General features: G+C 41.2%; 49 protein-coding genes and 1 pseudogene (1 of these 50 running past the window's edge). 26 read left to right on the plus strand and 24 right to left on the minus strand.

Features of this window, described 5'->3' with window-relative positions:
- Positions 1 to 1,222: 1,222 nt before the first annotated feature.
- Positions 1,223 to 2,056 carry an NAD-dependent epimerase/dehydratase family protein gene (locus C9J47_RS22690; protein WP_107255539.1) on the minus strand — a complete coding sequence of 278 codons (834 nt, stop codon included), beginning with the start codon at positions 2,054 to 2,056 and terminating at the stop codon, positions 1,223 to 1,225.
- 543 nt (positions 2,057 to 2,599) lie between these two features.
- On the opposite strand from C9J47_RS22690, the gene C9J47_RS22695 reads away from it, so the two are divergent.
- Together C9J47_RS22695 and pyk are read left to right on the plus strand one after the other, a co-directional pair.
- Positions 2,600 to 3,454 carry a MurR/RpiR family transcriptional regulator gene (locus C9J47_RS22695; protein ID WP_006233521.1) on the plus strand — a complete coding sequence of 285 codons (855 nt, stop codon included), beginning with the start codon at positions 2,600 to 2,602 and terminating at the stop codon, positions 3,452 to 3,454.
- A 319-nt stretch (positions 3,455 to 3,773) separates the two neighbouring features.
- Positions 3,774 to 5,219, plus strand: coding sequence for a pyruvate kinase (gene pyk, locus C9J47_RS22700; RefSeq protein ID WP_107255540.1), 1,446 nt, complete (start codon positions 3,774 to 3,776; stop codon positions 5,217 to 5,219).
- A 134-nt stretch (positions 5,220 to 5,353) separates the two neighbouring features.
- Here the strand turns inward: pyk and rimJ are convergent, their stop codons facing one another.
- Entirely contained in the window at positions 5,354 to 5,935 is a 582-nt protein-coding gene (gene rimJ / locus C9J47_RS22705) for a ribosomal protein S5-alanine N-acetyltransferase (protein ID WP_107255541.1), read from the minus strand.
- A gap of 37 nt (positions 5,936 to 5,972) precedes the next feature.
- On the opposite strand from rimJ, the gene C9J47_RS22710 reads away from it, so the two are divergent.
- The gene (locus C9J47_RS22710) at positions 5,973 to 6,467 is read left to right on the plus strand and encodes a methylated-DNA--[protein]-cysteine S-methyltransferase (RefSeq protein ID WP_107255542.1); all 495 of its coding nucleotides are present in this window, start codon (positions 5,973 to 5,975) and stop codon (positions 6,465 to 6,467) included.
- Positions 6,468 to 6,529: 62 nt separating this feature from the next.
- On the opposite strand, the gene tyrR is transcribed toward C9J47_RS22710, so the two are convergent.
- The 6 genes from tyrR to pspA all read right to left on the minus strand — a co-directional run bounded on the left by tyrR (position 6,530) and on the right by pspA (position 12,321).
- Positions 6,530 to 8,065 carry a transcriptional regulator TyrR gene (tyrR, locus tag C9J47_RS22715; protein ID WP_107255543.1) on the minus strand — a complete coding sequence of 512 codons (1,536 nt, stop codon included), beginning with the start codon at positions 8,063 to 8,065 and terminating at the stop codon, positions 6,530 to 6,532.
- 246 nt (positions 8,066 to 8,311) lie between these two features.
- A complete protein-coding gene (locus tag C9J47_RS22720; protein ID WP_107255544.1) occupies positions 8,312 to 9,358 on the minus strand; it encodes a YcjF family protein in 1,047 nt (348 codons plus the stop codon).
- Positions 9,355 to 10,752 carry a YcjX family GTP-binding protein gene (locus C9J47_RS22725; RefSeq protein WP_107255545.1) on the minus strand — a complete coding sequence of 466 codons (1,398 nt, stop codon included), beginning with the start codon at positions 10,750 to 10,752 and terminating at the stop codon, positions 9,355 to 9,357. Before C9J47_RS22725 ends, C9J47_RS22720 begins: the two co-directional genes overlap by 4 nt.
- 185 nt (positions 10,753 to 10,937) lie before the next feature.
- Positions 10,938 to 11,324 carry an envelope stress response membrane protein PspC gene (gene pspC / locus C9J47_RS22730; protein WP_006233514.1) on the minus strand — a complete coding sequence of 129 codons (387 nt, stop codon included), beginning with the start codon at positions 11,322 to 11,324 and terminating at the stop codon, positions 10,938 to 10,940.
- Entirely contained in the window at positions 11,324 to 11,551 is a 228-nt protein-coding gene (gene pspB / locus C9J47_RS22735) for an envelope stress response membrane protein PspB (protein WP_006233513.1), read from the minus strand. The genes pspC and pspB overlap by 1 nt, the downstream gene beginning before the upstream one ends.
- A 104-nt stretch (positions 11,552 to 11,655) precedes the next feature.
- A complete protein-coding gene (pspA, locus tag C9J47_RS22740) occupies positions 11,656 to 12,321 on the minus strand; it encodes a phage shock protein PspA (protein ID WP_006233512.1) in 666 nt (221 codons plus the stop codon).
- 187 nt (positions 12,322 to 12,508) lie between these two features.
- On the opposite strand from pspA, the gene pspF reads away from it, so the two are divergent.
- The 6 genes from pspF to C9J47_RS22770 all read left to right on the plus strand — a co-directional run bounded on the left by pspF (position 12,509) and on the right by C9J47_RS22770 (position 18,999).
- The gene (pspF, locus tag C9J47_RS22745) at positions 12,509 to 13,522 is read left to right on the plus strand and encodes a phage shock protein operon transcriptional activator (protein ID WP_107255628.1); all 1,014 of its coding nucleotides are present in this window, start codon (positions 12,509 to 12,511) and stop codon (positions 13,520 to 13,522) included.
- 197 nt (positions 13,523 to 13,719) lie between these two features.
- The gene (gene sapA / locus C9J47_RS22750) at positions 13,720 to 15,339 is read left to right on the plus strand and encodes an ABC transporter substrate-binding protein SapA (RefSeq protein WP_107255546.1); all 1,620 of its coding nucleotides are present in this window, start codon (positions 13,720 to 13,722) and stop codon (positions 15,337 to 15,339) included.
- Positions 15,340 to 15,342: 3 nt separating this feature from the next.
- On the plus strand, positions 15,343 to 16,305 hold the full coding sequence (locus tag C9J47_RS22755) for an ABC transporter permease (protein WP_107255547.1): 963 nt from the start codon (positions 15,343 to 15,345) through the stop codon (positions 16,303 to 16,305).
- Positions 16,292 to 17,179 (plus strand): putrescine export ABC transporter permease SapC, encoded by an 888-nt coding sequence (gene sapC, locus C9J47_RS22760; RefSeq protein WP_107255548.1) that lies wholly within the window; start codon positions 16,292 to 16,294, stop codon positions 17,177 to 17,179. Before C9J47_RS22755 ends, sapC begins: the two co-directional genes overlap by 14 nt.
- A complete protein-coding gene (locus C9J47_RS22765) occupies positions 17,180 to 18,178 on the plus strand; it encodes a peptide ABC transporter ATP-binding protein (RefSeq protein ID WP_107255549.1) in 999 nt (332 codons plus the stop codon).
- The gene (locus C9J47_RS22770; RefSeq protein ID WP_107255550.1) at positions 18,175 to 18,999 is read left to right on the plus strand and encodes a peptide ABC transporter ATP-binding protein; all 825 of its coding nucleotides are present in this window, start codon (positions 18,175 to 18,177) and stop codon (positions 18,997 to 18,999) included. The genes C9J47_RS22765 and C9J47_RS22770 overlap by 4 nt, the downstream gene beginning before the upstream one ends.
- 76 nt (positions 19,000 to 19,075) lie before the next feature.
- Here C9J47_RS22770 and pyrF read toward each other — a convergent pair whose 3' ends face one another.
- From pyrF to aroA, 7 genes are all read right to left on the minus strand, one after another.
- Positions 19,076 to 19,771 carry an orotidine-5'-phosphate decarboxylase gene (gene pyrF, locus C9J47_RS22775; protein ID WP_107255551.1) on the minus strand — a complete coding sequence of 232 codons (696 nt, stop codon included), beginning with the start codon at positions 19,769 to 19,771 and terminating at the stop codon, positions 19,076 to 19,078.
- Between the two features lie 117 nt (positions 19,772 to 19,888).
- The gene (lapB, locus tag C9J47_RS22780) at positions 19,889 to 21,058 is read right to left on the minus strand and encodes a lipopolysaccharide assembly protein LapB (RefSeq protein WP_107255552.1); all 1,170 of its coding nucleotides are present in this window, start codon (positions 21,056 to 21,058) and stop codon (positions 19,889 to 19,891) included.
- A gap of 6 nt (positions 21,059 to 21,064) precedes the next feature.
- On the minus strand, positions 21,065 to 21,349 hold the full coding sequence (locus tag C9J47_RS22785; protein WP_011219114.1) for a LapA family protein: 285 nt from the start codon (positions 21,347 to 21,349) through the stop codon (positions 21,065 to 21,067).
- 130 nt (positions 21,350 to 21,479) lie between these two features.
- Positions 21,480 to 21,770: an integration host factor subunit beta gene (gene ihfB / locus C9J47_RS22790; RefSeq protein ID WP_011219115.1), complete on the minus strand. Its 291-nt coding sequence runs from the start codon at positions 21,768 to 21,770 to the stop codon at positions 21,480 to 21,482.
- 82 nt (positions 21,771 to 21,852) lie between these two features.
- The gene (gene rpsA, locus C9J47_RS22795; protein ID WP_107255553.1) at positions 21,853 to 23,523 is read right to left on the minus strand and encodes a 30S ribosomal protein S1; all 1,671 of its coding nucleotides are present in this window, start codon (positions 23,521 to 23,523) and stop codon (positions 21,853 to 21,855) included.
- 112 nt (positions 23,524 to 23,635) lie between these two features.
- Entirely contained in the window at positions 23,636 to 24,322 is a 687-nt protein-coding gene (cmk, locus tag C9J47_RS22800; RefSeq protein WP_107255554.1) for a (d)CMP kinase, read from the minus strand.
- Between the two features lie 262 nt (positions 24,323 to 24,584).
- A complete protein-coding gene (gene aroA / locus C9J47_RS22805; RefSeq protein ID WP_107255555.1) occupies positions 24,585 to 25,871 on the minus strand; it encodes a 3-phosphoshikimate 1-carboxyvinyltransferase in 1,287 nt (428 codons plus the stop codon).
- A 179-nt stretch (positions 25,872 to 26,050) separates the two neighbouring features.
- Here aroA and C9J47_RS22810 point away from each other — a divergent pair, with 179 nt between their 5' ends.
- On the plus strand, positions 26,051 to 26,479 hold the full coding sequence (locus tag C9J47_RS22810; protein WP_107255556.1) for a nucleotide triphosphate diphosphatase NUDT15: 429 nt from the start codon (positions 26,051 to 26,053) through the stop codon (positions 26,477 to 26,479).
- Positions 26,480 to 26,575: 96 nt separating this feature from the next.
- Here the strand turns inward: C9J47_RS22810 and C9J47_RS22815 are convergent, their stop codons facing one another.
- From C9J47_RS22815 to gyrA, 3 genes are all read right to left on the minus strand, one after another.
- Positions 26,576 to 27,835 (minus strand): DUF5666 domain-containing protein, encoded by a 1,260-nt coding sequence (locus C9J47_RS22815; protein ID WP_107255557.1) that lies wholly within the window; start codon positions 27,833 to 27,835, stop codon positions 26,576 to 26,578.
- 336 nt (positions 27,836 to 28,171) lie between these two features.
- Entirely contained in the window at positions 28,172 to 29,254 is a 1,083-nt protein-coding gene (serC, locus tag C9J47_RS22820; RefSeq protein WP_107255558.1) for a 3-phosphoserine/phosphohydroxythreonine transaminase, read from the minus strand.
- Between the two features lie 528 nt (positions 29,255 to 29,782).
- Positions 29,783 to 32,461 carry a DNA topoisomerase (ATP-hydrolyzing) subunit A gene (gene gyrA / locus C9J47_RS22825; protein WP_107255559.1) on the minus strand — a complete coding sequence of 893 codons (2,679 nt, stop codon included), beginning with the start codon at positions 32,459 to 32,461 and terminating at the stop codon, positions 29,783 to 29,785.
- A gap of 319 nt (positions 32,462 to 32,780) precedes the next feature.
- On the opposite strand from gyrA, the gene C9J47_RS22830 reads away from it, so the two are divergent.
- The 6 genes from C9J47_RS22830 (at position 32,781) to yfaE (ending at position 38,949) form a co-directional block, all read left to right on the plus strand.
- Positions 32,781 to 33,038, plus strand: a complete 258-nt coding sequence (locus tag C9J47_RS22830; RefSeq protein WP_107255560.1) for a hypothetical protein — start codon at positions 32,781 to 32,783, stop codon at positions 33,036 to 33,038.
- 200 nt (positions 33,039 to 33,238) lie between these two features.
- Entirely contained in the window at positions 33,239 to 33,946 is a 708-nt protein-coding gene (gene ubiG / locus C9J47_RS22835; RefSeq protein ID WP_107255561.1) for a bifunctional 2-polyprenyl-6-hydroxyphenol methylase/3-demethylubiquinol 3-O-methyltransferase UbiG, read from the plus strand.
- Between the two features lie 218 nt (positions 33,947 to 34,164).
- On the plus strand, positions 34,165 to 34,842 hold the full coding sequence (locus tag C9J47_RS22840) for an HAD family hydrolase (protein ID WP_107255562.1): 678 nt from the start codon (positions 34,165 to 34,167) through the stop codon (positions 34,840 to 34,842).
- Positions 34,843 to 35,219: 377 nt separating this feature from the next.
- Positions 35,220 to 37,481, plus strand: a complete 2,262-nt coding sequence (gene nrdA / locus C9J47_RS22845) for a class 1a ribonucleoside-diphosphate reductase subunit alpha (RefSeq protein WP_107255563.1) — start codon at positions 35,220 to 35,222, stop codon at positions 37,479 to 37,481.
- A 50-nt stretch (positions 37,482 to 37,531) separates the two neighbouring features.
- A complete protein-coding gene (gene nrdB, locus C9J47_RS22850) occupies positions 37,532 to 38,665 on the plus strand; it encodes a class Ia ribonucleoside-diphosphate reductase subunit beta (RefSeq protein WP_107255564.1) in 1,134 nt (377 codons plus the stop codon).
- Positions 38,662 to 38,949 (plus strand): class I ribonucleotide reductase maintenance protein YfaE, encoded by a 288-nt coding sequence (yfaE, locus tag C9J47_RS22855; protein WP_107255565.1) that lies wholly within the window; start codon positions 38,662 to 38,664, stop codon positions 38,947 to 38,949. The genes nrdB and yfaE overlap by 4 nt, the downstream gene beginning before the upstream one ends.
- A gap of 157 nt (positions 38,950 to 39,106) precedes the next feature.
- Here yfaE and C9J47_RS22860 read toward each other — a convergent pair whose 3' ends face one another.
- Complete coding sequence (locus C9J47_RS22860; RefSeq protein WP_107255566.1) at positions 39,107 to 39,961, minus strand: META domain-containing protein; 855 nt, start codon at positions 39,959 to 39,961, stop codon at positions 39,107 to 39,109.
- A gap of 534 nt (positions 39,962 to 40,495) precedes the next feature.
- Between C9J47_RS22860 and cobA the strand changes: the two genes are divergently transcribed.
- The 4 genes and pseudogenes from cobA (at position 40,496) to asrC (ending at position 44,293) form a co-directional block, all read left to right on the plus strand.
- Positions 40,496 to 41,320: a uroporphyrinogen-III C-methyltransferase gene (gene cobA, locus C9J47_RS22865; RefSeq protein WP_006233168.1), complete on the plus strand. Its 825-nt coding sequence runs from the start codon at positions 40,496 to 40,498 to the stop codon at positions 41,318 to 41,320.
- Positions 41,320 to 42,408: an anaerobic sulfite reductase subunit AsrA gene (asrA, locus tag C9J47_RS22870; RefSeq protein ID WP_107255567.1), complete on the plus strand. Its 1,089-nt coding sequence runs from the start codon at positions 41,320 to 41,322 to the stop codon at positions 42,406 to 42,408. The genes cobA and asrA overlap by 1 nt, the downstream gene beginning before the upstream one ends.
- Positions 42,401 to 43,276 carry an anaerobic sulfite reductase subunit AsrB gene (gene asrB, locus C9J47_RS22875; protein ID WP_107255568.1) on the plus strand — a complete coding sequence of 292 codons (876 nt, stop codon included), beginning with the start codon at positions 42,401 to 42,403 and terminating at the stop codon, positions 43,274 to 43,276. The genes asrA and asrB overlap by 8 nt, the downstream gene beginning before the upstream one ends.
- Before the next feature lie 10 nt (positions 43,277 to 43,286).
- A pseudogene (asrC, locus tag C9J47_RS22880) lies at positions 43,287 to 44,293 on the plus strand (sulfite reductase subunit C).
- Positions 44,294 to 44,392: 99 nt separating this feature from the next.
- Here asrC and C9J47_RS22885 read toward each other — a convergent pair.
- Positions 44,393 to 45,616, minus strand: coding sequence for a CinA family nicotinamide mononucleotide deamidase-related protein (locus C9J47_RS22885; protein ID WP_107255569.1), 1,224 nt, complete (start codon positions 45,614 to 45,616; stop codon positions 44,393 to 44,395).
- A gap of 393 nt (positions 45,617 to 46,009) precedes the next feature.
- Here C9J47_RS22885 and C9J47_RS22890 point away from each other — a divergent pair, with 393 nt between their 5' ends.
- The 3 genes from C9J47_RS22890 to C9J47_RS22900 all read left to right on the plus strand — a co-directional run bounded on the left by C9J47_RS22890 (position 46,010) and on the right by C9J47_RS22900 (position 50,746).
- Complete coding sequence (locus tag C9J47_RS22890; protein ID WP_107255570.1) at positions 46,010 to 47,266, plus strand: aromatic amino acid transport family protein; 1,257 nt, start codon at positions 46,010 to 46,012, stop codon at positions 47,264 to 47,266.
- A gap of 313 nt (positions 47,267 to 47,579) precedes the next feature.
- The gene (locus C9J47_RS22895; protein WP_107255571.1) at positions 47,580 to 48,569 is read left to right on the plus strand and encodes a DUF3943 domain-containing protein; all 990 of its coding nucleotides are present in this window, start codon (positions 47,580 to 47,582) and stop codon (positions 48,567 to 48,569) included.
- Positions 48,570 to 48,754: 185 nt separating this feature from the next.
- Positions 48,755 to 50,746, plus strand: a complete 1,992-nt coding sequence (locus C9J47_RS22900; protein WP_107255572.1) for a putative bifunctional diguanylate cyclase/phosphodiesterase — start codon at positions 48,755 to 48,757, stop codon at positions 50,744 to 50,746.
- A 72-nt stretch (positions 50,747 to 50,818) separates the two neighbouring features.
- Here the strand turns inward: C9J47_RS22900 and C9J47_RS22905 are convergent, their stop codons facing one another.
- The 3 genes from C9J47_RS22905 to cysB form a co-directional block, all read right to left on the minus strand.
- On the minus strand, positions 50,819 to 51,547 hold the full coding sequence (locus C9J47_RS22905; RefSeq protein ID WP_107255573.1) for a sulfite exporter TauE/SafE family protein: 729 nt from the start codon (positions 51,545 to 51,547) through the stop codon (positions 50,819 to 50,821).
- A gap of 27 nt (positions 51,548 to 51,574) precedes the next feature.
- On the minus strand, positions 51,575 to 52,771 hold the full coding sequence (locus C9J47_RS22910) for a methyltransferase (protein WP_107255574.1): 1,197 nt from the start codon (positions 52,769 to 52,771) through the stop codon (positions 51,575 to 51,577).
- A 173-nt stretch (positions 52,772 to 52,944) separates the two neighbouring features.
- Positions 52,945 to 53,919 (minus strand): HTH-type transcriptional regulator CysB, encoded by a 975-nt coding sequence (gene cysB / locus C9J47_RS22915; protein ID WP_107242827.1) that lies wholly within the window; start codon positions 53,917 to 53,919, stop codon positions 52,945 to 52,947.
- A gap of 339 nt (positions 53,920 to 54,258) precedes the next feature.
- Between cysB and C9J47_RS22920 the strand changes: the two genes are divergently transcribed.
- The 3 genes from C9J47_RS22920 to C9J47_RS22930 all read left to right on the plus strand — a co-directional run bounded on the left by C9J47_RS22920 (position 54,259) and on the right by C9J47_RS22930 (position 57,337).
- Complete coding sequence (locus tag C9J47_RS22920; protein ID WP_107255575.1) at positions 54,259 to 55,020, plus strand: DNA repair protein; 762 nt, start codon at positions 54,259 to 54,261, stop codon at positions 55,018 to 55,020.
- 155 nt (positions 55,021 to 55,175) lie between these two features.
- Positions 55,176 to 55,955: a tRNA isopentenyl-2-thiomethyl-A-37 hydroxylase MiaE gene (gene miaE, locus C9J47_RS22925; RefSeq protein WP_107255576.1), complete on the plus strand. Its 780-nt coding sequence runs from the start codon at positions 55,176 to 55,178 to the stop codon at positions 55,953 to 55,955.
- Between the two features lie 410 nt (positions 55,956 to 56,365).
- On the plus strand, positions 56,366 to 57,337 hold the full coding sequence (locus C9J47_RS22930) for a LysR substrate-binding domain-containing protein (protein WP_107255577.1): 972 nt from the start codon (positions 56,366 to 56,368) through the stop codon (positions 57,335 to 57,337).
- Positions 57,338 to 57,422: 85 nt separating this feature from the next.
- Here the strand turns inward: C9J47_RS22930 and C9J47_RS22935 are convergent, their stop codons facing one another.
- A protein-coding gene (locus C9J47_RS22935) for a M20 metallopeptidase family protein (protein WP_107255578.1) crosses the window boundary here: on the minus strand, positions 57,423 to 57,671 show its end. Its footprint extends 933 nt past the window's final position; only the last 249 of its 1,182 coding nucleotides appear in the window; the start codon falls outside the window, past its right edge — the gene reads right to left on this strand; the stop codon is at positions 57,423 to 57,425.

The following is a 57,671-nucleotide window of genomic DNA, read 5'->3' on the forward strand; positions in this document are numbered from 1 at the left end:
CATCCTTACCGAAAGGGTGACTACGTTACATTAACCTTAATAGTCTGAATTACCACTGCTGCTACAAACTCCTAATTGTTTTATGGAACATTCCTCCCGCTGACATTATTCTCAGCGGGATTTTTTTCCTTATAAAACACAGAAAATTACCCAAACCATCATCCCTCTGCCAGTAAGTAAGAAATAAATAATCCACTTTTTTGAAATGAATTTGAACTAACTAAGCAATACACACTCTTACTACTATGATTGAGATTACTGGTTTGCATCCTTACCGAAAGGGTGACTACGTTACATTAACCTTAATAGTCTGAATTACCACTGCTGCTACAAACTCCTAATTGTTTTATGGAACATTCCTCCCGCTGACATTATTCTCAGCGGGATTTTTTTATCTTAAAAAACACAAAAAAATCACCCAAACTATCATTCCCCTGTTGGTTATGAATAAATAGAGAGGAGAAATAAATAATCCACTTTTTTTGAAATGAAATTGAACTAACTAAGCAATGCACACTCTTATTACTGGTTTGCATCCTTACCAAAAGGGTGACTACGTTACATTGACCTTAATAGTCTGAATTACCACTGCTGCTACAAACTCCTAATTGTTTTATGGAACATTCCTCCCGCTGACATTATTCTCAGCGGGATTTTTTTATCTTAAAAAACACAAAAAATCACCCAAGCCATCATTCCCCTGTTGGTTATGAATAAATAAGGAGGAGAAATAAATAACCCATTTTATTGAAATGAAATTGAACTAACTAAGCAATACACACTCTTATTACTATGATTGAGATTACTGGTTTGCATCCTTACCGAAAGGATGACTACGTTACATTGACCTTAATAGTCTGAATTACCACTGCTGCTACAAACTCCTAATTGTTTTATGGAACACTCCTCCCGCTGACATTATTCTCAGCGGGATTTTTTTATCTTAAAAAACACAAAAAATCACCCAAGCCATCATTCCCCTGTTGGTTATGAATAAATAAGGAGGAGAAATACATAGCCCATTTTATTGAAATGAAATTGAACTAACTAAGCAATGCACACTCTTATTACTATGATTGAGATTACTGGTTTGCATCCTTACCGAAAGGATGACTACGTTACATTGACCTTGATAGTCTGAATTACCACTGCTGCTACAAATTCCTTATTGTGTAAAAACATTTTCCCGTTGAATTTCAACGGGATTTTTTTTCACCATACGTCAAGGCTTAGCAATGTCTAACGCTGATACCGCAAGATCGGGATGCTTCAAAGATAAGCCTAAAACTTTTATTGTTCTTTCTGAGTTAATCACTTTCCCTTTTGGTGTTAAATCTTCCTCAAAAATCGGTAGATCGATACCCACTTTTAATGCACTCGCAGTGTAATATGCTTCTCGCGTTGGATGAAAAGGGGCTGCTAGGTGCAGTGTTTTTACATCTGGTGATTTTACAATAATACTCGTGATGGCTTGAATACAGTCATCGAGATGAATCAAATTAACCTGTGATTTCCCCCCCTTGATGCCAGTGCGCCCCGATAAAAACTTAGCAGGATGACGATTAGGACCAATCAAACCAGATAAGCGCAAGACAACCAAATCATCCCCCCAGATGTCACGCAATTGTTGTTCTAATTTATAATGAGTGATGCCCGATTCACTATCAGGGTTTGGTTGCATTGACTCAGTGATTTCACCTTGCATACTGCCATATACTGATGTGGTACTGATAAAAATAATTCGCTTACAACCATTATCCTTTGCAGCCATAGATAATGATAAAACCGAAGCAATATATTCATGGCTCTGTACTGCTCTTCGTCTTGGTGGAACATTGATAACCAATACACCTGCGGCAAAAAAAGCTCTCATTTCAGAGCTAATGTGTGATCGCTCAAGTGGAATAGTTAATTCAACCCCATGAATACCGACACTTTCTAGTTGTTTAGCCGCCTCCAGATTGGTTTTACTGCCGTAGACATCGAACCCTTGTGATACTAAATATTTTGCCAACGGTAAACCTAACCAGCCACAACCGCATATACTTACTTTCATTAATTATACCAATTCCATTAATTATCTGACCATTCAGAACACAACTGGGCATCTAGTTCAAGGATAGCGGTTGATAGAAGAGTCGTTCCCTTTTGAAATCGCTAGACACAGAAGTTGGCTTCCAGTGGTGTTCCCTTTGAGCGAGTGTAAAATATTTTTAGACTTGTCTAAAAGCATTTTAACTCTCGCTAAATTAATCAAACAATTAGTGGATTGGCTATTACCTTCACTCGTTATTTTCATGAAAATACCAAAGCACGCCAAAAGATATAAAATAACTATTTATTTATTTCACCCTGTAAATTAATTCCTCGCATATGAAATTAAACTACAAAATAACCTTTTATCAGAGTAAAAAAAGCCTTATTTTTTAAATTTAGTTTCAAAACTGAAAGAAAAAAGTCGATCCCGATCAAACTATAATAAAAATAGAAAGCTAACTACTAGGAGCGAATCGATGAAAAGTAGTATAGTTTCACCATATTGGCTTTATATCTTAATTAAGCCTACGAATGTAATTCAGTAACTAACGCGGTAATCGCTATGAATACCCTAGAAAAAGTTCAAAAAAATTTAGATAACTTCAGTAAGTCCGAACGTAAAGTTGCTGAAGTAATTATTGCATCACCACAAACCGCTATTCATTCAAGTATTGCTACGCTTGCTAAAATGGCGGATGTCAGTGAGCCAACGGTTAACCGTTTCTGCCGTCGCTTAGACACAAAAGGCTTCCCTGACTTTAAATTGCATTTAGCTCAAAGCCTTGCAAATGGAACGCCTTACGTTAACCGTAACGTTGAAGAAGATGATAGCCCTGATGCTTATACATCAAAAATATTTGAATCTACAATGGCTTGCCTTGACGTAGCTAAGAATAGCCTTGACCCAGTACAAATCAATCGTTCTGTTGATTTGCTGACTCAGGCAAAGAAAATATCGTTCTTTGGTTTAGGTGCATCTGCATCTGTTGCACACGATGCGCAAAACAAATTTTTCCGTTTTAACATCCCCATTGTATGCTTCGACGACATCGTTATGCAGCGCATGAGTGTTATTAATTGCTCTGATGGTGATGTTGTCGTGATGATATCTCACACTGGTCGTACCAAAAGTTTGGTTGATATCGCACGTATTGCTCGTGAAAATGGTGCAACGGTTATTGGTATTACAGCCAAAGATTCACCGCTTGATCGTGAATGTTCTCTCTCTATATGTCTCGATGTACCAGAAGACACTGACATTTATATGCCAATGGCGAGTCGTGTTGTACAAATGACAGTCATTGATGTGCTTGCTACAGGCTTTACATTACGTCGTGGTTCAGGCTTTAGAGAAAACTTAAAACGTGTAAAAGAATCATTAAAAGACTCTCGTTTTTCAAAAGATAATGTTCTTTAATACTAAATTAGTATCATTCATAAAAATAGGAAGCACGAATGAATATTCGTGCTTTTTTTTTCATAAAATATTGAACAAGCAGCTTACTCATTGGATTCACTTAAGTAATCAATTCATAAATAACTATACTTAAATGAATGTTATTCAGTAATTATAAGAAAATATGCATAACTTACTTACATGGAAATGTATATTTTTTTCAATTTATTGATGAAGAACAGCTTTCTCGCCCCTTTTCCTGTAGTAATATTTCATCATGTTAGTGACTGATCCACAGTGTGATCGGTATAGCACAGTTAAATAAAAGATGGAGTTTCAAATGTCTGAACAACTAAGACGTACCAAAATCGTAACTACACTTGGTCCTGCTACTGACCGCGATAACAACCTTGAAAAAATTATCGCCGCTGGTGCTAACGTAGTTCGAATGAACTTCTCTCACGGTAGCCCTGAAGATCATATCCAACGTACAAAAATGGTACGTGAAATTGCAGCAAAGCTTGGAAAACATATTGCTATTCTTGGCGATCTTCAAGGTCCAAAGATTCGAGTTTCTACCTTTAAAGACGGTAAAATACAATTGGCTATCGGTGATAAGTTCACACTAGATAGTGACCTTCCAAAAGGTGAAGGCCATCAAGATGCTGTCGGTCTTGACTATAAAGAGCTACCCAATGATGTTGTAACTGGCGATCTTTTACTGCTAGATGATGGTCGAGTTCAGTTAAAAGTAACAGCAGTGAGTGGTAATAAAGTACATACCGAAGTCACCGTTGGTGGTCCGTTATCTAATAACAAAGGCATCAATAAAAAAGGCGGTGGGCTTTCTGCTGAAGCACTAACTGAGAAAGACAAAGCCGACATTATTACAGCAGCCAAAATGGGGGTTGATTATCTTGCTGTGTCATTCCCACGTAACGGCGAAGACATGAAGTATGCTCGAAGCCTTGCATTAGATGCAGGTCTAGAAGCTAAGTTAGTCGCTAAAGTTGAGCGTGCAGAAGCTGTTGCAACAACAGAAGCGATGGATGACATCATCATGGCATCTGATGTGGTAATGGTTGCTCGTGGCGACCTTGGTGTTGAAATTGGTGACCCAGAGCTGGTTGGCGTTCAAAAGAAGTTAATTCGTCGTGCTCGTAGCCTTAACCGTACCGTTATTACTGCGACTCAAATGATGGAGTCGATGATTACTAGCCCGATGCCAACACGAGCAGAAGTAATGGACGTTGCTAACGCCGTATTGGATGGTACTGATGCTGTAATGCTTTCTGCAGAAACAGCGGCTGGTGATTTCCCAGTTGAAACCGTTCAAGCAATGTCGAGTGTTTGTGTGGGTGCTGAAAAAGAGCCAAGCATCAATGTATCCAATCACCGCTTAGCTCGCACATTTTCTTCACCTGAAGAAACGATCGCAATGTCTACCATGTATGCTGCAAACCACATGGAAGGCGTAAAAGCGATGGTAGCAATGACCGAGTCTGGTCGTACACCATTAATGATGTCTCGTATCTCATCTGGTTTACCTGTTTTTGCTATGTCTCGTAACGAAAACACACTGAACCGTTCTTCACTATACCGCGGTGTAACACCAGTCTATTTCGACCGTGATAGCGACGCAGGTCTTGAAGCGGCTAAACACGCACTGGCTGTTCTAAAAGAACATGGTTACTTAACAACGGGTGATCTTGTCATTATCACCCAAGGTGACGTAATGGATACGATTGGTTCGACTAACAATATGCGTATTCTTACTGTCGAATAACCATTTTTAAAATGCAAAAGGCTTGCTGTAATAGCAAGCCTTTTTATTTTTAGGACGGGACAACGAAACAAAACTAGACAGACAACGGCCAGAATCACGCGCACGGTACGTTAGCAGCCAGTCGAACCTGTTAGCTACTTCGGTGGCACCCAGTTATGATTTGTTTTTGCGGTAAGTATATGATCTTCCCATTTACCGTTGATCAGTAAATAGTCTTTCGCTCTGCCTTCTTTTTCAAAGCCTAAATCTTCTAACACTTTACCGCTGCGTTTATTTCTTGGCATATAGGCAGCCATAATGCGATGAAACTGTTTCTCTTCAAACATCCACTCGACAACAGCATCAAGAGCACGGTGCATAATACCTTTGCCTTGATAAGTTTCAGCCAATGAATAGCCTACATGGCATGCATAAAACGGGTGCTTCACTAAATTACTGAAGTTGATAACCCCAATTACATCATCTGAATCTTTCGTCGTAATAACAAAATAATAAGCAAGATTGTGTTTATGAAGTTCGGTTAGTTGTAACAACCTTTTCTCCCACCCTTCAGGTAAGAAAAAATTTTCATCGCGTAACGGCTCCCAAGGCTGTAGATATGCTCGATTTTTTTGGTAGTAAGCTGTAATTCGAGCAGAATCTTTGTTACCGATCAAACGAATTTTAAGTTCATCAACCACTAATGTTGTAGAGCGGTTTATAATAGAGTTAAACAAATTAGTCCCTTAAAACTTATGGTGTACTTTGGCTGTTATGATGTATTACGACGTTATTGATACTGTACTAGGAAAAGTCTACCTTCTTGCCGACAGCAAGGGGTTACGACAACTCACTGTGGGTAGCGCTGGATTTTGTCCCGATTCAAGTTGGGAACATGATCCCGATGCTATGAAACCTTACACGAATCAACTTACAGAGTACCTAAGCGGGAAAAGGCAAAAATTCACTATCCCTTTGGCACCTCAGGGTACACAGTTCCAGCAACAAGTCTGGCAAACGCTCACTGAAATCCCCTTTGGTGAAACCTTCAACTACCAACAAATCGCAGACAAACTTGGCACTTCGAATGCAGCTCCTGCCATTGGCATAACCAGAAACGTAAACCCCATCCCCATTATTATTCCTTGCCACCGTGTACTCAACAACAACAATTCATTGTGTAATTATCGCTACGGTCAAGAAATGGTCTCTCAATTACTGGCACTAGAATCAGGTCAGCTATCACTGATACCAACCATTACCAAATAAAGAGAAATACCACACTGTCATTCATCTCAGTGTGGTATTTTATCTGATAATTAAACGATGAATTAACGTTTACTTAAACCATACTCTCGCAATTTATTCGCCACAGCAGTATGAGATACACCTAAGCGCTTTGCTAACTTTCGCGTTGATGGGTAACTACTATAAAGATTAGACAATATACCGGATTCATAACGTTTCATGATTTCATCTAGTGAACCATTAAGTGTTTCGTCACTAATAATGCTGGTTGTTTCGTTCTCTGGCAGTTGAACATCATCAATCGTAATTTCAGAACCATCGACTTGTGTCATCGCACGGAATAATACGTTACGTAATTGCCTAATATTACCCGGCCATGCGTACTGACTAAGGTACTGTGAAAGCTTATCTGAAATTTTAGGCTTAGCTTGCTGCAATTCTTGGGCAAATTGCGCTAAGAATAACTCAGCAAGTGGCACAATATCAGCAGTACGTTCACGTAATGGTGGTACAACGAGGGCCAACACATTTAAGCGATAATACAGGTCTTCACGGAATTCACCCGCAGCAATAAGATCCGGTAATTTTTTCTGAGTAGAGCAAATTACGCGTACGTCTACTTTAATTTCTTCTTCTTCTCCTACACGACGGAAAGTCCCATCCTGCAAGAATCGAAGTAATTTTATTTGTAAATGTGCTGACATTTCACCGATTTCATATAAGAAAACGGTGCCACCAGCAGCTTGTTCAAAAATACCTTTTTTCCCTGCTTCATTTGCGCCTCCCGAAAAGCCAAATAATTCAGTTTCTGCTGCATTATCCGGCATTGAGACACAGTTCACGACAAGGAATGGATGCTCACGACGCATTGAACGTTGGTGGCAAGCACGCGCCAACATTTCTTTACCTGTTCCTGTTTCACCTTGAATCAGTAAAGGAGCATCGAGTAATGCGAGTTTCTTCGCTTGACCCAACAGATGCTTGAAACGTGACGATTGACCGACTAAATGTTCAAAGCCGTTATCACCACTAATTTCTCGCATTGCGATGGGCATTTTTGCTTCAGATAATGATTTGAGTAAAATCACAGCACTCACCATGACAGACTCTTCATTCTCGTTAGTCACATAGACAGGCATAACTTCCATCAGGTAGTCTAAACCCGCAATGACAACCATTTCACTGCGCTTATTTGCACCTTCTTTTTCGACCCATCGAGTGTAGTTAAAGCCAAGAAGAATTTGAATGTACTCACCCAAAACATCAGTACTTACGTTGCTCATTAATTGCTCTGCAGCTTCATTAATTAGGTCAACTTTGCCACTGAGGTTTATAGAGAAAAATGGATCGGGCAGCGTTTGTAATAGGGCCTTTAGCTCTTTATGTTCTCGTTCACTCGGCATGAACTGAATTTTCCGTACATCTGTAACTCCGTCTAACTGACGGATTTGCGACATAAGCTGGCTAAATTGTTCAAATTCAATTTCAGGACAATTGAGATAAATAATACCAATGCGATCAATTTCAATTCCCCTGAGATTAATCTCTTGGCTGGCAAGAATATCCAGCAGCTCTCGGGTCATTCCTAGTCGATCTTCACAAAAGACCTGTAGCCTCATATCGTGCGCCTTATGATATAAACGTCGCTTAATTTCAGCGGAATTACGCTTTCAATTAATATTATGATGATTCAGTTTAATGTGTCAGGAATAGTTGACACTTATGAAGTGTGCGACGAAGCGGAAAATGAGTCAAGTCACTGATGTAGTATGATGAGAGATTAGTCGACTATAAATTCACTTTATAGTCGACCAAGCCAATAATTATCATAAAAAAAACAATTATCTCGTTGTTATTTATTACTATTACTTATTTTGTGGACTTTCATTTTTATGTGTTAGCTTCAGCAACAAATCACGTCGAATTTCACTCAATTTAGGCTGTTGATCGGGTTGCCACGGCAATGGTCGCATTAATGTAATCGCTTTAAGCCCTAATCGGCCCGTCAGTAAACCTACCCCCACACCTTGGGCAACTCGGGTTGACACTCGGCCCGCTAAATCCATCGATAGCATGTCCATACCCGTATCAGCAATCACTTCCGTAGCACCAGCAAAAGCCATATTGGCTAATACTAATTTAACCAATTTAATACGAGACCAATAGCCTAGCTCAACCCCGTAGACGACAGAGATTTGCTCAATCAATTTGAAGTTGCGCCATGCCACCAGCAACATGTCAGCTACTGCTAGCGGGCTCACTGCGACCATGACTGCAGCTTCACTCGAATACTTAGCCACAAGCTGACGTGATAATCGGTCTTGATGGCTGAGTACCATTTGGTCATACAGTTCGAGTACTTCCCGGTCGTTGTGCGTAGCCGCTAAAGACTGCACCCACCGATCATAACCTGCATGTTCATCACGGATATCACTGAGCTTAGCCAACTTCATACAAAAAGCTTTACCCTGCCCAATGCCGTCTGCATCTAATAATATTTGTGCTTGTTCACGCTCAGTTTGACGTTGCTTTAAGCGACGGAGCTTAAATAATTCACGCCCAAGTGCTGTTATTCCCATTGTTGCAATACCGGCAACAATAACGCTCCAACCTAATGCTAACCAATCGCCAGTTTGATACGCAGAAACAACATAATCCACCGTTTGCCAACCCGTCATCGCTGCACCAGCGATAAGTAAGCCTTTAAACCAGCTCGAACGTTTTTTCGGTTTACTCGCCAAAGAATGAGAAAGCTGTTCTTCTATATCATCATCAGCTTTCACTTCTGGCAGAAAGGTATTACTTTCTGCAAATTGCACTTGAGCTGTCAATTCAGCCTCAGAATCTGCTGGCTGTGCTTCATCAAACACAATTTTGGTTTTGAATGCTTTATTTTGCGAAGGCTCACTCATTTCAACTTATCTCCTAGCAAATACTGAAGCGCTTTATCCATACGGATATGAGGCAATGGTTCATCGCTTTGTTGGGCTAATGGACGGAAATTCACAAAATCAAAACCATTATTTTGCCAAAAACTCTCGTTGGGTAATCGACGGGGGACTTCGCCAGGAAATATTGTTTGGGACTCCCCTTCAAGATTACACCCACGTAAAGCAGGTACTTGTGACCCTTGATGAGCGACAAAGCCGGGCTCTGTTGCTTGAATAGATGCCAAGCTAACACAATCCATTTTAATGCCCTCAAACGATGCCGTTTGCCACGCTTCATTCACCAACTGCTGCAATAAACTCACTAAATTCGGATGTTGCTCTGGCGTTACATGATCTGATTTTGTCGCTGCAAATAAGACTTTATCAATACGCGGTGAAAACAATCGACGTAATAACGAACTACGCCCGTATTTAAAGCTCTGCATTAACTGATCCAGCGCTTGGCGCATATCATTAAATGACTCGGTTCCAGCATTCAATGGCTGTAAACAATCGACCAATATGATCTGACGATCAAATTTTGAAAAATGATCTCGATAGAACGCTTTTACAACATGCTGCTGATAGTATTTATACCGACTCTTCAGCATGCCTATGTTGCTGTGTTCATCGGCTTGTTGAAGTTGTTGTTCGGTATAGTTGTGTTCCCAAATCATAGGGAAAAACTGCAATACCGGCGCCCCTGCTAGCTCGCCAGGTAACACAAAACGTCCAGGCTGAACCCAATGTAATCCACCTTCAGCCTTGCACTTATACAAGTAATCAGTAAATGCTGCCGAAATGCGTTCAATTAAAACTTCATCAGCAGGAGCAAAGGGGTCGAATGTTTCCCCCATAGCTATCCATTCTTGCGCTAATTCTAACCGCTTACCTTTTAATACCTTTGTCTGCTGTTTAGACCACGCCATGAAATCCAGATCAAGCAAAGGTAAGTCAAGTAACCACTCCCCCGGATAATCCACAATATCAAGATACAAAGTGGCTGTTTCTTGAAACAGTTTCATCGGGCCTTTTTGCGGTTTATAACGTAACGCTAATCGTGTTTGGCTAACATCGCGAGTCGGTTCGGGCCAAGCTGGCGGTGAAGACAACAATGATCCCATACCTTCATCATAGCCAAATTTTGGTACATGCATATCACGTTGAGGGACTCGCTTAGCCCCCAGTAAATTACCATCGCGTACCGCTGTAAAAAGAGGCAAACGTGGATTTGTACTGACATGCAGTAGCTGATTGATCAATGAAGTAATAAATGCAGTTTTACCCGATCGAGATAATCCCGTTACCGCTAAACGTACGTGACGATCTAAACTACGATTAACCAGTTTATTTAACTCATTACCAATACGATTCATATCATGCCTTATTTCTTTTTATTCTGGAGATAGCATACACAAAGTAAAATTAACTGATAATGAACATTACTCGTTATTTATACCAATTTAGTACAACTACCATCAGCTTAGAGCAATTAACCATCAACGAAAAAGCAGGCCTAAGCCTGCTCATTGTAACTAGTGAGATGTACGTATAGTAAGCTTTATAGATTCTTAAACTCACGATCAACGTTGAATGCGGAAGATGTGACATAAGCTTCCATTTTGCGTAAATTACCTTCCATACCATTTAATTCAGATTCTACATTTCGTAAAATCTGCTCTGCAGGTTGCCCCGCTTGCCATGGCTTTTGTTTCACATTATGTTCTTTATATGTCGTTTGTTGCTGTGTACGTTCTTCCGGCATTTTATCAAGTATTAAACACGCCGCGATATACGCCAATGTCGCAAAAAAGCCAACGCCGAGTAAAAATGCCGATACCGCAAGAATTCGGACAAGCCAAATTTCCATACCAAAGTATTCTGCGATACCCGCACACACCCCACCCAATTTTCCATTTTTTGTATCACGGTATAAGATTTTACTCATTACTTATGCCTCCATTGGGGAGCTTCGGCATCAAGGATGCGCTCAAGCGTTGAAATACGATCTTGCATTTGTTCTGCGCGGATCGCTAACGCTTGCAATTGTTCATGCTCCTCACCAGATAATCCTTGGCTCGCATGACGCTTACTGCGGTAATGAAGAATCAACCATAATGGTGCAACAATGACTAAAAACACCATTAACGGACCAACAATAAAACCCATAGACATTCGTTTCTCTCCTTTCCGCGCAGAATCGACGTTGTTCCAAATTAATCAGAGTAGATGACATTCATCAAGATAAGTACCTGATTATTAACTTATCTAGAATGATACTACTCTTTATCTTTAATGTTCGCTTTCATTCTAGCCAGCTCTTGTTCAATGCTGTCTTGAGCCTGAAGATCCGCAAATTCATCTTCTAAATTCTTACCACGACCAAGGTTGTAACTATCAGCTTCTGCTTCCATCTCATCTATACGTCGTTCGTATTGCTCGAATTTTGATAGTGCTTCATCGACTTTACCTGTATCAAGTTGACGACGAACATCACGACGATTGCCCGCCGCTTTATGTCGAAGAACCAGTGATTGTTGACGAGCACGTGTCTCTTGCAGCTTTCTTTCTAGCTCTGCAACTTCAGAACTTAGTTTATCAATCGTTTCTTCAACTAACTTGAACTCTTCATTCAGTGTTAGTGCTACGTCACTTATTTTCTGCTTTTCAATTAACGCCGCACGAGCAAGATCTTCACGACCTTTCTGTAATGCCAAGCTCGCTTTCTGCTGCCAATCATTTGATTGTGCTTCAATCGAATTAATACGACGTTGCAGTTCTTTCTTATCAGCTAATGCTCGCGCTGATGAGGTACGAACTTCAACTAACGTGTCTTCCATTTCCTGAATAATAAGGCGGATCAACTTTTGTGGGTCTTCAGCCTTATCAAGCAGTGAGTTTACATTTGCATTAACAATATCTGCAAAGCGAGAAAAAATACCCATAATAAAAACTCCTTTATTAAACCTGCACGTAAGGCCGATTTATAATTAATAACTTAATGTCACATCAAATATATATCAAGTCGCGTGCCAACTTTTTGATCAATAAAAATCATACACTTAACTTTACAGTTCAATAAACAGGCTGCTATGGTGTGGGGTAATGCGCCAATATTTAGCGAGATTAACCATGCAAAATAAAGATAATTTAATCGGTGAATCGGAAGCGTTCCTTACTGTGCTAGATCAGGCATCTCGATTAGCATCACTTAATCGCCCGATCCTTATTTTAGGTGAACGAGGTACAGGTAAAGAGCTGATAGCACAACGAATGCATTACTTATCTCGCCGTTGGGATCAGCCCTTAATAACCTTAAATTGTGCAGCGCTAAGTGATGGTTTAATTGATTCAGAGCTATTTGGTCACGAAGCTGGCGCATTTACTGGCGCAAAAGGAAGGCATCAAGGGCGTTTTGAGCGAGCAGAAGATGGCACCTTGTTTCTTGATGAATTAGCCACGGCACCACTTGGGGTACAAGAAAAATTACTACGCGTTATTGAATATGGGGAGTATGAACGAGTTGGTGGCAGCAAGACCTGCCAAGCTAACGTTCGTTTAATCTGTGCAACCAATGCAGACTTACCACAGCTTGCCCAAGAGGGTAAATTCCGGGCTGATTTACTCGATCGCCTTGCTTTTGATATTATTCATCTACCACCATTACGTGAACGCTTCGACGATATTCTTCCATTAGCTGAATACTATGCCGTACGTATGTGTCGTGAATTAGGGTTTGGTTACTTTTCTGGTTTCACTCCACAAGCACGTGCCGCACTACTCGAGTATCACTGGCCTGGTAATATTCGTGAACTTAAAAATGTGGTTGAGCGTTCGGTGTTTCGTCATAGCCTTGAAGATGAACCTGTCGAGAATATTATCATTAACCCTTTTCATGCCCCTTGGCACGATAAACAAGATGACACTCGCCCAACGGAAGATTCAACAAATGCTTTAACTACTGACGTTACTTTCCCTATGGATTTACGTCAATGGCAACAAGCTCAAGAAATCGAAATAATGCGTAACGCACTGGAACAAGCCAAATTTAATCAAAGAAAAGCCGCTGAATTATTGGGGTTAAGCTACCATCAACTGAGAGGGCTATTACGTAAATATCAGCTAGTCGGCAGTAACGAAGAGTAATGTTTGCTGGGTCGCATCTCTTTCGTTTTCTCTTGAGGTTGAGCAATTAATCTCCATAATTTCAGAAAATCTAAAAGCATGGCTGTTATTTAAACAGCATAACGTTAAGAAAAGGAGGATATCAAGGATGATTACTTGGTGGCTGTGATGGAAAATGTTAAATTTAACGACTTGATTTCATTCGACGCCTTTACGATATGAGCGCATATACTCGCCTTTTGTTTGCTTGTTTTAGCCTAGTTAGCCTTATGGGTTGTTCTGAGCCGCAAAAAGATACTGATATACGAAGCCGTGGTTTCATTTATTGTGGCCAAGACACACCCACAATATTCAATCCGCAGTTAACCGACGGTGGTCTAACAACAGATACCCTTGCCGCTCAAATATTTGATCGCTTATTAGTGCTCGATCCTGTTAGCCACCAACCGCTACCAGGACTCGCTCGTAGCTGGTCGATTAGTGACGACGGACTTGAATACACGCTTGCGCTACGCAAAGGCATTGAGTTCCAGAATACGGATTGGTTCACCCCAACTCGCCAATTAAATGTTCAAGATGTTATTTTCAGTTTTAAGCGTGTTATTGACCCTAGTCACCCATTCTTTAACATCTCTGGTGGCCGTTACCCTTGGTTTGAAAGTTTAGCTTTTGATAAATTAATCAATGATATTGTCGCGATTGATTCCCATACCGTTAAATTTATTTTAAGCCGCCCTGATAACTCTTTTTTATCAAACCTGGCCACAAGCTACGCGGTCATTTATTCACAAGAATACGGGCAACAGCTTCTTCAGGCAGGTCAGCTAAACCAGCTCGATATGAAACCTATCGGAACAGGGCCTTTTTATTTAGACCAGTACATACCTAACGATCTCATTCGTTTGAAACGTCACTGGGGCTATTGGCAAGGAGCTGCACCAATGGGTCAAGTGGTGTTCGATATATCATCACGCGGCACAGGTTCACTGGCTAAACTATTAAGTCACGAATGTGATGTACTCTCATCACCGATTGCCAGCCAACTATCCGTCATTTCTGATCATTCAGAGTTTGAATTAATGGCGCAAACGGGCATGAATGTATCATTTCTAGCGCTCAATAATAACAAGCCTATCTTGCAGGATATTCGCGTACGTAAAGCCATTAGCTTTGCCATTAATCGCGATAATTTACTCGACTCGGTGTATTACGGTACAGGCACCAAAGCCAAAAGCATGTTGCCACCTATGTCATGGGCCTATAATCACAAGAGCCAAGCATTGGATTTTGATCCTGAAGAAGCCATTAGATTATTAAAAGAAGCTGGGTATTATAATAAATTAATATTATCGATGTGGGTTCCCACTGAACCTCGTCCCTATAATCCTAGCCCTCGAAAAACAGCAGAGCTGATTCAAGCTAATCTAAAAGCCATTGGTATTCAGGTGACGATGTCACATCAAGATAAGCTTGATCGTATCAGCATGGGTGAAGCTGCCTCTTTTGACCTTATCTTATCAGGGTGGATTGCTGATAATGGTGATCCTGATAATTTTCTACGCCCCTTATTATCATGCGATGCCAAACAGGCAGGGCTTAACATTGCCAATTGGTGTAATCTAGACTTTGATAATTTACTCGAGCTTGCTTTACGTACCAGTAAGCTTGATCAACGCTTAAATTATTATCATCGAGCGCAAAATATTTTAGATCAACAGGTGCCATTAGTTCCATTAGCACATGGCGTGCACTTTCAGGTTCACCATAAATCATTAGGTGGGTTACAGATGAGTCCTTTCGGTACTCGCTCATTTTCCAGTGTTTATCGAAGCGAGTAAAATATGCTTATATATACCATTCGCCGATTAAATCTTTTCATCATCACTCTCGCTATTTTGACGATGATTGGTTTTAGCATTCTACGCTTAGACGAAGCATCAGCATGGAGCAACCAACCATTTTGGAGTGGCTGGTTAAGCTACATTGAAGGATTAGCGCTGGGAAATTTAGGACTAAATCAAAACGGTGTTCCCATTTTACATGAAGTTATGATGGTGTTTCCAGCTACGTTAGAGCTGTGTTTTTTCGCGTTTATACTATCGTTATTTGTCGGTATACCACTGGGTACGCTAGCAGGCGTAAAGCGTGGCCGGTTTACTGATACTCTTATATCTTCGATCACTATCTTAGGGTATTCCATTCCTTTATTTTGGCTAGCGATGCTGTTAATTTTGATGTTTTCACTCAACCTTGGTTGGCTACCTGTCGCGGGTCGTTACAGCCTGTTGTATGAAATTGATCACGTTACGGGGGTGGCGATCTTTGATGTTTTATTATCGGATAAACCTTATCGTTCAGAAGCGCTATCAGATGTTATTAGACACCTCGTATTGCCCACACTAGTACTGGCTATGGCACCAACAACGGAAGTGATACGTCTAACACGTGCCTCCATCTCTGAAGTAATGACACAAAATTATATCAAAGTTGCACAAACCAAAGGCTTATCAATGTTTGAAATTGTTAGGCGTCATGGCATGAAAAACGCGCTACCGCCGATTATTCCTAAATTAGGTATGCAATTTTCAACCATGATGACATTTGCAATGCTTACAGAATCAATTTTTAACTGGCCGGGTATTGGTCGTTGGTTATTAAACGCCATTGCAGATCAAAATTATGTGGCAATTCAAGCGGGCGTAATTACAGTAGCGAGCTTTATATTATTAGCCAATATATTGTCAGATCTTGCTGGTGCAGCCGTGAATCCGCTTGTAAGGAAAGAATGGTATGCTATCAAATAACATTTATCAGGAACAAAAAATCCCGACACAATGGGAGCGCTCATGGATCAATTTCAAAGCTAACTCATTAGCGATGTTTGGCTTGTGGTGTTTACTCATCCTGATATTAATAACCATTACTGCTTCATGGTTAGTGCCATATTCCCCTTATCATCAGGTTGGGGAACTGCTAATGCCACCATCATGGGATCAATCAGGTCATGTTGAGTTCTTCTTCGGTACCGATGATCTTGGCCGAGATATTTTAACCCGCCTAATACTCGGTTCTCAGCTCACATTTGGCTATGCGCTACTCGTCGCTATTGCAGCAAGCCTGATTGGATTTTTGATCGGTGTAACTGCAGGTATGACTCGCGGTTTAAAATCAAGCATACTGAACCATGTACTTGATACTGTTTTATCTATTCCCTCTTTATTATTAGCGATTATTGTTGTCGCTTATATGGGGCCTGGTGAAACCAATATTTTATTGGCAATATGGCTAGCATTAATCCCTCGATTTATTCGTGCCGTTTATACCGCCGTTCACACTGAAGTAGAAAAAGACTATATCATTGCTGCACGCCTTGATGGGGCTAACAACTTCTACCTACTGTATAACTCTATTTTGCCCAATATCTTAACCGTGCTGACTACAGAATTAACGCGGGCTATCTCCATTGCTATTTTAGATATTGCTGCATTGGGCTTTCTCGGTTTAGGCGCGCAAGCACCCTCTCCTGAATGGGGTTCAATTCTGGGAGATTCCATCGAATTAATTTACTTAGCACCTTGGACCGTAACCTTGCCTGGGCTTGCAATCATGTTTAGCGTTTTATCTGTAAACTTAGTAGGAGACGGACTCCGCCAAGCATTAAATGCGGGGATTGATTAAATGCCATTACTCGATATTCGTAACCTGACGATAGAGATTGATACGCCACAAGGTATGGTGAAAGCGGTAGATCGCATGAGCTTAACCATAAACGAAGGTGAAATCCGGGGGCTTGTTGGTGAATCAGGGTCAGGAAAAAGCTTAGTAGCTAAAGCCATTGCTGGTGTCACAAAAGACAACTGGAAAGTGACGGCCGATCGCTTGCGTCTAGGAGATGTCGATTTATTGGCTCTATCAGCACGTGAACGTCGAAAGATTGTGGGTCGTGAAATTGCGATGATCTTCCAAGAACCTTCTTCTTGCCTTGATCCATCTGAAAATATTGGTGAGCAATTAGAAGAGGCCATACCTTCATCATCATTTTCAGGTCGATGGTGGCAACGTATTCATTGGCGCCAAAAACAAGCGATTGCACTGCTACACAAAGTTGGTATCAAAGAGCATAAGCGCGTAATGAAAAGTTACCCGTATGAACTGACCGATGGTGAGTGTCAAAAGGTAATGATTGCCATGGCGATTGCAAACCGCCCTCGCCTGCTTATTGCCGATGAACCAACCAATGATTTAGACCCGATTACACAGGCACAAATATTCCGCTTACTAAGCCGTATGAACCAATTAGGCAATACCACCATATTACTTGTAAGCCATGATTTAACGACCGTAACACAGTGGGCAGATCGTATTACCGTGATGTACTGTGGCCAATCTGTCGAATCAGGTAGCCGAAAGCAATTGCTGGAATCACCACACCACCCTTACACTGAAGCATTAATGCGAGCGATGCCTGACTTTAGCTTAGATGTGTCACATAAAAGTAAATTGGAAACCCTGCCAGGTTCTATCCCTCCTCTTCAGCATCTGCCTATTGGTTGCCGATTAGGTCCACGTTGCCCACATGCACAACGCAAATGTGTAGAAGTACCCAAACGTAGGAAGATAAAAAGCCATAAATTCAGCTGCCACTTCCCGCTGAATATGGAGGATAAAAAGAAATGAGTTCTTTACTTGAAGTAGATAACCTTCAAAAATCTTATCACTACCGTGCAGGGTTATTTCGCCGTCGTACTATTGAAGCCATTAAACCGATTTCTTTCAAGTTAGAAGCAGGGGAAACCATTGCATTTATCGGGAAAAATGGCTCTGGAAAATCAACGTTAGCCAAAATGCTTTCAGGCGTTGTTGAGCCTACCGCAGGTGAAATTCGAGTTAATGGTGAAGTCTTAGCACCTAAGGATTTTCAAACTCGATGTAAATTAATCCGCATGATTTTCCAAGATCCCAATACATCGCTGAACCCACGTATCCAAATTGGTCGCATATTAGAAGGTCCATTAAAACGAAATACGAATATGACCCCACAAGAGCGTGAGCGTCGTATTATGCTTACTTTGAAACGAGTAGGCTTATTGCCTGAACATGCGTATTTTTACCCTCAGATGCTTGCTACGGGTCAAAAACAGCGTGTATCACTCGCACGTGCTCTGATCCTTCAGCCATGTATTATCGTTGCTGATGAGGCGTTAAATGGGCTAGATATGTCAATGCGGTCACAGATTCTGAACTTGCTCTTAGAGCTTCAAGAAGAAATGGGCTTGTCATATGTTTATGTATCGCAACATATGGGCGTAGTTAAACACTTCTCAGATAAAGTGATCGTCATGCAAGATGGCGAGGTTGTAGAAAAAGGGCCAACTGCAGAAGTATTCAGTGCGCCACAGCACTCACTGACTCAGAAACTATTAGACAGTCACTTCTCTGCCCCAACACACGATAGAACCAATAGAATCAGTAAAGCGACCCCCAAGATTAAATGTTAATTTGAATACAAAAACCCCGCTATTGCTAGTAGGCAGTAGCGGGGTTAGTAAACGTTTGCTTTTTATCGTAAAACAATTAAGCCAGTGATTTATTTATTTCAGCTAATACAGCAGCAGGATCAGTCGCCTGTGTAATAGGACGGCCAATAACTAAGTAATCAGAACCCGCATTAACGGCTTCAACAGGTGTCATAACACGACGCTGATCGCCAGCAGCACTACCAACAGGACGAATGCCTGGAGTAATTAATTGAAACTCTTTACCCAATGCTGATTTCAACAGCGTTGATTCTTGAGCAGAACAAACTACACCATCAAGGCCGCTGTTTTTAGTTAATGTTGCCAAGTTTAATACTTGTTCTTGTGGTGCGCAGGCAATACCAATACCCGCAAGATCTGACGCTTCCATACTGGTTAATACCGTTACTGCAATCAATAAAGGACGATCTTTACCATACGGCTCTAGAATATCACGTGAAGCAGCCATCATACGTTCGCCACCACTTGCATGAACGTTCACCATCCAAACCCCTAACTCTGCCGCAGCTGCAACAGCACGCGAACAAGTATTTGGAATATCATGGAATTTCAGGTCTAAAAATACAGAATGACCACGTTCATGCAATTTACGCACGAAGTCAGGGCCATATAAAGTGAACATTTCTTTACCCACTTTTAGACGGCAGCTTCCCGGCTCAATACGGTCAACAAACGCTAATGCTGCATCTTGGTTCGGGTAGTCGAGTGCGACAATCACTTTAGGGTCTAACATTGAATCTCCTGCTTAGACTTCGTTTTAGAGTTGACTTGGTAACTTAAAAAAAGGGCTCACCATAGGGTAGCCCTTTTACATAATTCAATTTTATAACTAGAAAAATACCCACAGGTATTATTCACCATCGAGGCCACGAATTGGCTTAACGGTACCCCACCCTTTACACGAAGGACACTGCCAATATAAAGAGTGCGTGGCAAAACCGCATTTACGACAACGATAGTGAGGCTTCATTTTAAGCTGCTCACCCACCAAGTGGCGTAAACTGGTTAAACTTTCTTTTGCTCGACCTTCTTCTGCTTCATCAAGATGATAATCCATCAGTTGGTAGAAGCCCTTCATGGTCGGGTTTTTTGTCAGCTGACGAGTCATAAACGTTTGAGCAAGAATGGCTCCCTCACGTTTACATATCTCATCAGCAAGCATTAATTCAGCTGTCGAGCCAGCTTTCATATCTACGCAATGTTGTAAATATTTCAACCAACCCGATTCATTATTTGTCGCTTCATAGCATTGAAGTAAAAGAGGCAAAGCTTCACCGACAAAATCAACCTCTTGCTCGATAACACGTTCAAGCTGCTTAGACGCCGCTTTATATTCTCCACCTTTAATCAGAATACGTGCCATTGTTAACGAAGCACGTACGCAGTTCTTATCTGCAGATAAAGCTTTCTTTAAACATTGCTTCGCCTTATCTGGATTTTGCGCCCCTATCTCAAGCATCGCAAGCTCACACCAATAATGGGATATATCATGCTTAAGTTTAGGTTTACCCATCTTGACGAGCTGATTTGCCATCTCTATCGCTTTTTCCCACTCGCGTGTTTGTTGATAAATAGACAACAACTGCTGCAGTGCACCTTTACGGTGGTCTGGCTCATCAAGTAACTGTTCGAAGATTTTTTCAGCACGATCAAGAAAACCTGCAGCCATATAATCTTTTGCTAATTGCTGTAATGCGAGGTTTCGTTGGTCAATGGTTAGGTTGGGGCGGGCGATAAGGTTTTGGTGGATACGAATTGCACGATCGACCTCACCCCTGCTTCGAAATAAGTTTCCCAAAGCAAGGTGAGTATCAATTGTTTCACTATCAACTTGAAGCAACTCAATAAAAAGGTCTACCGCTTTATCAGACTGATCAGATAACAGTAGATTCAAACCTGTCACGTATTGACGTGACATGTGATGAGATTGCTCTTGGCGTTGATTACTAGCGCTCCTGTTACCCATATACCAACCGTAAGCGGCGGCGATAGGAAGTAACAGGAACAACAGCTCTAGCATTAAATGTTATTCCTTAATAGGCTCGGCACGAAGCTGATCTAACTCTTTCTGCTGCTTAACAACTTTCTTCGTTAGACGATTCTTAGAAAAGCGGGCTTTTAGATATAACATACCGCAAATCAGCCAACCAAGCCCAAAGCCTGAACCGAATGCAATTCCCAGTAAAGTCGATAACTGGAATTCTCCTTGAGCGGCAAGATAATTAAAATTAACAAGTTCTTGGTTTTGAGCACCTAATGCAAGGGTGATCAGAAAGCAAACCACTAAAATAAGAATGCTTATTATCTTCATCGTAAATCCTCAGGCTTGTTCAATAATTTGATGTCTTGATTATGCAGCAAATTTACTTATCAAACCATGACCAATAGACATAAAAAAACGGCATACTAAGTAGTATGCCGTTTTTTTGTTCTATTCGCGGTTAAGCAGCAATTGCAGCATTAACACGGTCACGTAATTCTTTGCCTGGCTTGAAGTGAGGAACGTATTTACCATCCAGCTCAACTTTATCACCAGTCTTAGGATTACGACCTACGCGCGGAGCACGGTAATGTAAAGAGAAGCTACCAAAGCCACGGATCTCAATACGGTCGCCTTCTGCAAGGGTACCCGCCATGTGCTCAAGGATTTCCTTGATTGCATCTTCTACCTGTTTGGCAGAAAGATGTGTTTGTTGACTACATAGCCTTTCAATTAATTCAGACTTTGTCATAAACACTCCGTTTTTAGTATGTTTCTCAATAGTATAACCGTTTAGAGAGAAAATGCTAAAAGCCTTTTCTCTCTAAGCTCAATTATTCGCCTTTAGCAGCTTTGAAAGCGTCAGCCATAGCGTTACCGAACGAAGCTTCTTCTTGCTTGTTCAGAGTAGCCATTGCTTCTTGCTCTTCAGCAACATCTTTAGCACGAACAGATAGGTTAACTACGCGGTTCTTACGATCAACGCCTGTGAATTTAGCTTCAACAGAATCGCCAACAGAAAGTACTAGAGTTGCGTCTTCAACACGATCTACAGATGCTTCAGAAGCGCGAAGGTAACCTTCAACGCCTTCAGCTAGTTCTACTGTTGCGCCTTTAGCGTCAACTGCAGTAACAGTACCGTTTACAAGAACACCTTTCTTGTTCTCAGCTACGTAGCTGTTGAACGGGTCTTCTTCGATCTGCTTAACGCCAAGAGAGATACGCTCACGCTCTGCGTCTACTGCTAGAACTACTGCAGAAATTTCGTCGCCTTTCTTGAAGTCACGAACTGCATCTTCACCAGTAACATTCCAAGAAATGTCAGATAGGTGAACAAGACCGTCGATACCGCCGTCAAGACCGATGAAGATACCGAAGTCAGTAATAGACTTGATCTTACCAGTTACGCGATCGCCCTTAGCTTGCATTTCTGCAAATGACTGCCACGGGTTAGCTTTACACTGCTTAAGACCTAGGCTGATACGACGACGTTCTTCGTCGATATCAAGAACCATAACTTCAACTTCGTCACCAACGTTAACAACTTTCGATGGGTGGATGTTTTTGTTAGTCCAATCCATTTCAGAAACGTGTACAAGACCTTCAACGCCTTCTTCGATTTCAACGAAGCAACCGTAGTCAGTAAGGTTAGTAACACGGCCAGAAAGCTTAGTGCTTTCTGGGTAACGCTTAGCGATTGCTACCCATGGATCTTCGCCAAGTTGCTTAAGACCTAGTGATACGCGAGTACGCTCACGGTCGAACTTAAGAACTTTAACGTTGATTTCATCGCCAACATTAACGATTTCGCTTGGGTGCTTAACGCGTTTCCAAGCCATATCAGTAATGTGAAGAAGACCATCAACACCGCCAAGATCAACGAATGCGCCGTAGTCAGTAAGGTTCTTAACGATACCTTTAACTTCCATACCTTCTTGTAGAGAAGCAAGTAGTTCGTCACGCTCAACGCTGTTTTCAGATTCGATAACTGCGCGGCGAGAAACAACAACGTTGTTACGCTTCTGATCAAGCTTGATTACTTTGAACTCTAGCTCTTTGTTTTCAAGGTGAGCAGTGTCACGAACTGGACGAACGTCTACTAGTGAACCAGGTAGGAACGCACGGATACCGTTAAGTTCAACTGTGAAGCCGCCCTTAACTTTACCGTTGATGATACCAACAACTGTTTCAGCTTCTTCGTAAGCTTTTTCAAGCTGGATCCAAGCTTCATGACGCTTAGCTTTTTCACGAGAAAGTTTAGTCTCACCGAAACCATCTTCGATAGCATCAAGTGCTACGTCAACTTCTGCACCAATTTCAATTTCAAGTTCGCCAGCAGCGTTCTTGAATTCTTCAACTGGGATAGAAGATTCTGACTTAAGGCCTGCATCAACAAGAACGTAACCGTTCTCGATAGCGATAACAGTACCTTTAACGATAGCGCCTGGGCGTGTTTCGATTTCGTTTAGAGACTCTTCAAAGAGTAAAGCAAAAGATTCAGTCATTTAATTAATCTTCAATATGATAAACAACCATGGGTATCCTACCTCATGGGGTTGATAAAAAAGTCAGTTGTCATCCATGATACCGACAGCGCCTAACCGATTATTCGGTAGACTAGGATTTTTGTTCTAAAGCTTTTTCTATATAAGCGAATGCTTGGGCTGTAACTTGCTCTATTGACATATCAGTAGAGTCTAGCACCAAAGCTTCTTCCGCGGGACGCAATGGCGCTACAGATCGATTACGATCTCGGTCATCACGTTCCTGAATTTCGCTTAAAAGGCTGCCAAAGTTAACATCTAAGCCTTTTTGTTGCAACTGATTCATACGGCGATTAGCACGTTCTTCAGCACTTGCATCTAGGAATATTTTTACGATCGCGTTAGGAAAAACCACTGTACCCATGTCACGACCATCAGCAACAAGACCAGGAGCATTACTGAAGGCACGTTGACGACGCAGCAATGCTTCTCGTACACGTGGTAATGCAGCCACTTTTGATGCCGCCATGCCCGTTTCTTCTTTACGTAATTCGCCAGAAACGTCTTCACCTTCTAGGATAACCTTAACTAAGTCACCTTCAGCTTTAAATTGCACATCTAAATGTGCAGCTAATGGTACTAAGACGTCTTCAGATTCTAGGTCAACACCATGGTGAATAGCAGCAAGAGCTAATACTCGATAAATGGCGCCAGAGTCGAGTAAATGCCAGCCTAATTTTTCTGCCAACAGCATACATAGAGTGCCTTTACCGGCACCACTTGGTCCATCAACGGTGATGACTGGAGCATGAGTAGACATAAGTTTCTCCGAAATAATTTCAGCAATCTTTTCGTTAAACAGCAAAACTGCTTACTAAACGGGGACGCATTATACGTAATAAAATCGAAAAGTTATATGCGAATCGAGAAAAGAATCTAGATAAACGTGTTCGTCATAATTAATGTTGCAATTTTGAACAGTCAGGTTTCAATGCAATCTTAGTGCATATAAAAAAGCCCACGCAACATTACTAGAGCGAGTAATGTTGCGTGGGCTTTACACTAAACTGAATTTAAATACTTTAAGCAGACTGACTTAATCCTGCCAACTTATCGAAATAATCAGGGAAAGTTTTAGATGTACATTTAGGGTCATTAATCGTAACGGGTGTATCGCTCAATGCGACTAATGAAAAACACATTGCCATACGGTGATCGTCATAGGTATCAATCGTTGCATGCTGTAACTGTGTTGGCGGTACAATGGTAATATAGTCATCACCTTCTTCAACCTCTGCGCCAACTTTACGTAACTCTGTCGCCATCGCCGCTAAACGATCCGTTTCTTTTACGCGCCAGTTATACACATTGCGGATAGACGTTGTGCCTTCTGCAAATAATGCTGCAACAGCAATCGTCATCGCAGCATCAGGAATATGGTTGAAATCCATATCGACGGCTTTCAATTCGCCACGACGAGCAATCACATAATTATCGCCCCATTCAATCTCAGCCCCCATCATTTCAAGTGCATGTGCAAATTGAACATCGCCTTGAATGCTCTTTTTACCAATGCCTGTCACTTTTACTTCACCGCCTTTAATCGCAGCGGCAGCTAAAAAATAAGAAGCAGATGACGCATCCCCTTCCACTAAGAAGTCACCAGCACTTTGGTATGTCTGCCCAGCAGGGATAAAGAACTCTTGATAATCACGATTTTCTACCGTAACACCAAATTGCGCCATAATATGCAGCGTAATATCAATATAGGGCTTAGAAACAAGATCGCCTTTGATGCGAATAACCGTGTCTTGTGTCGCCATTGGTGCTGCCATCAAGAAAGCAGTCAAAAATTGGCTTGAAATCGAACCGTCAATTTCAACTTCGCCACCATTAAGGCCAGTGCCTTTAATAGCTAGCGGTGGGTAATTTTCATTTTCTAGATAAGTAACGTCTGCGCCTGCGGTACGGAGTGCATCGACTAGGTGCCCTATCGGGCGCTCTTTCATTCGAGGTTCGCCAGTTAATACAAAGTTACCCTGACTAAGACAAAGTGCCGCAGCTAACGGGCGCATTGCTGTACCTGCATTACCGAGGTATAGCTCTAAAGCTTGTGACGCATTGAATGCAGAACCAAGACCTTCAACTTCACAGACCGTTTTATCTGCTGATAATTGATAATTTACCCCTAGCTGCTTTAGTGCATTCAGCATATGGCGAATATCATCACTGTCTAAAAGGTTAGTAAGACGAGTCGTACCCTGCGCTAACGCTGCCAATAATAGTGCACGGTTAGAAACACTTTTCGAACCCGGTAGATTCACTTCCCCATTGATCTGGCTTATCGGCTGTAACGTTAAACTTTCCATCTGTTATTCTTCAATCCTGTATTTTGGGCGTTTCTGCAGATTAGCGAATAATGCATCAGTTCGCTAGTACCATTTACCTATTCCTTCTTTATATAGCTTTTGGTCTAACCAGAAGGTACTCTAAACTTCGTCGTATCGCTTGTTTAAACGCGAAATTACCATTAAATAAGGAATCAAGTGTGAGTTCTGAAACACCTAAAGTCGGCATTGGTATTATTGTTGTTAATGACAAGGGTGAAATTCTGATTGGTAAACGTAAAAATAGCCACGCCCCTTACTATTCCATTCCTGGTGGTCATATGGAGATTGGTGAAACATTCACTCAGTGTGCTGCTCGTGAAATGGAAGAAGAAACAGGGATTATTATTCGTAACCCTGAAGTCATCGCTATAACGAATAACCTCGTGACGTTTCAGGAATCCGGTAAACACTACATAAGCGTTGCACTACTTGTGACTGATTTCACTGGCAACGCCGAGCTCAAAGAGCCTGATAAATGCGAAGGCTGGCTGTGGATTAATCCAAAAGAAGTCCCTAACCCTCAATTTGATGCAAGTGAACAATCCATTCAGTGTTATTTAAACAATACGTTTTGCGTAAATGATTAATGCTATTCATTTGTACCTAATAACCGAATACCACCGATATATAGAAAAAGCGCCTTAGCGCTTTTTCTAATGAACCAGTAGAAATATAATCTCAATTTAATCAGGATCTAAACGACAAAATGATAAGTTATTAGAGGCATCACGCTGACACTCTATTTCAACCCATTGTCCATTAAATATACCTAATGAGCCATCAGATGACGAATAGCCCCAAATCGTATTTCCTGAGACCTTACCTTCTAGGCTTATCTCGTTGTCTTTATCTTCTCTTTCGATCTCTTTTAAAACGAACTGCCCATTAACGTCTCGCCCATCTAGTTCAACCCACTGTCCAGCTAAGGTGTTTATCGTTAAACCATCATCAAACACCGTATTTGGCCCAATAGGAAAATCAATACCGTTAATACTCACGACTGAGTTGCCATATGAGGCTTCACCTTCGACGTTAAACTCTCGCCCTTGAATGCCAGTATCATCATCAAAATCCACTTCAATCGCGACTAATTTTCCATTAACCACTTTTAAATCAACATTGACTTTAAAACCAGCCATTAGCATTGATTGGTTACCATCGTCATACCGTGTCGATTCATCAACCATTATGGTTGTTCGCTGATTAAGTTCAAAAACAGTTTGAGTTGAATTAACCCATGAAATAATGCCTTCTACATCAGTGTCATCAAAATCTGACGCCGATTCCGCATCTACCTTAGATGCGATTATCAGCCCATTTTGATATTGGCCATCGACCTCGACCCACAAACCATTTTGGATAACTTGAATATCATCTAAAATGGCATTCGAGTAATCAACAAGCACGTTGCCAATCATAAAGGTGAAAGCATTTACATCTAATTGAGATATCGACCCTTCTATCTCAGAAAAGGATAAAGCTGATATTTCATTAATCGATGTGACTTTCCAGCTTGAGTCTGCATGTACTTGAGCTGAAATTAACACCCAATCCCCCACCGTTATATCAGAATTTAGTTCCGCGTAAGTAAACTCCATATTATTAACAGTGATCTTATCATTAAGGATTGCTGACACTTGACCGGTATATTCAGGGTCTAATTCAATATTATTTGCAACATCATCACGTAAATCAGCACTGATGTGGGTACCTTTTGTAATAATTTCGAACGGATAAGTTTGAGATTGATATTTAACGTTAGCATTGTCTGCATCGACTGTTAAATTGCTAACTGAAATGCTTTTATCACTATAAGAAATATCATCAACATATCCATTTAATGTCTTTGTCGTGACTTGTGAACTATCTGAGCTAGAATCAGAATCACCGCCACAGCCCACTAAAGCCACGCTAATTAGAGTGACCAATGTCAATCGTTCCATAACCATACCACCTGAGAATACTGTTCTTTTTATAAACAATGTTATTCAAGTAAAAATACAAACAGGAATATACATTTCGACTTAATTGAAACCTGAAGAGTATAGATAAGCTTACAGATAGCTATGTAAAGACTCTGTCTGATTATTAATAATAAGACAGCGGTAAAAAAGGATAATAGAGACCTTGTAGGGTCAGTGGCGGTGGTAGCGCAACCTATAATGCAGATTGCAGTGTGATTATCATTCAACGTATTAGTGAATGATTGGTAAAAAAGCTAAATTCAGACAAAAACCGTCTTTCGACGGCTTTTTCATTAACGCTATCATCAATTGCGATTAAGCATTCTCTTGCTCAAACTCGCGCATGAAATCGACGAGCGCTTGCACACCTTCAATCGGCATTGCGTTATAGATTGAAGCTCGCATACCGCCAACCACACGGTGTCCTTTTAGCGCCTTCAAACCTGCTGCATCAGCCAGTTCTAAAAACTTAGCATCTAATTCAGGGTTCTTAAGCTGAAAAGGTGCATTCATAAAAGAACGGTTATCTACGTGAACATCGTTCTTATAAAAATCAGAACTATCAATGAAGTTATATAATAATTCAGCTTTCGCATCGTTACGTTGCTTCATGGCTTCCAAACCACCGAGCTCTTTCAGCCACTTAAATACTTCACCCGCTAAATACCAAGCAAATGTCGGAGGTGTATTAAACATCGATTCTTTATCGACTAAGACGGTGTAATCAAAAATGCTCGGAATTTCTTGCTTGGCTTTACCAAGAAGATCATCACGAACAATAACAATCGTTAAGCCAGCTGGACCAATATTCTTCTGTGCACCCGCATAAATAACACCATACTTTGAAACATCGATAGGACGAGAAAGAATCGTTGATGATAAATCGGCAACAATCGGCTTATCCGTTTCAGGCAAATCGCGAATTTCGATTCCATCAATGGTTTCATTCGGGCAAAAATGCACAAAGGCAGCATCATCTGAAAATGACCACTCATTGGCAGGTAAAATGGCTTTTTTACCTTCGCGTTCACACGTAATATCAACCGCATTAGGCGAACAGTACTTCTTAGCTTCAGCAATAGCGCTGTGTGCCCAATAGCCACCGTCCATATAATCAGCAGTATTAGCATCACCCAATAGGTTCATAGGAACGGCTGCGAATTGTCCACGCGCTCCGCCATGACAAAAAAGTACGTGGTAATTGGAAGGAATCGCTAAAAGATCACGAAGATCTTTTTCAGACTGTTCTGCAACCGCTAGAAACTCTTTACTGCGATGGCTAATTTCCATCACAGACGTACCTAAACCATTCCAGTTAACGAGTTCTTCCTGAACTTTTTTTAAAACTTCCGCTGGGATCATCGCTGGGCCAGCGCAAAAGTTATAGACTTTTTCCATGATGAAAAACGTGCTCCTGCTATGCAATTGGAAATATTCACTTTTTACCTATCACTAAAAACGCTAGAAAGACGCTGTGACAAGGATCGACTTATACCCAAACCACTTCAAGATGCATGATTCAGAGCTTCCTCTGGGAATTCAATTCAAGCGAAATGTATGTAGGAATGGCATCCCATTTCAAGCACATTTTGCGCGGAAGTGAGTTTCCAGAGGAGCTCCCAAAGGGCGAGTTTCAGTGGCTTTTATACTGCGTTAGCCACACTCCAAATAGAACCACTATTCGCTCATATGGCTGTCTTGCCTAAAAGCCACTGAATTCTCGCTGAACACTGCACCTTGAAGTGGTTTGGGTATATCATTTTTTACACCTTTATTTCAATTCTGAAAAGCCCTAAGCATAACTATTTAGAGAAAAAAAGATAACTCAGTAATATTTGGTCATATCAGCCATTAATTGGCGCTTTTCAGGCATAAAAAAACGCAACCCTTAGGCTGCGTTTTTATTAACGTATCAAGCTAACAAGATTACTCTTCGTCAGTTGATTCGCCTTGCTCTGAATCTGCTTCTGGCTGTTGTGCTGCATCAGTATCGACAACTTGTTCGCCGTCAACTGCAATTTCACCATCTACGATAGCGTCTTCTTCCAGTTCAACAACTTCTAGTTCGTCAATACGCTGTAGTCCAACAACAAGTTCTTCTTCAGCAGTACGGATCAATGTAACACCTTGAGTGTTACGACCGACACGGCTTACTTCAGCAACACGCGTACGTACTAATGTACCGCCGTTGGTGATCATCATGAACTCATCGCCATCTTCAGCTTGAACTGCACCAACAACGCTACCATTACGATCAGAAACCTTAATTGATACAACACCTTGTGTTGCACGGCTCTTCGCTGGGTATTCTGTAAGTGCTGTACGCTTACCGTAACCATTTTCAGTTACTGTTAGTACATCACCTTCGTTGTGTGGAACAATCAGTGATACAACTTTATCACCTTCAGCAAGCTTCATACCACGGACACCCGCAGCAGTTCGGCCCATTCCGCGAACACCACCTTTACCATTCTCATCGGCGCTTTCGTAGAAGCGAACAACTTTACCGAATTTAGAGAACAGCATGATGTCATCGGTGCTGTTAGTAATATCAACACCAATCAATGAATCGCCTTCACGTAGATTCACAGCAATGATACCAGCGCTACGAGGGCGGCTGAAATCAGTCAATGGTGTCTTCTTCACAGTACCATCTGCGGTAGCCATAAATACATACTTATCTGCTTCGTACTCACGTACAGGCAGAATAGCAGTAATACGTTCATCTTCTTCCAATGGAAGAATATTCACGATTGGCTTACCACGAGCAGTACGGCTTGCTAATGGTAACTGGTAAACTTTCAGCCAGTACATACGACCACGGCTTGAGAAGCACAAAATAGTATCATGTGTATTAGCCACTAGCAGACGCTCGATGAAATCTTCATCTTTCATGCGTGTTGCTATCTTACCTTTACCACCACGACGCTGAGCTTCGTAATCACTCAAAATCTGATACTTAACGTAACCTTCGTGAGATAAAGTCACGACAACATCTTCTTGAGTAATCAGATCTTCAAGATCGATGTCATGGCTTGCTGCTGTAATTTCAGTACGACGTTCATCGTTAAACTGTTCTTTAACAGCATAAAGCTCATCACGAATCACTTCCATTAGACGCTCAGGGCTACCTAAAATAAGAAGTAGTTCTTCGATAACATCAAGAAGGCCTTTGTATTCTTCAAGAATCTTCTCGTGCTCAAGACCTGTTAAACGGTGTAAACGTAGCTCAAGAATTGCTTGTGCTTGTGGTTCAGTTAAGAAGTACTGACCACCGTGAATACCAAATTGTGGCTCTAACCACTCAGGTCGTGCAGCGTCAACACCAGCACGTTCAAGCATTGCCGCAACATCACCTAGCTGCCACGGACGAGCTAATAGCTCTTCACGTGCAACTTGTGGTGTTGGTGCGCTTTTAATTAATTCAATGATTTCATCGATATTAACCAAAGCAATTGCAAGACCTTCAAGAAGGTGTGCACGTTCACGTGCTTTACGCAATTCGTAGATAGTACGACGAGTCACAACTTCACGGCGGTGATTAACGAAGCACTTCAACATTTCTTTAAGGCTGAACAACTTAGGCTGGCCATGGTCAAGTGCAACCATATTAATACCAAATGTTGTTTGCAGCTGAGTTTGCGAGTAAAGGTTATTCAGAATAACTTCACCTACCGCATCACGCTTACATTCAACAACGATACGCATGCCATCTTTATCAGACTCATCACGTAGTGCGCTAATGCCTTCAACTTTCTTATCTTTAACTAGCTCTGCAATCTTTTCGATTAAGCGTGCTTTGTTAACCTGATACGGAATCTCTGTGACAATAATGGTTTCTCGACCATTCTTCTCTACTTCGATACTCGCTTTGGCACGCATGTAAACTTTGCCGCGACCAGTATGATAAGCATCAATGATACCTTTACGGCCGTTGATCAAGGCTGCAGTTGGGAAATCCGGTCCAGGAATGTAATCCATTAGCTGTTCGACAGTGATATCTTCATTATCGATAAATGCTAAACAACCGTTAATCACTTCACCTAGGTTATGAGGCGGTATGTTTGTTGCCATACCCACCGCGATACCCGATGAACCGTTAACTAAAAGGTTTGGAACCCTAGTTGGCATAACCGCTGGAATGAATTCTGTACCATCATAGTTAGGTACATAATCAACGGTTTCCTTGTCAAGATCGGCCAACAATTCGTGGGCGATTTTTGACATACGGATTTCGGTGTAACGCATTGCCGCCGCTGAATCACCATCGACAGAACCAAAGTTACCTTGGCCGTCAACAAGCATGTAGCGTAGCGAGAATGGTTGCGCCATACGTACGATAGTATCGTATACAGCACTATCACCATGCGGGTGATATTTACCGATTACGTCACCAACCACACGGGCAGATTTTTTGTAAGCTTTATTCCAGTCATTGCCTAGCACATTCATCGCGAATAATACGCGACGGTGCACTGGCTTTAGGCCATCACGCACATCCGGAAGAGCACGACCCACGATAACTGACATCGCGTAGTCGAGATACGAGCTTTTCAGCTCATCTTCAATGTTAACGGGCGTGATCTCTTTTGCAAGATCGCTCATTGAGCCAATATCCCTCAGGTAATTTCTGTCGTATTTTTAGTACGTGCAAGGTGCGAGAATATAGCATAATTCACACTTAATAGGCACACATTTCACGACGTATGTTGTGAGTAATTTAGCGTATTTAGAAAAAATCAGAAACAATGAGAGTAACATCTGAATGTATTTTCTTTTGAATGATTAATTATCAACCAACCCTATCACTTTCTTATTACGTCTACTGCTACTCTTGATTAAGTTGTAAGCAATTGTAAAAAAACAACCCACCCCGCTTTTAATACACATTCATAGCCAAGCTGACACCACACTGAATAGAAAAGTGATCGTTATCAATTTTCATAAACCAGTACCGAGTAGTATCACTGTTGTACTAAGTGAAACAACACGCACATTAAGCAAAACCGTCATTGGCTTAAAAAGTGAGGTCGTTATGTTAGGCACAGCAATCAATACCATCGGACTTTGTATCATTGGTGGAAAATACATTCTTATACTTATTTTGGCAGCACTAACCCTTTCTTCTGGCTCTATCAGCCCTGAATTTCTAACATTCAGTATCACTGGTACATCTGAATAACTTAACGCCAAGAAGTAATAAAAATATATTTGATAAAGATCATATTAAGCAGTGATACCGTCATTTTCACTGCTTTTAGTCCCTATTTCCCTATTCTTTTTCACTTTCCATACTCTGCTCATTCAGTGCTATCAATTCATGGTTTATACCCAAGTCATAGTTTATAATCCGCCTATCAATTAAGGAAAATGGCGATAAGAATGACCAAACAGTTAAATGTCGATCCGGCAGAAATCAGTAAATTTGAAGATATGGCGTCACGTTGGTGGGATTTAGAGGGTGAATTTAAACCTTTGCATCAAATCAACCCCCTTCGCCTTAACTATGTGATTGACCACGCTGGCGGGCTGTTTGGTAAAAAAATTCTTGATGTGGGTTGTGGTGGCGGCATTCTTGCTGAAAGCATGGCAAATGAAGGCGCAGATGTTACTGGCCTTGATATGGGTAAAGAACCTTTAACGGTTGCACGCCTTCACGCATTAGAAACTGGTGCAAAATTAGACTACGTGCTACGTACAGCTGAAGAACAAGCAGAGTTGCACCCAGAAACGTACGACATTGTTACTTGTATGGAAATGCTTGAACACGTTCCCGATCCTGCATCGGTTATTGCGGCATGCGCCAAAATGGTGAAACCTAACGGGCATGTTTTCTTCTCTACCTTAAACCGTAATGCTAAATCGTATTTATTTGCGATTGTCGGCGCTGAACAATTATTGAAACTGGTGCCAAAGGGTACTCACGACCACAAGAAATTCATTCGCCCTTCTGAACTTATCGCAATGATTGATCAAACGCCTTTGCAAGATCGTCATATCACAGGTTTACATTATAACCCGCTGACTGATAACTACTGGCTAGGCAAGAGTGTTGAGGTGAATTACATCGTTCACACCGTGAAACCATAAGTTACAAAAGCGTAAGTTATAAAAAATTGAAAAAGGGCGCTGAAGCGTCCTTTATTGTATCTACTTACAATATCTTACTCTGGTAATACTCCCTGCATCACAAATCTCTTTTCAGTTTTAGCTGCTCAATAAGAGTATAAGTCGTTCTTCTTATTAAAATGGCAACTTGGGTATATGCTTTCTATAACCTCTAAACTTTTGCTATAGGGATATAGAAAATGTCGAAGACGATAAAAGCCGTTTTATTTGACCTTGATGGTACATTATTAGACACCGCACCCGATATGGCCGATGCCGCTAACCGAGTGCTAGCCGATCACGGACATGGCCCACTCAATAGCCAACAAATAAAAGCAAACACGAGCTATGGCGCCAAAGGATTATTAAGTGCTGGTTTTGGTGAGATCCCGCAGCATTTAGATATGGTTCATTTACGCCAAGCTTTTCTAGATTATTATGAAGAAAAAATTTGTGTTGGTACTTCAATTTATGATGGCATAAAACCATTACTCGCCTATCTAGAACAACACAATATACCTTGGGGCATAATGACGAATAAGCCAGGATTTTTAACTGACTTGCTGTTACCTTTCTTTCCTGAACTCATGAAAGCGCAGGTTGTGGTTTGTGGAGATACCCTTGAAGTAGCTAAACCCCATCCTGAGCCTCTACTTTATGCCAGTGAATTACTTAATGTCGATAATCTTGCTTGTGCCTATATCGGCGATATTGAAAAAGATATGATCGCAGCACAAGCCGCAAAAATGCACGCCTATGTCGCTGGCTGGGGATATATAGGGACAGAGCACTCCCCGTGCCAATGGAATGCACACGATATTCTCAATTCCCCCTATTCTTTGATCGCCACACTAGAAAATCAAAAACAGCTCAATTGAATCATTTATTAACCAAGATTTTGACGTTAAGCACCCTGTATTAAAACGACTAAAGATCAAGGTAAATATATTTTAATTTCATAAAAAAACTCATGATAATTTGTTGCAATTTTCTTTAATACTAACCCGCCTACCAGCATCGTGTTAGTGGGCACTAACTAAAAATTTCAATCCCCACGTTATCCACAGCTGGTTAAAAAATACCATCTTGCAAAAACGTCAAATCATCACTATCTTGTAACCCATCAAGCTCAGCACCCCAATATGTAGTGTTTTTGACCAATAAGAAAAATATAGCGAAGGTCACATTCTTTGCTAATCTTAAATCAAAATTTGCAAAACACTGCTGTGGAAGGATTTCGGGAAATCAAACTACAATGAATCAACAGCTAACAGTAACCAAGCGTGATGGTCGTAAAGAAACTATCGAACTGGATAAAATTCACCGTGTTATTGATTGGGCAGCAGAAGGCCTAACCAATGTATCGGTATCTCAAGTAGAACTTAAGTCTCATATCCAATTCTACGATGGTATAAAAACCGCCGACATCCACGAAACCATCATCAAAGCAGCAGCTGATCTGATTTCAGAAGAGTCTCCAGATTACCAATATCTTGCAGCACGTCTTGCAATATTTAACCTACGTAAAAAAGCGTATGGTCAATTCGAGCCACCAACACTTTTTGCTCATGTTACTAACCTTGTAAATAAAGGTAAGTACGACAGCCATTTGCTTGAAGACTATACCGCTGAAGAATTTGCCACGATGGATACTTTTATCGATCACTGGCGTGATATGAACTTCTCTTATGCTGCAGTAAAACAGCTAGAAGGTAAGTATCTGGTACAAAACCGTGTTTCAGGCGAAATTTTTGAAAGTGCACAGTTTTTGTACATCCTAATTGCTGCTTGTCTTTTCGGTAAATATCCAAAAGAAACACGCCTTAGCTACATTAAGCGTTTCTATGATGCCGCATCGACATTTAAGATCTCATTACCAACACCGATCATGTCAGGTGTTCGTACACCGACTCGTCAATTCAGTTCATGTGTATTGATTGAATGTGACGATAGCCTAGACTCAATCAACGCAACAGCAAGCTCAATTGTACGTTATGTTTCTCAGCGTGCAGGTATTGGCATCAATGCTGGCCGTATTCGAGCTCTTGGCTCTGAAATTCGTGATGGTGAAGCTTTCCACACTGGTTGTATCCCATTCTATAAATACTTCCAAACAGCGGTTAAATGCTGTTCTCAGGGCGGTGTTCGTGGTGGTGCTGCTACCTTGTTCTACCCTATTTGGCACCGTGAAGTCGAGTCACTACTGGTACTGAAGAACAACCGTGGCGTTGAAGAAAACCGTGTTCGTCACATGGATTACGGCGTTCAACTCAATAAACTGATGTACACACGCCTAATTAAAGGTCAAAGCATTAGCTTGTTCTCGCCATCTGATGTTCCAGGTTTATACGACGCTTTCTTTGCTGATCAAGATGAATTTGAACGCCTTTACGTAAAATACGAACAAGATGCAAGCATCAAGAAAGAGTCAATTAAAGCCATCGAGCTATTCTCTCTTCTTATGCAAGAGCGTGCCTCTACTGGTCGTATCTATATTCAAAACGTCGACCATTGTAATACGCACAGCCCATTTGATCCGGCGGTTGCACCGATTCGTCAATCTAACCTTTGCCTTGAGATTGCACTGCCAACCAAGCCACTGAATAACGTTGAAGATGAAAACGGTGAAATTGCCCTTTGTACACTGTCTGCCTTTAACTTAGGTGCAATTGATACACTGGATGATTTGGAAGAGCTTGCAGATTTAACGGTTCGTGCACTTGATGCACTGCTTGATTATCAAGATTACCCACTACCTGCAGCACGTCGTTCAACAATGAACCGTCGTACTCTGGGGGTTGGTGTTATCAACTATGCATACTACCTTGCAAAACATGGCGTACGTTACTCTGATGGCAGTGCAAACAATGTTACTCACCAAGCATTTGAAGCGATTCAATACTACTTATTGAAAGCATCTGTTGGCTTGGCAAAAGAACAAGGTGCATGTCCTGCATTTAATGAAACAACGTATGCGCAAGGTATTCTTCCTATTGATACCTATAAAAAGGCTATCGATGATGTATGTAGTGAAGAACTTCATTACGACTGGGAAACCTTACGTGAAGAAATTAAAACGCACGGCTTACGTAACTCAACATTGTCTGCATTAATGCCATCAGAGACATCGTCTCAGATTTCAAATGCAACAAATGGTATTGAGCCGCCACGTGGTTTTGTTTCAGTAAAAGCCTCTAAAGATGGCATTCTGAAACAAGTGGTTCCAGAGTACAGCAAATATAAAGATAACTACGAACTACTGTGGAATATCGGTAGCAATGACGGTTACTTACAGCTTGTTGGTATTATGCAGAAATTTATCGACCAATCGATTTCAGCTAACACTAACTACGATCCAAGCAAACAGGAAAATGGCAAAGTGCCAATGAAGCTCTTGCTAAAAGACCTGCTTAACGCGTATAAACTGGGCGTGAAGACACTTTACTATCACAACACCCGTGATGGTGCGTCTGACGCCCAAGACGATGCAGAAGACTGTGTAAGCTGTAAAATTTAAGTATTTACATTGAATGGGAGCTACGGCTCCCCTTTAATATTGAGGAAATGATGGCGTATAGCACTTTTTGTCAAATTAATAACGATCAGATGAAAGAACCGATGTTCTTTGGTCAATCTGTTAACGTTGCTCGTTATGACCAACAAAAATTCGAAATTTTCGAAAAACTCATCGAAAAGCAACTTAGTTTTTTCTGGCGTCCAGAAGAAGTTGATGTATCTGGTGATCGCATTGATTACAACAACTTACCAGAGCATGAAAAGCATATTTTCATCAGTAATTTGAAATATCAGACACTGCTTGACTCGATTCAAGGCCGTAGTCCAAACGTTGCTCTTCTGCCTATAGTGTCGATACCAGAATTAGAAACATGGATTGAAACGTGGTCTTTTTCTGAAACAATTCACTCTCGATCTTACACGCATATTATCCGTAATATCGTAAATGATCCTGCGATTGTCTTTGATGATATCGTTGAAAATGACTATATCATCAAACGTGCTGGTGATATTTCTAAGTACTATGACGACCTAATTGCAGCAACTAGCGATTATCACCGTTTAGGCGAAGGTAAGCATACCGTTAATGGTGAAACCATCACTGTTAACCTGCGTGACATTAAAAAGAAATTATACGTTTGTATGATGTCTGTTAATGCACTTGAGGCTATCCGTTTCTACGTAAGCTTTGCATGTTCATTTGCATTTGCCGAACGTGAATTAATGGAAGGTAATGCAAAAATCATCAAGCTCATTGCTCGTGATGAAGCACTGCATTTAACGGGTACTCAACATATTCTGAACCTTCTTCGTGGTCGACACGATGATCCTGAAATGGCTGATATTGCGCAAGAATGCCAGCAAGAATGTTTTGAAATTTTCAAAGAAGCCGCAGAGCAAGAAAAAGAATGGGCTGAATACCTATTCAAAGATGGTTCGATGATTGGTCTTAACAAAGAAATTCTTTGTCAGTACGTTGAATACATCACAAACCTACGCATGAAAGCGGTAGGTCTTGATCAGGCTTATCCTGGTGCTAATCAGAACCCGATTCCATGGATTAACTCATGGTTATCTTCTGATAATGTACAGGTTGCTCCACAAGAAGCTGAAATCAGTTCTTACCTTGTTGGTCAAATTGACAACGATGTAAGTGCAGACGATCTTGGTGACTTCGAGCTATGAGCCAACTAACCATTAAGGTTAACGGTCAAGAGGTTCACGGCAATAGCCGTGAATCTTTGCTTACCCAATTAGAAAATGCCGGTATTCAACCTGAGTATCAATGCCGTAACGGCATGTGTGGTGCGTGTCGCTGTAAATTAAAGTCAGGGGCAGTTGACCAACAAGATGCAATGGCTTTTGTCGGTTCAAACGAGATTCTTGCTTGTCGTTCAACACCTAAAGCCAATGTCGATATCGAATTTGATTACCAATTAACATACATAGCAACCAAAAAAGCAATGTAACTCTACTCATTCACACCACCAGCATTACCAAAACGCTATAAGCTCCCTCTATATAAAAAATCTGACAACCTCACGGTTATCATAACCGTGTTGCTATCAGATTCTTCAGTACACATCATGCAATGAAGATTTCCCTCCACTGCATTATTATCTGTATTTAGTTCATGTAACGAGACTCGAACGTGGCAACCACTTCACCTTGGTTATTTTTCACCGTCAGTGCTTCACCTTGCACGCTATAGCTAGCAAATTGCCCCATTGCACTCAAGAATGCTTGCTCTTGATCCATACCGTCCATACACATCTTCCGTGTTGCCGCAACAGGACCCATGGTTAGTTTACCTTGGTCTATTTCAAAACCACCTTTAAACGAATTACATCCCGAGAAGCCATGCGCTGCATTACCATCAGATGCAAACTGGATAAACACTTCTTTTTCTGCTGCACCCAATTTGGCATCTTGACCATCCAACTGCATTAACTTCCAGTAGGTATCAGTGAAAGCGGCATTATGTGCGCTGTCTGTTGTTTTGGTATGTGCGACACGATCCAATTTAATTTCAATCGGTAAGCTAGCCCCTTCAGCAAAAGGATCAATACTGGTGGTAGATGTCATTACCAACTGATCTTGTACTTTGATCGTGGCACGTAAACTGTAACGGTGTTTATCTGCAATTTTCGTTGCATCGTAATCCAATACCATTGCGTAAGGAGGTGCAGATGCAGGCTCCATTGATTGGCTAACAATCAACTCTGATGGTGCATCAGCTTTTGATACATCTTCAAGTGTCACTTCTAGCACAGCCTCTGGCGGTAGCATACGACGATCAAGGTAAATAACATTAACATCTAATGATTTCATTTCAGCCTTTGCCACTTCAGTCGCTGGCGCTTCAACAAGACTATCTGATGATACCTGCGTTGACTCTGTTGTATCGTTACACGCTTGTAGCATCAACGCTGATACTACCACTGACGTTGCAAGAGCAATTTTTTTCATTTTGAATGTCATAAGGTCTTTCCTTCATCATTAATCGGCTGGGTACTTTTATCGGACAAGCATCGTGGAGCAACAATAGATACAACCAACCTCCACAATCAACACTATAGTGTGAGACCCTGTAAATATTTACTTTGTACCAATTAAACACTGTTTACAATGCCTGTGATGAAATACTCATAATTTGACAAAAGTATGACAAACGTTTCAGTTTTATTTTATATTTTAAGCTAATTAAAACATTTCCTTCTACATTTCAAATCTGGAAAATAATATTCCCCTTCATTTATTAAAAGAAAATGCTTTATTTAATTTCACACCCTCCTCTTTTGTCATTAAAAAACGCTTTCAGCACCCGCCTTATTTGATATATATCAATAAGATTTCAACATAGTGATTGCCTTTACATTTTTATTTTACATTTCATTATTTCTTAACCCTACATTCATTAAGCTTGAATAGATTTACCGCGCACTTTCACCGACTATTTACAGCAACTTGATGCCTAGTTTTATTTTTTAATAAATTCCATCGCAGGTAATGACTATGTATGTTATCGAAACCCCTTCGTCAGTAGTTGGCAATGTCACATTAGTGGGCGCAGGACCAGGCGATCCCGAGTTACTAACAGTAAAAGCTGTTAATGCGCTCAAACAAGCTGATGTCATTTTGCATGATCAGCTAGTAACGAAACAAATTTTGCAGCTAGCGCAACCAGGGACACATATCATTGAAGTCGGCAAAAGCTACGACAACCCATCGGCAACCCAACACGGTATTAACCATATGTTGGTTTCGATGGCACAGCGTGGATTGAACATCTGCCGACTAAAAGGTGGGGATCCAATGGTATTCGGTCGTGGTGGTGAAGAAGCACTGTATTTACGCCAACACCATGTGCCAGTATCAATTATTCCGGGTATTACTGCCGCATTAGGGTGTTGTGCTTACAGCGGTATTCCTTTGACTCATCGCGGTATCTCGCGGGGATTCACTGTAGTAACTGCCCGAGGTGAAAACGATGACTACCGTATTGATTGGGCGGTATTGGTTAACCTTCAGCACACCTTAGTATTTTATATGGGACTACATCGCGCTTCTTGGATTGCCTCAAACTTAATGTTATACGGCATGAACAACCGCACCCCTGTAGCCATAATTAGTAATGGTACGCATCCAAACCACCAGCAATACGTGACTACATTGTCACAGTTGGATGAGTATTTAACCCTGCATACCCCTCCAATGCCCTCACTAATTGTTGTCGGGGAAACCGTCTCAATTTCCGAGAACCTGAACATGGTTAATGAACTCGACCAATCATCAGCAGCGACTTCCCTTTACAATGAACAACTAGAAGGCATGTGTTAATGGCTACCTATTTAACCCATACAGAGCTGAATCAGATTATTCAGACATTATTACCTCATTATAACATTCTCGCCCCAGGGTATGAGAATAAAGGGGGGCGTTTTGCAGGCACCGATAATTTAACATATTTATCGGTAACCCAAGCCAGTGATATCGTGTGGCAAGAAAAATCCCACTTTTCACCCAAAGAAGCAGTAACACCTATAACCCAGACGCTCTTTCACTTTAATGGTAACGAATTACGAGAGTCAAAAATAGAAGCCCGTCCAACCCTTATATTTCTTAGGGCTTGTGATATTAATGCCCTTAAGCGTCTTGATCACATGTATTTAAATAACGGCAATAATGAAGATATTTATTATCGCCGATTACGCCAACAGCTAAAGTTGGTATTAATAGAATGCGCACAAAGTTTTGAAAATTGTTTTTGTGTATCGATGAACAGCAATACAACAGATAACTATGATGCTGCTGTTCGCTTCGATGCCAACGGCGTGGCTTTCATGGCCAAAGATCCTGAACTACAAAGTTACTTAAACAACACAGGCAAAGAAATCGAATTCACCCCACAATTTGTTCAATCCAACCCCACAAAGGTCAGAACTCCGGATCAAGTGTGCAACGATCCCAATCTCATCCGTCAAATACTACATAAGCACCCAGTATGGAGTGAATATGACAGCCGCTGTATTGGCTGTGGTCGCTGTACTACATCCTGCCCAACATGCAGTTGCTACAACATGTTTGACGTTGCCTATGACGAAAACCATAAAGTGGGAGAACGCAGACGCCAGCAAGCCAGTTGTATGACCAACGGCTTTGCCGATATGGCTGGGGGGCACAGCTTTCGAGACAAAACGGGTGAGCGCCTACGATACCGAGCCTTGCATAAGGTAAATGATTACAAAGCCCGACAAGGTCATGATCACATGTGTGTCGGTTGCGGCCGTTGTGATGATCGCTGCCCACACTATATCTCGTTCACCAACATCATCAATCGTATGACCGATATTGTTGAGCAACATCTCAATGACGAAGTCGAACATGCATTTTCCACCCACCAAAAGATAGAGGTCACTCATGTCTAGTCATACACATGATGTACAACACACAGGGTGTCGTTGCGAGACCGCACCGCAATCAGAGATTCATCAACAGCAACAACCGGAAAATCGCTTATTGCCAAAAGCATACAAAATTTTGGCAATTGAAAAGCATACTGAACTGGAATGGAATTTTCGCGTCAGTAAAGACTTTGATACTCATTTCGGTCAATTCGTAGAAGTCTCTTTACCCATGGTAGGAGAAGCCCCTATTTCCGTATCAGATTACGGCGATGACTATATCGATTTATTGATCCGCAAAGTGGGTCTCGTCACCGAAAAGTTGTTTGAGTTACAAGCCGGAGATAATGTTTGGATGCGTGGTGTTCATGGGAATGGCTACCCGATGGAGGCGTTCCAGAATAAACATCTAGTGATTGTTGCAGGTGGTACAGGTGTCGCCCCAGTCAAAGGCTTGATATCGCATTTTTGCCATCACCCTGAACAAATTAGTCAACTCGATATGATTTTAGGGTTTAAGAATGAACAGGCTGTCTTGTATCGCAATGACATGCATTTATGGCGTAACGCGCACAACCTCATTACCACGCTAGACGAAGGGGAAGCTACCGATAATTTTCGGATTGGTCGGGTTACAGAATACATTGATGAGCTTGATCTCTCGCAGCCCGACACACTCCAAGTTGTCGTCGTAGGACCGCCAATCATGATCAAGTTTGTGGTTGCTGCGTTCCTTGAGAAAGGTCTAGATCAGTCACAAATTTGGGTCGATTATGAACGCCGTATGGCTTGCGCTGTTGGCAAATGTGGACACTGCCGCATGGGTGATAAGTACGTCTGTTTAGATGGCCCTGTGTTCCGCTTTGATCAGACCCAACAATTGATAGATTAAGGAAAACATCATGAGTCTCGATGTCGATATTATTAAAACCCGTGCCAATGGGGATTATCGCCTATCAAAAGTACGGGGAGAATGCATGATCAGCGTGCGTATTCCCGGTGGTATCATGCCAGCCTATTTACTGTCTACTGCCCAGCATATTGCCGAGACCTTTGGTAATGGTGTCATTCACCTCACCACTCGTCAAAAACTCGCCATGCCTGGCATCAAATACCAAGATATACCTGCAGTAAATAAAGCCCTTGCGCCATTTATTGAAGACATCACTGTTGCCCCTGCGGCATTGATGTCGAAGATACCAAAGCGGGTTACCAGACTATTGGTGGACGTAATATTGTTGCATGCCAAGGTAGTCAAATTTGCCAAAAAGCCAATACCGATACCACGGGATTAGCACAGCGCTTAGAGCACCATGTTTACCCACAGCCTTATCATCTCAAATTGGTGTTAGCAGGCTGTCCCAACGATTGCGCCAAAGCAAACATGGCTGACTTTGGTATTCTGGGGATCGCACAAATAGACTTCAAATCAGAACGCTGTATAGGTTGTGGAGCCTGCGTGAAAGTCTGTTCACAGCATGCCGCGAATTGCTTGTCGATCAAACATGGTAAAGCAACCAAAGAAGTCAGCAAATGCATCGGCTGCGGAGAATGTGTACTCGCCTGTCCAACCTTGGCATGGCAACGTAACCCCAAGCAGTTGTACATGGTGAAATTGGGCGGACGAACATCAAAGCGCACACCGCGCGTCGGCAAATTATTTTTAAACTGGGTAACAGAAGACGTTATTCATCAAGTATTGAACAACTTGTTTGCCTTCGAGAAAGAGATTCTAGCAGGCACTCCAGTGTACATGCATATGGGTCACTTAATTGATAAAGCGGGTTATCACGCCTTCAAAGATCGAGTCTTACGTGACGTTACACTCAACGAAGAAGCGCATGTGGCAGAGCGTCTGTATTGGGCAGAAGATGAATATGTTGCAAATATTCACGTTAAACCAGCCTAGGCACTGACCCCAAAAAGAAAGTGTAGACTAACTGCACTTTCTTTTACTATTTCATCATCATGTAGGCGTTGTTATGCAGACGTTGCTCTCTGCGTGAAATCAACTTGTTAAGAATATCTCACTTTCGCGATTCAGAGAGCTGAATTGCCCCATCACAGGCTGAGCATCCAACCAACGGCGTAACATGTCTAACATCACCGTTGCGATCAAGCTACGCATATCTCGTGAGCCATATTGTCGTTTAGTTGAAATAACTTGTGCCCAATCACCGTCGGGGGTCGCCATCGCAACCGCCACTTTTCCATCATAAATTGGCCCTGAAACCAGCGCGATATCTGATGTTGTATTTTCACGCGATGCAGTTGCCATCGCCAATGCCGACGCCAATTGATCTGAAGCGGCTAACTCTGCCGCCTCTACCGTCCCTAACATCCACCCTTGGCGTAATTGCGCTTTCGCATTGGGATAATCTTGCAACCAATTAGTCAGCCATCCCCCAGAGTATTGCTCCGCCAAAGCGAGTGTCAGTTGTTTCGCCACCAATTGCGCACCTACATGCTCAGGAAGTGTCTGACCAATACTCACGACATTTTCACCAAGTAAATCAATCATCTGTTGCTGGAAAGCAAGTGCATAGGTATCTGCAGCTGGTGCAAACAGCTTCACTTCAATAAACGGCAACGACGAACGGTAACCCAACTCATACCCTTTCGGCAGCGAAACAGACGCTAAAGTATCGCCAATACCTGACTCAGATAAACCAAAGGTATAAAAACGATGGCAGTCCAACTTTTCCGTTTCAGTATATGTGGCTTTTAAGCGCGTTAAGATTTGCTCTTGCGCCATTTTTTTAAATTCACTTGGCACACCAGGCGTAAAAAAGATCCAAGCGCGGTTTAATTTCATCGCAAACCCACAAGCTGTACCTATCGGGTTTTCAAGTAACTCGGCACCTTCGGGTAGCATTGCCTGCTTCAAATTAGATTGGGGCATAACAAGATTGAGTTTTTGATACTTTTCACGCATCTGTTCAACCCAATAATCAGATTGCTCTAAACCCACATCAGCCGCAATGGCAGCTGCTTGAGCCGTTAAGTCGTCACTTGTAGGTCCAAGCCCACCATTTACGATAACCACATCAGAGGTTAGGCTACAATGCTCAATTTCAGCCGCTAAACCTTCAAGTTGATCGCCGACAGTCGTACGTCTAGATAACGCGAAACCACGTTCAAAAAATAGACGTGATAACCACGCAGCATTAGTATCCACAATATCACCGTGCAACACTTCTTCTCCGGTGCTAATCATCGCAACTTGTAACATGGCTTCCCTCATCTTTGTATATCATCGATTTATATACCCAAGTTACCTCAAGATACTCGTTTCAGCGAGAATTTGTTCTCTGATTAAAGCTGAAGAGATCAATGCGTTACTCTTCTCCATCAATTCAGTCTTTCTTATCGCAGATATCAACCCATCAAGGTGTAAATATATATTTACAGAAAAACCATCAAAAGTTGACAGTAAAGAAAACTAGCATTAAGGTACTACCCAGCATATAGGTCAGGTCAATTGCCTCATACCTACATATTACTACTGAATAATGAGTAAAAAACGTGAATACCTTTCATTACGACACTGACTATCGATAGCCACAATAGCGTGATTAAGTGTAAAGTTTTATGAACATAAATATAACTAGGAACAATGACTTCAATGAATATGAGTAAAACTTTCGGCAGTACGCTGATCATCGCAGGCACAACAATCGGGGCGGGAATGCTGGCTCTCCCTCTCGCATCAGCAGGTTTGGGGTTCACCGCAGCAACATTAACGATGGTGGGTATTTGGGCATTAATGATTTATACCGCTCTATTAATGCTAGAGGTACACCAACATGCCGATAAAAATGCAACATTGCATACCCTGGCACATCAACTATTGGGCCGCAAAGGTCAAGTGATTGCCAGCTTCGCAATGATGTTCCTATTTTACGCATTATGTGCAGCATACATTGCAGGCGGCGGCAGCCAGCTCAATGATAAGTTAACGAATTGGATGGGACTGGATCTCGCCCCTCAAGTAGGTACAGTTGGATTTACCGTCATTATTGCAACGGTTGTATCTATAGGTACACATTCAGTCGATATGGTTAATCGCATATTGTTCACATTAAAAGTTATCGCATTAGCCGTTATGCTTTTTCTATTAATGCCGCATGTTCAAGGTGTTCATTTAGTTGAGATGCCTATCCAGAAAGGGTTAATCATTTCAGCACTGCCCGTCATTTTCACCTCTTTTGGCTTTCACGGTAGCATTCCGTCCATTGTTCGTTATGTAGGTTTGGACATTAAAGCACTGCGTAAAATAATGGTCGTTGGCTCTGCCACACCACTGATGGTCTACATACTATGGCAAGTTGCAAGCCAAGGTGTACTTGGTCAACCCGATTTAATGGCAAGTACAACACTGGGTTCGTTTATAGCAACATTGAGCAATATTTTACATAACCCGCTCGTTAGCCAATCTGTATCAGTGTTTGCTGACCTAGCCTTGGCAACATCTTTCCTAGGGGTGAGTTTAGGCTTATTTGATTTTATCTCTGATATTTTAAATCGTGATAATCAAGTAAAAGGTCGTATGCAAACAGCGCTGGTGACCTTTGTTCCACCTCTTTGCTTTGCCCTATTCTACCCACAGGGCTTTATCATGGCCTTGGGCTATGCGGCGATAGCACTGGTTATTTTGGCTATTTTTCTACCTGTTGCGATGGTGCGAGCTCAGCGTAAGCAAATAAACACTCTACCAGTAGGAAAAGAAACACATACGACAACAACAGATAAAGAAATAAAGACAGCAACTTACCAAGTTCGTGGAGGCACACCGGCATTAATTACTGTGACAAGTATTGGAATACTTATCATCTCTGCACAATTGTTACAAATGATTGGGATCATCCCTTCCGTCGGATAACCATTTGCACACCATGCAATAAGCCACTGAATTAATTAGAAATCTCTTCTTGTACAAGCTCTTAGCCCCAGAGCTTGTACACACTCCCCTTTATATTTATTACTAGGTATTTTACCTGTTTTCAGTAATAATTCGCTCACACATAACACGTTGCACTACACCTTTACGCATAACCTATTGGATTGGCAATATGTTGGAGCCATTAGCATTCACCTGCCATATGCAACCAACCATTTTGACGCAAATAAAATTACTGATCCAATAAGTAAACAGCAGTAGCAAATGGCAAAATCTTTTAAAACTGGGGCATCAATTGCGCAATACACTTTTATCTTCACTTATCCTTGGTTGTACATTCAGTTCATCCGTTTTTGCTTGGGATGATGCAAAAAACAATTTTAGTTATGACACAAAGAGTTACGTAAACCCTCTTAGCGGGCGCGATACAACTCGTAATGACATAACAATGAATAAGCCATTCCAAAATCAAGGTTACGATAATCAGGGTATATTTTTAGAATATGGGGCACAACCTTCATACCGTTTGTCTTCACCTGATGATAAAAGCAAAACAGAGCAAGCACCTTTGTTTGCAGATAATGCGGTAAATACAATTCCGATGCACCTGTCTGTTTCATCAGAAAAAGATTGGGATTACCTGCTTGAACAGTCTTACACCATCTTTGGCTTAAGCCTTGCAACCGTCGCTGCAATGACATTACTGCCTGAAAGTGTTACCAATTGGGATGAAGACGATCGTAACCTAAGCAACCTCGGTAGTAAGTGGTGGGATAACGTAAGTCAAGGGCCTGTTTGGGATCAAGATGACCACGTTTTAAACTATATTATGCACCCTTACTTTGGTGGTGTTTATTATACTGCAGCACGTCATTCGGGTTTTGACGAATGGGAGTCATTTTTATACTCCGCAACCATGTCTACTTTCTTCTGGGAATATGGTGTAGAAGCGTTTGCTGAAGTACCCTCCATTCAAGATATTATCGTCACCCCCTTATTTGGTGCTGCGGTCGGTGAGTTGATGTTCCAAAAGGAATTAGAAATTACAGCTCGCGGCGGTGAGGTCATGGGATCTAAGGCTGTTGGTGATGTCACCTTATTCTTCTTAAACCCTGTCGGTCACATTCACTATTGGATAACAGATATGTGGAATGGTGATGCAGATGTTAGCTTCAGTTACACCCCATGGTTTGGCGACACAAATGCAGCTAATTTTGCGCTTAATGCAGGTGCTCCTTATGATCGTCAATTTTTCGGTTTTCAAGTAAAACTCGCATTAAACTAAAAAACAGAGCATAAGGTGGAAATAAAATAGTTTATCTTGATTTTATTTCCACCTATCAAGTTCTTAATGATTTGAAAATGATAGAAATGAAGTAACATCACGATTTGTGGTTAAATTCATATTTAAAACATCGTTTTTAAGCTATTCTGACAATACCATTTGAGCTAATCAATGTCATAGTACCGTTGTTAAATCAGACTTTTTTCCCCTTCAATCACCTTCAGAGCCCTATTTGGGTTTTTGATATTGATAATAAGACAATCATCTGGGCTAATTTAAGCGCTTTACCGCTTTGGGAAGCCGATTCCTTAAATGAATTAACCTCTCGTGATCTTGCTCACGATATGTCTGAAGCAGTAGAAGCCACATTAAATGGTTACCGCTTACGTTTTAATAAAGATGAAATAATTAAAACTTGGTGGAATTTCACACCAAAACAAATTTTAAAAAAAGCATTATGTGTATTCTCTGGTCTTAAGTTACCCGATGGTCGTACTGCAATGTTAGTCGAAGTCATCGCTGAAGAATCAACTTTACAACGTGACCTCGCCTTCACTGATTGCTCAAACCTTGCCTTACTTTTTAGTAAGGAAGGAAAGTTAGTCAGTGCTAACAATGCCTTTACCCTTTCTTTCGGTAAATATCTGCACGATCTCGCAAACTTTCTTGGTGATATCAGTAGTGCTGACTCATGGCTCAATAAAGCAAAAACAGACGGTACGATTCACTACAAAAAACTATGTTGGACGGGTCAAAGTCACCTTTGGTTTGATATCGAAGGAAAGTGGTTAAAAGATAAACAGCAACTACTCTTGCATCTTACTAATATCAGCCCAGAAAAAGAGAAATTAAGGAAAGCAAAATATAATGCAGAACATGATTTCTTAACTGATTTATTAAACCGCCGTGGCATTTCAAACGCGATAAACGAATCAATCCATCAACAACAGCCCTATAGTTTGTTATTCCTCGATATCGACGGTTTTAAAATGATCAATGACACTTATGGCCATGCTATTGGTGATAAGTTATTAAAAGCAATAGCAATACGCCTAAAAGAAACCCTGCAACATAAAGGGCTCTTAGCGCGTTTCGGTGGCGATGAATTCATAATTCAAGTTGAACACCGTAATGTTCAAGACACACTTTCTTTTGCTAAAAATATTATTACCAAGCTGAATAAGCCTTTTCACTTAAAAGAAGTAGGAGAATTATCAATTGGTTGTAGTATTGGTACCGCTAGCTACCCCAATGATGCTGATAATATTGAAACATTAGTCACTCAAGCAGATATGGCCATGCACCGTGCTAAGCTGCGAGGGAGAAACTGTAGCCATCACTTTTCACCTGATATGGCGGATGCATTGTATCGAAAAATGATATTGCGCCATCATTTAACACTCGCTTTAGAAATGGAAGCGTTCGAGCTGTATTACCAGCCAATCATTGATCTAAAAACGCGAAAATTGAAAGGATTTGAAGCGTTAATTCGTTGGTATGATGAAGAATTAGGCCAAGTGTCACCAGCCGAATTTATTCCACTAGCCGAAGAAACGGGCCAAATAGTCCCGCTTGGTAAATGGATATTAAAAACGGCTTGTTTACAGCTAGCAGCATGGCAAAAAAAGTATGACCAAGCATTCATGATGAGTGTTAATTTATCGAGAGCGCAATTACAGGCAAGTTTGGCTCCAACCATTGAAGCGATGATCCAACGTTATAATATTAACCCAGCACAGTTAGCGCTTGAGTTAACAGAATCAACCATGCTGCAGGAATATGATGATGCAAAACAATGCTTAGAAGACCTTGCGGCATTGGGAATCGAACTCTATCTTGATGATTTTGGCACCGGTTACTCGTCTTTATCACAACTTCAAGACCTGCCTATTAGCACAGTAAAGCTTGATCAAAGCTTTGTACAAGGAAATCATAAAGGAAGTCACGCCATTGTCGAAGCTACTAAAGCAATTTGTGAAAAGTTGGATTTAAAAGTCGTTGCTGAAGGTGTGGAAACAATCGAGCAATTACAGTATTTGCAAATGTGTAACTTTGATTATTGCCAAGGCTATTACTTAGCAAAGCCCATGCCTGCTCATCAATTGGAAGAATCTGGGTTTGCACTGTTGAATGAAGTCCCAGAATCACCTAATCATAGTCTTTGTCATACACAATAATTAGCGATATAAAAAAGGTCTCTAACGAGATCTTTTTTATGACGAACCCTGCATCTTGAGGCACAAATACCTTTATGCTACGAAAGGGCTCAACCCTTGCCACATTGCCAACGCACCAGACACAGAGCATAAAATTAAAAGGGCATAACGCAGCCATTCAGCCTTAATTAAATGCTGAACTCGGAATGCGAACCATGTAGTCATTAAGGGCGCGGGTAATAACATCATTCCATACTTAAAATGCCACCAGCTAAAATGCCCAGTGATAGACAAGGCAACTAACGATAGCAAACAGCTAAACGCAAAATACCCAGCAAGATTTGCGCGTAATTTACCTGCTTCTGCATGTTGTAATACTAATGCCATTGGCGGTCCGCCGATGCTGGTACTTGTTCCCATAACACCAGATGCAAAACCCGCCCAAAAAAGCGCTTTAGGCGTAGGTCGTATACGCACTTTCGTTAAACTGATAACAACCGCTAATAACACGCCAATACCCAGCACTAACGCCAAGGATTCAGACGTAATATACAGCAGTAAAACACCAGCAACGATAGTGCCAGGTACACGACCAACAAATGCTGCAGTTAAGCCTTTAAACGATAACATTTGCCGATACTGCCACATGTTAATCAACGCGAGAAAAAAGCCCACTAGCGTAATAACGCCCGGCACAAATTTAGGTTCAAAGAAATAAATAATTGGAGCTGAAACAATTGCCATTCCAAAACCGACAGTACTTTGAACAAAACAACCCGCAGCCAATGCGAGAGCACAATAAATCAGTGTTGTGGTGTCCATCTTTTGTTTAGCCCTTGTCTGTCGTTGCTAGCTACCTTTACGCTCAGCATGAATAAGTATATTTCGTGGTGTTACCGGTTTATCACAGAATGTGCCTAGGGATACGTCATAATTTGACTGCTCTAAATAACAAACACGATCAAGTACTAGCCATATTTCTAGCGGGCGTCGAAATAGCTGACGAACTAATTCCATTCGTTCAATAATGCCATGTCGTCGCTCGCCTTCTTGCTGCCAATATTCAAAATCAATATTAGGTCTTAGCTCTATATTTTTCTTTTTAGCAGCCCATAGGCAAAATGCCGCAAAGCCTTCATTTAATAATGCTTTATGTACATTGGGAACGGGTAAATACTCGTCATTATTTAGCAGATGCCGCTGTAACGAGTCAAAACCTAAACGAAAACTGACTTCTAAAAAACGTTGGCGTCGAACACGCTTTCCTGCAGTAACTGTTTCTTGTAATGGTAAACGTAAATCATGTTTGTTTAATGAAATCGTACTTTGTTTCGCTGCATGTGAAAGCGGTTGGTATATTTCAGACCGAATTAAATGATAACAACACGGCGACACACTTACCGCAGCACCTTGCCGCTCTACCACTCGCTGTAATAACGACACGTGTAGATCACCACATGCGTGTAGTGCAACAGCATGTTGTTTCGATTGAATATGCGTATCACTACTCTCATCAAATGCATCAGCTTGTACAAAATGAATCGGTAATTTAAGTTGCTTAGCAGATGCTTCACCATCAACACAAAGCTGCTGCTGCCACTCTAAGCTCGTGACTGGCATATCATGAGTTGCCGCCAAAATACGGCCAAGATGCCCTTTACCTGCACACCACTCTAACCAAGGTAATTGCAAACGCGGTAATGCCGCATTAAAAGCATTTATTTGAGTCCACTTTCGCCCTGGAATACCCGTATTTAAGCCATATGGCACATCGATATCCATTGATGCTAATGGCTGGCATCGCGATAATTGGTGCAACACAGCAGCGTCTGGAATCCAGCTAGATAAAGCGGCGACCAATTGATCACTATCGGCATTTAATTCTTCAAGTTGTTGCTCAGTTAAGCTGTTCAGCCATGCACACATCTCGGGGTGTGTTTGCAACCATACACTGTCTTTTTCAGCAAAAGGCATAAATTGCCAAAACGCTTTATTTCTCGACAGTACATCATCAAGTTGTCGAAATTGTTGGGCATAGCCAGCCATGTAGTCGTTCTCAAATACTGTATAGTTTAATTGGCCGATATTTTATACTAATTTCTCCATAGTGCTGCGACTAATTGTGTCACTCTCATCTCACCGGCATCAGTAAGCAGACATAAAAAAAACGCTAACTCAGCGTTTTTTTAATATTGTCATTAAAAACTAAAAGGAAATGGTTAGCGTACAGGTAAATCCATACTTGCAAACAAGGCTTCAATTTCTTCATTCGTTTTCAATGCAACAGCTTGATCAACCGTTTCTCGTGTTAAATGCGGAGCAAAGCGTTCCATAAAATCATACATATAGGCACGTAAAAATGTACCTTTCTTAAAACCAATGTTCGTCGTGCTTGCTTCAAAGATATGACTTGCATCAATCTTAACAAGATCGCTATCCACCTCAGGATCCATCGCCATACTTGCAATAACACCAACACCAATACCTAAACGTACATAGGTTTTAATAACGTCTGCATCGGTTGCTGTAAATACAATTCGCGGTGTTAAACCGGAACGGTTAAATGCGCTATCAAGCTCAGAACGCCCTGTAAAACCAAACACATAGGTCACTAACGAATAAGCGGCTAAATCATGAATAGTAATATCTGCTTTTTTCGCTAATGGGTGATCAGCTCTAACAACAATCGAACGATTCCAGTGATAACAAGGCAACATAATTATATCTTGATATAAATGCAGAGCTTCAGTTGCGATAGCAAAATCTGTCGTACCATTACCGACAGCATCTGCTATCTGGGAAGGCGTACCTTGATGCATGTGTAACGACACTTTGGGGTATCGAGCCGTAAAATACTTAATAACATGAGGTAATGCATAACGAGCCTGAGTATGAGTCGTTGCTATATTCAATGTACCTATTTCAGGGTGAGTATGCTCACCAGCAACGGCTTTAATGCTTTCAACTCGAGATAAAATATCACGAGAAATACGCACTATATCAACACCAGCAGGAGTTACTTTTGTTAGGTGCTTACCGCTGCGTTCAAAAATTTGAACACCTAGCTCATCTTCAAGTAAACGTACTTGCTTACTAATGCCAGGCTGTGACGTATATAAACTCTCTGCAGTAGAGGAAACATTAAGATTATGGTCCACAATCTCAACGATATATCTTATTTGTTGTAATTTCATGATACCGCCCAACTATAGTCCATTACATTTGATACCAATTACAAGTAAGCATTGAAAATTTCGGGGATAACTATTCAACGAGATTAATATCAGTCTGTAACCATGTAATTCATATCAATTGTACGGGTTTTAATGATGTTTGTTTGCTCTTTTTCTCATTAACACCAAGGCTGTCTACTTATTGCCTTTAAATCTTTATTAAATTATCTCTTTTAACTGGCATATAACTCAAATTAACACAATTCCTATTAACTTTGAGGGATCTCGCTATCACCAAAAAGATAGATGGTGTATCTTACAAGTTCGACTAAAAAATCGCATGGAAGATAGACGTATCTTATGAGTATACCTTTAGTAATAGGCCTATTTGCCTTGTTGCTGATATTGATCGTTGGCTATAACGTTATAATTCAGTACCGCCAACGTTTAGAGAGTGAGAAACAACAAGAACTGGCAAAACATATCGCCGTTATAGATGCGACTGAAGACCTAATTGGTAATGCGCATCACTTACCTTACAGCAAAGAATTATTAGTCTGCCTAAATCAGCGTATCTTATTCGCCTTACAATCTATGAGCGATACAGATCCTACGGAAAAGAGCCTACCAGCACGTATTAAAAATGTTGCTGAACAAATTAAACACTTACAAGCTAATTACTCGAATGCGGATGTGGCAAGCTTCAAAACACCAAGTACAGATAAGCAAGCCATCGGCATGTTACAACTGGTTAAGCGCCTCAAAACGATCATTAAAAATGAACACAGTAAAGGTCGCCTAGCGACTCAAGCTTTTGTAACAGAAAATGCTCGCCTTGAAGGTATTCAGCTACGAATTAACATTGAAAATGTCGTTAAACGAGCTAACGATGCTCGTCTGAAACGCCAACTGGGTACAGCCAAACAATTGTTGAAAAAAGGCATTGATGTTCTGTCTAGCAAGAATGATAACTACTCCAATAAAGCCCGTGAAAAGCTGCAAGTTATGCTAAGTGAAATTGATAATAGTCAATCACAAAACCACGAGCAAGAACGCCAACAAATCATTGATAAAGAACAAGATGAATTGGATGTATTGTTCCAGCCAAAACGCAAATGGTAAACACCAGACAGCATAAGGCTGATATTGAACATCGATAATTATTGAAGAGGTCGCTGGTGCGACCTTTTTTACGACTGCGCTATTTTATATCGCTACTAAGAGTCGAGTAATCATTTAATATTTACGCAGAAACATACCACTAGATAGAATCGATTATGAATAAAACTCAACAGATGATTGACGAGCTACTCTCGCCTATCAAACAGTTCTTATACTGTGAAACCCCTGATGCTTGGATAAACGAAGCCATTAAACCCGAAAACTTAACAGGATTACTGGTCGATCACTGTAACTGCGAGCTAAAAGCAAGCCAAACGGCCATGTGGCTGATCCGCAAATACGCGGTAGATGCAGATAGTGGGAAAGCATTACTCGAATGGGCAAAACCTTATGAAGATTTTGTCTATGGCAGAGTGCGAAATACAGATGCCTTTCATGGCAAAAAAAATGGATTGTCAGCCCCTTTAGTTGCCAAAGACGGCTTTGTACATGGTCCTGAACTTATCGATAAAATGGTTCGCTTAATCAAAGAAGAGTTCCACCACTTTGAACAAGTATTAGATATCATGGTAAGCCGTGATATCCCTTACAGTAATTTAAGTGCAGGTCGTTATGCGAAAGGCCTAATGAAAGCTGTTCGTACACACGAACCTGCAACGTTAATTGATAAATTGATTGCTGGCGCATATATCGAGGCACGATCTTGTGAGCGCTTTGCTAAATTAGCCCCATTTTTGGATGACGAATTACAGAAATTCTATATTTCATTATTACGCTCAGAAGCCCGCCACTATCAAGATTATTTACAACTCGCAGAACAAATTGCAGGGCACAACATTTCAGACCGTATTCGTATCATAGGTGAAAAAGAAGCTGCGTTAATTAACACTGAAGACGATATGTTCCGATTTCATAGCGGCATACCTGCTGCGTAACCAGCGACAAGTTCGGCGATCAAATACCATGTACTCTTGTTAACTAGGCTTGGTATTTGATTGTCATTGATTATGGCATCATGAACGATTACACTAATTTCAGGGTTAAAAATAGAAAAACAAACCCACATTAAGCTTTGATTTACTCGCTTTTTTCCGGATAAATACAATGAGATAACAAGGAGTAGAGAATATGCCAATTCTTGTTGATAATGGAATTATCGATCGCATTAATACTTCTTATCACTTTTTGAAACTTATGATCAGGGATCGCCATAAGACTCATAATGGAACACTATTTGCCATTAGCAGTATAGCGATAGAGTGTAGTAAGTAAGTAAGTAAGTAACTAAATACCTAAGCCCTGCTATCGAGCGGGGTTTTTAATACTTATTCTCAGGTACGTTTAAATGAAACTACAACAGCTACGCTATCTAAGAGCGATAGTAAATCATGATCTAAATATCTCAGCAGCATCAAAAAGTATCTATACCACGCAGCCAGGAGTAAGTAAGCAAATAGGCCTGCTTGAAGCAGAACTTGGTGTTAAGATCTTCGAGCGTAAAGGTAAAAATCTAAACGCTATTACCAGTATTGGTAAACAGATAATTGACGAAGGCATGAAAATGCTGGCTGTGGAAGAGCGGATATACGCAATCTCCAGAGATTACCTCAATCCTGAAGGTGGATGCTTGAACATCTATACAACCAACACGATTGCACGATTCTTATTGCCTAAGACAGTCGAGAAATTTGTAAAGAAGCATCCTGATATTACCTTTCACATTGGAGCTGCACACCCCGATGAGAATGGCGCTATTATCAAAAAAGGGCATTCTGACTTTTCTATTGTTGCTCAAGACGTAGAACGAGATAAAGATCTGATCGTCCTTCCAGCTTATAAATGGTCACTAAGCCTTATCCTCCCATCGAATCACCCGTTGAGAAAAGAAAAAGACATCACCCTAGAAATGATCAGTAAGTACAACCTGATTAGTTATGATTCTGGATCTACAGGGAAAATAGCACAAGATAAAGCATTTGCAGAACAAGGAATAACGCCGACTTATTTCATGACTGCAATGGATGTAGACGTAATAAAGCAATACGTAAGCATGGATCTTGGTATCGGTATCATTGCGACAATTGCCGCTAAACAAATATGCGACGGTGACATCGTTGCTATTCCTCTAAAAGGAATCATACCGGATTGTGACGCTTGGATTTGCTATAGCAGAAATGTCTTCTTACAAAAGCATATGTATGACTTCATTGAAAGCTTTGCCCCGCACTTGAAACAAGAAGTAATGGAAGTGATTGCGCACTCAACGAACAATGAAATAATTAAATTATCTCAAGAATTTGAATTACCACGCTACTAAAAAGTCCCACTCAGGTACATAGTAGCAACTAGTATCTGAGTAGGATTACCTTCAATTAAATTAAAGATATGAGCAAATAGCCCAGTTAATCAGTGGCTAAATTAATAAAGATTTGAGCACCTACAAGCAAGAAATCCTCATCGACAAAGTAAGGGTTTGAATGCAAATAATTACAAATGCCCTTTTCCTTATTGCCTGAACCTAAAAAGAACATAGCGCCGCACTTATCGCCTGTCGCTTCAATCATCAAGCTGAAATCTTCACTGCCAGTCATGGGTGTACAATTAGCATTAAGCAATTCAGATGGAACTGTTTTATTCGCAGCCAGAACAAC

This window comes from Photobacterium indicum (assembly GCF_003026215.1).
GTDB classification, from domain to species: Bacteria; Pseudomonadota; Gammaproteobacteria; order Enterobacterales; family Vibrionaceae; genus Photobacterium; species Photobacterium indicum.

Bases quoted from the DNA above. Each gene is read 5' to 3' on its own strand.
- C9J47_RS22690 (WP_107255539.1), bottom strand. From the start codon at position 2,056: ATGAAAGTAAGTATATGCGGTTGTGGCTGGTTAGGTTTACCGTTGGCA.
- C9J47_RS22695 (WP_006233521.1), top strand. From the start codon at position 2,600: ATGAATACCCTAGAAAAAGTTCAAAAAAATTTAGATAACTTCAGTAAG.
- pyk (WP_107255540.1), top strand. From the start codon at position 3,774: ATGTCTGAACAACTAAGACGTACCAAAATCGTAACTACACTTGGTCCT.
- C9J47_RS22710 (WP_107255542.1), top strand. From the start codon at position 5,973: ATGATGTATTACGACGTTATTGATACTGTACTAGGAAAAGTCTACCTT.
- tyrR (WP_107255543.1), bottom strand. From the start codon at position 8,065: ATGAGGCTACAGGTCTTTTGTGAAGATCGACTAGGAATGACCCGAGAG.
- C9J47_RS22720 (WP_107255544.1), bottom strand. From the start codon at position 9,358: ATGAGTGAGCCTTCGCAAAATAAAGCATTCAAAACCAAAATTGTGTTT.
- C9J47_RS22725 (WP_107255545.1), bottom strand. From the start codon at position 10,752: ATGAATCGTATTGGTAATGAGTTAAATAAACTGGTTAATCGTAGTTTA.
- pspC (WP_006233514.1), bottom strand. From the start codon at position 11,324: ATGAGTAAAATCTTATACCGTGATACAAAAAATGGAAAATTGGGTGGG.
- pspB (WP_006233513.1), bottom strand. From the start codon at position 11,551: ATGTCTATGGGTTTTATTGTTGGTCCGTTAATGGTGTTTTTAGTCATT.
- pspA (WP_006233512.1), bottom strand. From the start codon at position 12,321: ATGGGTATTTTTTCTCGCTTTGCAGATATTGTTAATGCAAATGTAAAC.
- pspF (WP_107255628.1), top strand. From the start codon at position 12,509: ATGCAAAATAAAGATAATTTAATCGGTGAATCGGAAGCGTTCCTTACT.
- sapA (WP_107255546.1), top strand. From the start codon at position 13,720: ATGAGCGCATATACTCGCCTTTTGTTTGCTTGTTTTAGCCTAGTTAGC.
- C9J47_RS22755 (WP_107255547.1), top strand. From the start codon at position 15,343: ATGCTTATATATACCATTCGCCGATTAAATCTTTTCATCATCACTCTC.
- sapC (WP_107255548.1), top strand. From the start codon at position 16,292: ATGCTATCAAATAACATTTATCAGGAACAAAAAATCCCGACACAATGG.
- C9J47_RS22765 (WP_107255549.1), top strand. From the start codon at position 17,180: ATGCCATTACTCGATATTCGTAACCTGACGATAGAGATTGATACGCCA.
- C9J47_RS22770 (WP_107255550.1), top strand. From the start codon at position 18,175: ATGAGTTCTTTACTTGAAGTAGATAACCTTCAAAAATCTTATCACTAC.
- pyrF (WP_107255551.1), bottom strand. From the start codon at position 19,771: ATGTTAGACCCTAAAGTGATTGTCGCACTCGACTACCCGAACCAAGAT.
- lapB (WP_107255552.1), bottom strand. From the start codon at position 21,058: ATGCTAGAGCTGTTGTTCCTGTTACTTCCTATCGCCGCCGCTTACGGT.
- C9J47_RS22785 (WP_011219114.1), bottom strand. From the start codon at position 21,349: ATGAAGATAATAAGCATTCTTATTTTAGTGGTTTGCTTTCTGATCACC.
- ihfB (WP_011219115.1), bottom strand. From the start codon at position 21,770: ATGACAAAGTCTGAATTAATTGAAAGGCTATGTAGTCAACAAACACAT.
- rpsA (WP_107255553.1), bottom strand. From the start codon at position 23,523: ATGACTGAATCTTTTGCTTTACTCTTTGAAGAGTCTCTAAACGAAATC.
- cmk (WP_107255554.1), bottom strand. From the start codon at position 24,322: ATGTCTACTCATGCTCCAGTCATCACCGTTGATGGACCAAGTGGTGCC.
- aroA (WP_107255555.1), bottom strand. From the start codon at position 25,871: ATGGAAAGTTTAACGTTACAGCCGATAAGCCAGATCAATGGGGAAGTG.
- C9J47_RS22815 (WP_107255557.1), bottom strand. From the start codon at position 27,835: ATGGAACGATTGACATTGGTCACTCTAATTAGCGTGGCTTTAGTGGGC.
- serC (WP_107255558.1), bottom strand. From the start codon at position 29,254: ATGGAAAAAGTCTATAACTTTTGCGCTGGCCCAGCGATGATCCCAGCG.
- gyrA (WP_107255559.1), bottom strand. From the start codon at position 32,461: ATGAGCGATCTTGCAAAAGAGATCACGCCCGTTAACATTGAAGATGAG.
- ubiG (WP_107255561.1), top strand. From the start codon at position 33,239: ATGACCAAACAGTTAAATGTCGATCCGGCAGAAATCAGTAAATTTGAA.
- C9J47_RS22840 (WP_107255562.1), top strand. From the start codon at position 34,165: ATGTCGAAGACGATAAAAGCCGTTTTATTTGACCTTGATGGTACATTA.
- nrdA (WP_107255563.1), top strand. From the start codon at position 35,220: ATGAATCAACAGCTAACAGTAACCAAGCGTGATGGTCGTAAAGAAACT.
- nrdB (WP_107255564.1), top strand. From the start codon at position 37,532: ATGGCGTATAGCACTTTTTGTCAAATTAATAACGATCAGATGAAAGAA.
- yfaE (WP_107255565.1), top strand. From the start codon at position 38,662: ATGAGCCAACTAACCATTAAGGTTAACGGTCAAGAGGTTCACGGCAAT.
- C9J47_RS22860 (WP_107255566.1), bottom strand. From the start codon at position 39,961: ATGACATTCAAAATGAAAAAAATTGCTCTTGCAACGTCAGTGGTAGTA.
- cobA (WP_006233168.1), top strand. From the start codon at position 40,496: ATGTATGTTATCGAAACCCCTTCGTCAGTAGTTGGCAATGTCACATTA.
- asrA (WP_107255567.1), top strand. From the start codon at position 41,320: ATGGCTACCTATTTAACCCATACAGAGCTGAATCAGATTATTCAGACA.
- asrB (WP_107255568.1), top strand. From the start codon at position 42,401: ATGTCTAGTCATACACATGATGTACAACACACAGGGTGTCGTTGCGAG.
- C9J47_RS22885 (WP_107255569.1), bottom strand. From the start codon at position 45,616: ATGTTACAAGTTGCGATGATTAGCACCGGAGAAGAAGTGTTGCACGGT.
- C9J47_RS22890 (WP_107255570.1), top strand. From the start codon at position 46,010: ATGAATATGAGTAAAACTTTCGGCAGTACGCTGATCATCGCAGGCACA.
- C9J47_RS22905 (WP_107255573.1), bottom strand. From the start codon at position 51,547: ATGGACACCACAACACTGATTTATTGTGCTCTCGCATTGGCTGCGGGT.
- C9J47_RS22910 (WP_107255574.1), bottom strand. From the start codon at position 52,771: ATGGCTGGCTATGCCCAACAATTTCGACAACTTGATGATGTACTGTCG.
- cysB (WP_107242827.1), bottom strand. From the start codon at position 53,919: ATGAAATTACAACAAATAAGATATATCGTTGAGATTGTGGACCATAAT.
- C9J47_RS22920 (WP_107255575.1), top strand. From the start codon at position 54,259: ATGAGTATACCTTTAGTAATAGGCCTATTTGCCTTGTTGCTGATATTG.
- miaE (WP_107255576.1), top strand. From the start codon at position 55,176: ATGAATAAAACTCAACAGATGATTGACGAGCTACTCTCGCCTATCAAA.
- C9J47_RS22930 (WP_107255577.1), top strand. From the start codon at position 56,366: ATGAAACTACAACAGCTACGCTATCTAAGAGCGATAGTAAATCATGAT.